Consider the following 55175-nt stretch of genomic DNA (forward strand, 5'->3'; position numbering starts at 1 on the left):
CAAGATCGGCGAAAACGACACCGCCAACCTCGGCGACACCTCCACCCTCGCCGACCCCTCCGTCGTCAACCACCTCCTCCATAACAGGCCGCAGCCAGCGACAGCGTGAAGCCGTCGCTGGCTGCGGTCCGAGTTTGGTCGGCTGTTTTCGGGGGCACCGGCGTGCCCCCGAAAGTCCATTCAATTGCCAAGCGCTGTCGACTGCGGGTTCCCCGAACCGATCGCGGCCAGATCCAACTCGACCTGCCTGAATCCTTCCACCGTCGAAATCGCAAGGTCGAGCGGCCTGCCGCCCAACCGGATGCTGTCGAGATTGAGGTAGGCGATCGCCTCTTCCTTGTTGCCCAGCGTTTCCAGGGCGAGCTTCGTCACCAGCCCTTGGCGCCTGGCGGCATCCGGCGGCAGTTTGGGCTTGTTCGAGCGTCGGAAATAATTGTTCTTGGCGGGTGGTCTCGACGTCTCTTCATCGGTGTCTGACATGCGGTTATCCTTGGGCATGGGGTGAATGCGGCTTTATCGCCAGGCGGCGGATGAGTAGGCTGACCTGCAATTGCCCCAGTGCCGAGGTCATGGCTATTTTCAGCGGCATTCCCGCCAGCCCCGCGCAGGGCGTGTTGAGGAAGTCGTAGGCGGCGCGTCGGCCGCCGAGCAGCAGGAACGCCAGCCGGGAGACTTCATCGCGCCTGCGGCAATGGTCGGAGTCCCGCGGGCAGGCATCCCATTGGCGGCCGATGGAGGAGAACGTCATCCGATGATGACGCAAGTGCGTGGCGTCGGTCCCGGCGAGGCGCCTCATAACCAGTTTGGATGCTTGAACAGCCCCGCTTCGCGTCGCAGCCGGGCGATCCGCCGTTCATAATGCGCGAAGAGATTGAAACGCGATTGCCGCAAGGCTTCACAGCGCGCTGCGGCGTTTTCGATCAGAGCCACCTGATGGTGAAAGAGAAGCTGATTGAGGTCCACATTGGCTCTCCTGAATGCGGGAGCCCGATGGTCTCTCAGTTACCGGCGTGCGAAAACCTGTCGGCAATAATCCATATATAGGGATCATCGGCATGTCTGGCTAGCAGGCCCTGCCGAGACGGCGGAGATCGGCCAGGAACGGACAGTGGCAGATTGCATTTTCCGGCGATCATCCCTATGTCGTGCTCGCTGCGTCGCCTGCGACGGGATTTTTACAGCTGCGCTTTGCAGTTTTGCCTCCCATTTCTAGCTGCCTGGCTCTCATGGCTTGCCGCCGCTTATGCTCGGCCGGCATGGGGCAACGCATTTTCGGACAGGATACATTGGCCAAAGAAGAACTGTTGACGATGGAAGGCTCCATCGAGGAGATCCTGCCTGACGGACGCTTTGCCGTCCTGCTCGATAATGAGCACAAGATCATTGCCTACACTGCCGGCAAAATGCGCAAGTTTCGAATCCGCACGGTCGTGGGTGATCGGGTGCATGTCGAAATGACGCCCTATGACCTGAGCAAAGGGCGCATCGTCTTTCGCGAGCGCACGCCCGGCCAGACAGGCGGGCCCGGTCGCAAACGCGGCAATTTCAGAAGATAGACCAGAGCGGCAGGATGCCGCGATTCACAGGATACCATGAATACGAATATCGTGGGCGCATCGCGCCGACCCAAGAACAGTGCCGCTTCCCCATGTGGGAAGCCCCCCATTCCCCTCGGCAATGCGACGCGCGGAATGCTTACCATCCAAGACCTGCGGCACCTCGTTGCCGCGATGGTCGATTAAAGACAGTCCCAGCCTCTCCTTTCGCGCGCTTCGGCAAACGAAAGGAGGCTGACACACGCCGTACAAGGCAGTGACGGGGAAAAGCCTCTGCGCTTGTCGACATCGATCGGCTCCGCAGAGACTGAAAGCCGGGCCAGGTGGCGGCTTCCACCGTCCCATCGTTCAAGCAATGACCACCTCGACTTCGACGGCCGCCCCGCTGAACTCGCGGGAACGACGAAGGATTCGGACTTGGCGCTAGCTAGCGGCGCGCGCGATTTCCTTGGCTTCGCGAGCCCTTTCCGTTTCCAGGATGCGCTCGGACATGGCGCGCCAGGCCGCTTCGGACCGCAACGCGCGTTCGCGCACGTTCTCAAGCGTCGCATCCGCTGCCGCGACGGCGGCCTCCCGTGCACGGGCTTCACAAAAATCACGGTTCAAGGCCATTGTTCAACTCCCGGCGAAGGTCAGGGAACCGGGGACAGGCAGGGCCCGCCCCCAGGGGGCATCCCGGGTCAGGCAGCCTGAAGGTTGACGGCGGAAGCCTTGCCGTTGCGTCCGACTTCGATTTCGTACGAGACGCGCTGATTCTTCTCGAGCGCCTGCATGCCCGCGCTCTGGACGGCGGAAATGTGAACGAAGCTGTCGTCGCCGCCGCCATCGGGAGCGATGAAGCCGAAGCCTTTGTCGGTATTGAAGAATTTCACGGTGCCGATCGGCATGTCTGTTTCCTTTCAAGAAACGGTATTGCCGGCACGCGCAAAGGCGACGGCGGTCGTGCGTCAAGTCGTCAAGTGAAAGGAAATCGTCGCAAAAGGAGGAAGGGCAGGAAAGTTCTTCCCACGCAAAAGACCAAATACCACCGAAAACCGCCGCAATTCGACGTCAGCTATGATTAGCATACCATATCGGCGCCATTGAACCCACACAAAAGTGTTCGGCGATGCCGCTGCAACTCAACCGCGTTTATCCGGCGCTCTCACTGCATCCAAATCTGGCGCTGAGGCGAAGCCATTGCTGGAACAACTGGCGGAAGCGGTGGGATTCGAACCCACGATACAGTTGCCCGTATGCCAGTTTTCAAGACTGGAGCCTTCAACCACTCGGCCACGCTTCCGTACCGGTTCAGAAGGGTGCTTTTGCCTGACTGCCGGTGCGTTTCCGCGCATAGCTCAATGTGCCGATGGCGCAAGGGGGTTCGGATCGGTGAAGGGAACGGCGCTTGCGGCGGCTGTTCGTGAGCCTGGTGATCTGGCCATTTGCAAGCCCGGCGGTTTGTGCGAAATTCGCGGACGATGACTTTACCCCCCAAACTTAAGGCGCCGCGCCTCTCGCTGCTGGCTGTCTGTCTTGCCATCATCCCCTTGCCCCCGATGCAGGCGGACGCGCAGCAGGAGAGCTTTTCCGCTTATCTCCAGATCGTCGCCGTCCATGCCCGCACCCAAGGGGTGAGCGAAGCGGCGATTGCCGGGGTTCTTGGCGGCCTGACCCCCAATCAACGGGTGATAGAACTCGATACCGCCCAACCCGGCAGCCAGAACACGCCGCCTGCGCTCGCGCCCTATATCGCGCAGCATGTGGATGGCTCGATCGTCGGTCGCGGGCGGGCGCGCCATGCCGGCCTGTCGTCGATCCTGCCGCAGATCGAACGGCGTTATGGCGTACCGGCGCCGATGCTGTTCGCGATCTGGGGGCACGAAACCAATTTCGGCAGCTATACCGGTGATTTCGATCTTGCCCGTTCGCTGGCGACCCTGGCATGGGAAGGGCGCCGGCGCGCCTTGTTCGAAGGCGAACTGATCGCGCTGATGAAGATGGTCGATCGCGGCATTCCCAGGGCGCAGCTCAAGGGCAGCTGGGCGGGTGCCTTCGGCTATCCGCAATTCCTGCCGAGCGTCTACTTGCGGCTGGCGGCGGATGGCGATGGTGATGCCAAAAGTGACATCTTCGCCAATCCGGCCGATACCATCGCCTCGATCGCCAACTACTTCCGCGATGCCGGCTGGCGGCCGGGACAGCCCTGGGGTGTCAGGGCGGCGCTGCCGTCCGGCTTCGATGTCCCTGCCTATGCGACGAAGCTTTCGGCGCCCAGCTGCGGGCGGGTCCATGCCCGCCACTCGCAGTGGAAGACCGTCTCGGAATGGCGCTCGCTGGGTGTCTCGCCGCTGGCGCCGATCGCAAGCGACGTGCTGGCCTCGCTGTTTCAACCAGACGGGCCAGGCACGCCGGCTTATCTGTTAACCGGTAATTATCGGGTCATCCTCCAGTACAATTGTTCGAACTACTACGCCATGTCCGTGGGGCTCCTTGCCGATGAAATTGCCCGTTAATCACGCCCTGTCGCTCGCGGCGCTGATGCTGCTGGGGGCTGGCGGAGCCGGTGCCCGGGACCGTGAGGCGAGGCTGTCGGCCCCGCCGGTCACCGGGCCCGCCGCCGACTATCCGGTGGTGGTAGGCGAGCCCTTTACCATCGGCAGCACCGTGTGGACGCCCATCGACCAGCTCAACTACGACGCGGTCGGCTTTGCGAGCATCGGGGAGGCAGGCCTTGTCGGCGTTACCGGCGCGCACAAGACGCTGCCCCTGCCGAGCTATGTGGAGGTAACGGCGCTCGATACCGGGAAGACCATCCTGGTGCGGCTGGAACGGCGCGGGCCGATGTTCAACGATACGCTGATCGAGCTTTCCTCCGCCGCCGCGACCCAGCTTGGGCTGGTGCCGGGCGGCCGTTCGCCGGTCCGGGTGCGGCGGGTCAATCCGCCCGAGCAGGAGCGGGCGATCCTGCGTGCGGGTGATCGCGCTCCGGAGCGGATGGAAACGCCCGATGGGCTGCTCAAGGTCTTGCGGCGAAAGCTGGCCGACCAGTCCCCCTTGCAGCCGCCACCCTCGATGCCGCCTTCGATGCCGGCCGGCACGCCGGCCTCGCCGATCGCCAAGCCAGCGCCAAAGCCAGTGGAAATCGCACCGAACTCACCCGGAAGGGCGCCTGCGCCATCCCCGGTGGCGGCCCCCACGCCTGCCGTATCCAGCAGAAAACCGCTGACGCCTTCGATCGCGGCCGCGCCAGTGCCGAAGGGAGCGTTTTTCGTCCAGGTCGCGGCATTCTCGGTGGAAGCCAATGCCCGCAAGGTCGCCGCTCAGTTGAACGGCGGCATCAGCCGGGCCGGCAAGCTCTGGCGTGTCCGCCTCGGCCCGTTCGCAAACCGTGCAAAAGCCGCGCCGGCGCTGGAGAAGGCCAGGAACGCGGGTTATAGGGACGCGCGAATCCAGCCTGCGGACTGATCGAAAGAGCCGGCTCCGCGCATGCAGGGCGCCGGTAGGAGCGCAGGAGAACACGGGTCTTGAAGTCGCCGGCCTTGAAGTCGATCGTGAAGCTTGCCCTGGCGCTTGCCGTTCCGGCGAGCGCCGTAAGCGCCGCCATTCCCGTTCCCCCGGCGGAACTCGCCCCGATCCCGGTCAGCCTGCTGGTCGATCTCGGTTCGGGCCAGGTATTGGAACAACGCCACCCGGATACCCCGTTCCTGCCCGCCTCCGTCACCAAGGTGATGACCGCCTATGTCGCGTTCGAGGAAATCGGTGCGCGGCGCCTGTCGCTTGACCGGGTGTTCGTCGAGCGCCCCGAGACGGAGAAAGAGTGGTTCGCCAAGGGCACCAACATGTACCTGACCGTCAACGATCGGCCGACCACTCGAGACTTGCTCCACGGCATCATGACCGCCTCTGCCAACGATGCGTCGATCGTCCTGGCGGAAGGCCATGCCGGCAGCGTTCCGGCCTGGACGGCGAAGATGAACGACGCGGCGCGGCGACTGGGGATGACGCGCAGTCGTTACAACACGCCCAACGGCTGGATGGACGACGGCCGTACTTACGTGACCGCCAGCGATCTGGTTAAGCTCGCCGATGCGATGGTTATGCGCTACCCTAGGCTTTACCGCGAATTTTCGGGCCACAAGCACTGGTACTGGCGCGACGTGGCGATGCGCAGCCACGATCCGACGGTCGGCGTCGTGCCGGGCGCGGATGGTATCAAGACGGGATACACCCGGGAGGCCGGCTACAATTTCCTGGGCACGGCCGAGCGCGATGGACGCCGGCTGGTGATGGTTCTGGCGGGATCGCCGACCACACCCGTGCGCGATGCCGCCGCGCGGGCCCTGCTCGAATGGGGGTTTTCCGCCTGGGCTCCGCGCCATCTGTTCGACAAGGGGCAACCAATCGCGCGCGCGCGCGTACAGGAAGGAGATGCGCTGAGCCTGCCGCTGGTGGCCAACCGTGAGGTCCATGCCACGCTTCCGAGCGGCGACACGCGGGCGATCACGCTGGTCGTCCATTATCGCGGGCCGCTGGTGGCGCCGATCCGCAAGGGCGAGCAAGTGGGCGAGCTGGAGATCCGCGTGCAGGGGCTGGCGCCCGGCCGGGTGCCACTCTACGCGGGGCGCGACGTCGGCAAGGCCGGCGCGCTGGACAGGCTCAGGAACGGGCTTATCAACCTGCTTTCATGACCAAGGGACGATTCATCGCGCTGGAAGGCGGGGAGGGAGCGGGAAAATCCACGCAGGCCCGGCTTCTCGCCGAGGCGCTGCGCGCGCGCGGTATCGACGTGATCGTGACCCGGGAGCCCGGCGGCACGCCCGGCGCCGAGGCGGTCCGCAAGCTGCTGCTCGAAGGCGCTCCCGGCGACGAGGGGCCGGGTTGGAATCCCCGCGCGGAGGCCCTGCTGTTCGCCGCAGCCCGTTCCGATCACGTCGAGCAGCTCGTAAAGCCGGCCCTGGCGCGCGGCGCCTGGGTGGTGTGCGACAGGTTCCTCGATTCGAGTCGTGCTTACCAGGGCGGCGGTGGCGGGCTTTCCGATGCGGACATCGTCGCGCTCCATGCGATCGGCAGTCGGGGCCTCCTGCCGGACCTGACCCTGCTGGTGGAGGTCTTGCCTGGGATCGCGGCCGCCCGTCTGGCGCTGCGCGACGCCCAGGGCTCCGATCGCATCGGTGGGCGCGATAGTGCTTACCACGCGCGCGTTGCCCGGGCCTTTGCAGCCTTTGCCGATGCCGAGCCCGGGCGTTTCGCGCGGATCGACGGCAACGGTACGCCGGAAGAGACGCAGGCCCGTGTGCTGGCCGCGCTTGCCCCGCTCCTGGCGCAGGCGGGATGAAAAGCGGCAAGTCCTTCATTGGTCAGGAGGCCGCCTGGCAGGAGTGGCTTGCCGCCGTCGCTTCCGAGCGCATGCACCATGCCTGGCTGCTCTCTGGCGCCAAGGGACTTGGCAAGCGCGCCTTCGCCCGCGCCGCCGCCGCCGAGCTGGTGCGCGAACCGGGCGGAAAGCTGCCCGAAGCGGCCGCGCACCCCGATATTCATATCCTGGAGCATCTGCCCGCGAACGATGACGAGGCGAAGAAGAAGGCGGAGGGCAAGCCTTACCAGGCCAAGCGAAACATTACGGTCGACCAGGTACGCGAGATGATCCGGCGGCTCGTCACCAAGCCAACCATGGGCGACAGGCGGGCGATCGTCATCGATCCGGCCGACGACATGGAAAAGAGCGCGGTGAATGCCCTGCTGAAAGCGCTGGAGGAGCCCCCCGGCGGCACTTACTTCCTGCTCGTCACCCACCAGCCTGGCCGATTGCTGCCGACGATCCGTTCGCGTTGCCGAATCCTGCGCTTCGCCGCTTTGCGGCCCGAGGAACTCGACGCCGTGATCCGCCGCGACGTGCCGCAGGCGGACACCGAAGCGCGGGCGGCGGCGATCGCGGCCTCGCGGGGATCGCCCGGCATCGCGCTCAACTTCGTCGAGCAGGATCTTGGCACTATCCACCGGTTGATGCTGCGCATTCTCCAAGAAGGCGACGCCGACTTTCACTTGCGCGGTGCCTTGGCCGAGGAAATGGGCGCGCGGCCGGCGCGCGAACGGCAGATGGCCGCGCTGGAACTGGCGCGCAGCGTGCTGGTGGCCGAACTGGCGAATGCCGCGCGCTCGCGGCAGTTGCGGATCATCGAGGCGCACGGTACGCTGACCCGGCTCAGCACGCAGGCGCCGACCTACAATTTCGATGCCGGGCTCCTCATAATGGAAATTGGCGGGTTGCTGGCCTCGGCCGCGATGCCTAGAGAAGCCGCTCGCTAGAGACACCTGAAGAGAAAGCGCGACGCCGCATGGGCGAGCCCTATTACATTACCACCGCGATCAGCTATCCCAATGGCAAGCCGCACATCGGCCACGCCTACGAAGCCATCGCCGCCGATGTCATCGCCCGGTTCCGCAAGGCGGAAGGCGATGACGTGCGCTTTCAGACGGGCACCGACGAGCACGGGCTCAAGATGGCCCAGAAAGCCCGCGACCTGGGGATGACTCCCGCCGCGCTGGCGGCACAGATGTCGCAGTATTTCATCGACATGTGCGACAAGTTGAATGTCGCCTATGATGTCTTCATCCGCACCACCGAGCCGCGCCATCACACCGCCTCGCAGGAACTGTGGCGGCGCATGGAGGCCAACGGCGATCTCTATCTGGACCGCTACGAAGGCTGGTATTCGGTTCGCGACGAAGCCTACTACGACGAGAGCGAACTGGTCGAAGGTGAGGGCGGCGAGAAGCTTTCGCCGCAGGGCACGCCCGTTGAATGGACGGTGGAGGAATCGTGGTTCTTCCGCTTGTCGCAATACCAGGACCGCCTGCTGGAGCTTTACGCTTCGGCCGATTTCATCCGCCCGGAAAGCCGCAGGAACGAGATCTTGCGCTTCGTCGAGGGCGGCCTGCGCGATCTTTCGGTCTCGCGCACCAGCTTCGACTGGGGCGTCAAGGTGCCCGGCAGCGATGGTTCCGGCGAAACCGGGCATGTCATGTACGTCTGGGTCGACGCGCTGACCAATTACCTGACCGGCCTGGGCTTTCCTGACGAGGGCGGCGATTACGCGAAGTATTGGCCGGCCGACCTGCACCTGATCGGCAAGGACATCGTGCGCTTCCACGCGGTCTATTGGCCCGCGTTCCTGATGAGCGCCGGCCTGCCGCTGCCCAGGCAGGTGTTCGGGCACGGCTTCCTGCTCAATCGCGGGCAGAAGGAATCGAAATCGCTCGGCAATGTCACCGACCCGATCGGCCTTGCCGATACTTACGGGGTCGATCCGCTGCGCTATTTCCTGATGCGCGAGGTTGCGTTCGGGCAGGACGGTTCCTATTCGCCCGAAGCCATCGTGACGCGCGCCAATGCCGAGCTGGCCAACAGTTTCGGCAATCTGGCCCAGCGCAGTCTATCCATGATCTTCAAGAATATGGATGGTTTACTTAAGACTGGATCGGAAGAGACCGACGCCGATATCGCGCTGTTCCAGGCGGTGTCCGAAGGGATCTCCGGCTTGCGGCGGAGCTTTGCCGACCTCGCCTTCTCCGACGGTCTGGAGGCGTGGATGCGCGCCGTCTTTGCCTGCAACCAGTATGTCGACGAGCAGGCACCCTGGGCGCTGCGCAAGACCGATCCGGCGCGCATGGAAGCGGTGCTGATGGCACTGTTCCGCGCCGTGCGCGATCTTGCCATTGCCGTGCGCCCGGTGGTGCCGACCGCGATCGACGCGCTGCTTGACCAGATGGGACAGGCCGCCGATAATCGCCGCTATGTGGCACTCGAAGACGCGCGCTGGTTCGGCAAGCTCGTCGAAACGGGATTCCGGGTGGGCAAGCCGGTGGGGGTGTTCCCCCGCCTGGAACTGCCGGAGGAAGCTCCGATGGAAACCGGTTCCTGATGCTGATCGATTCCCACTGCCATCTGGAATACGAAGGCCTGGTGGAGGACCAGCAAGGTGTGCTGGCCCGTGCCCGCGAGGCGGGAATCGGCGGTTTCCTCAATATTTCGACCCGTCAGCGCGAATGGGGTAAGGTTGTTGGCACGGCTGCGCGCGAAGCCGATGTCTGGGCCTCGATCGGCATCCATCCGCATGAGGCCGACCAGCACGCCGATCTGGGCGAGGGAGCCTTGCTTGAAGCGGCCACCCATCCCAAAGTGATCGGCATCGGCGAGACCGGGCTCGATTACTATTACGACAAATCCGATCGCGGCGTTCAGCAGGCCTTGTTCCGCACTCACATCGCCGTGTCGCGTGAGACCGGCCTGCCGCTGATCGTCCATACCCGCAATGCCGAGGCTGACACCGCGCGGATCCTTGAGGAGGAGATGGGGAAGGGGGCCTTCCCCGCCCTTATCCATTGCTTCACCGCCAGCGCCGAATTCGGCCGCAAGGTTCTTGATCTGGGTCTGACGATTTCGTTGTCGGGGATCGTGACGTTCAAGAATGCCAAGGACTTGCAGGCTGTAGCCTCCGGGATACCCGAGGATCGCTTGCTGGTCGAAACCGATGCGCCGTTCCTGGCCCCGGTTCCGCATCGCGGCAGGACATGCGAACCGGCCTATACGGCGGACACCGCGGGCTTCGTTGCGCGGCTGCGGGGCACTACACCCGAGCACTTGGCCGAAGCCACGACCCGCAATTTCTTCGCGCTGTTCCGAAAGGCGGCTGCGTGAAGCTGACGATTCTGGGTTGCGGCACCTCGACCGGCGTGCCGCGTCTGGGCGGCGAACAGGGGGCCGACTGGGGACTGTGCGATCCCACCGAGCCGAAGAACCGCCGCACGAGAGTAGCGGTCCTGCTCGAAAGCGCGGTGGGCAGCCGGATACTCGTCGATACGCCCACCGACCTGCGCGGCCAGCTGCTCGCCAACGACGTTCACCGCATCGATGCGGTATTCTGGACCCACGATCACGCCGACCATTGCCATGGCATCGATGATCTGCGGCCCCTGCGATACGGCCGCGCGGGACCGATCCCCGGCTACGCGGCTTCAGAGACGGTGCGGCGCATGCGTCAGCGGTTCGGCTATGTCTTCGCCGGCCAGCACGGTTATCCCACGCTCGTCTCGCTCGACAATCTCGATACCCTGCGCATCTGCGAGGGCTTCCGGGTCGATCACGTGCAGATGCCGCACGGGCCCGCGCAATCTACCGGATTTCGATTCGAATGTGATGGAAAATCCGTATGCTATATGACGGATTTCAGCGAGACGACGAGGGACATGGTGGACCTGTGCCATGGGTGCGACCTGCTTGTCGTCGATTGTCTGCGCCGTGAACCGCATCCCACCCATGCGCATCTGGCCATGTCGCTTGAACTGGCCGAGGCTGCGCGGGTCCGTTCGGTGGTGCTCACGCATCTCGACAAGAGCATGGATTATGTCACGGTAAGCCGCGAAGTGCCCGGCCACGTCCAGGTCGGCTTCGATGGAATGGTGGTGGAACCATGAACCAGGCGGCAACGATCGTTTCGATCATCACGGTGATCGGATGCCTGGTCCTGGCGACCCGCAGCGCCGCGCTGCGCGGGCTCGGCATGGCGCGCGCGTTCAGGCTAGCGTTGATCTGGGCGGCGATCATACTGGGGCTTGTCCTGGCGATCCAGCTTACCGGTCTGCGGATCGAGCGGTGAACACCGGGGGGCCGTCGTTTCCTGAACAGCCGGAATTCCTCGCCATTTTTGATTCATTGGCCAAGGTGCCTGAGCCGTTGCACGGCCATCCGCCATCTGCGCCGGTTGGATCTGGCTGGCGTTCGCAACCGAAACACCGTCGCTTCCGTCGGCAGCGCCCCGGCACGCGATCGATGCGCGCATTGGTTCCCCTACGATAAAACAAGTAATTTATGTTGCATTGTAGGGATGATTGACCGAAGCCCTGACCCAACGGAACTCAGGAGATTCCCGTGGTCGGATCCTTGTCCAGGCGGATTGTGGTCCTGTGCAGCCTGCTGTGCCTGCTGACGGCATTGCTGGCGGGCCTCCTGCTCCAGATGTCCTCGCAAATGCATGGCAACCTGGCGTGGGTCACTCATTCTTCCCAGGTCTTGAAGACGGCCAACCGCTCGCTCAGTCATCTGCGAGTGGCCGAATCGGGGCAGCGCGGTTTCACGCTGACCCGCGACCCCGCGTTCGCCAGGTCCGTCGAAGTGGAGATTGCCGGCGCGAAGCGCGAAGCCTCGGACCTCGTGCATCTCACTGCCGACAACCCTGCGCAGAACATGCGCGCCAAGCAGATCAGTGCGCTTGTCTCCGAACGGGCAAATATCCTGGAAGAGACGGTACGGTTGGCGCGATCGGGGGATTTCGCGGGCGCCCAGGCCTCGACGGCGACAGGGCAGGGGCGCGATCTCATGGAGCTTGTGGGTGTCCGCATAGACGATTTCGTGAACGAAGAGCGCATGCTGGCGAAATCGCGCTTCGATGCGGTGGAACGGCGGTTGAAACTGATCCGTTGGCTGGTGCTGGCGGGCACCCCGCTGACGATGATCGCGCTCGCGCTCGTCGCGATCGTGCTGATCCGTGGAATTCGGCAACCGGTCGAGGCGATGATGACGGTGATGGGCCAGCTTGGCGCCGGTGACCGCGCCGCCCGCGTCACGGCGAGAATGAACTCGCGCGAGTTCGAGCGTCTCGCCAACGGCTATAATGCCATGGCGGATGAGCTCCAGGCGGCGGTCGCCGACCAGATCGACAGCCAGGAGCGGCTGCGTGTCGCCAATCTCGAACTCAGCCAGAATGCCGCCGTCCTGCGTGAGCGCGGCGAAGTCATCGAACTGCTGGGTGGCATGGCGCATCGCATGCAGGCGGCGCGCACGGATGAGGAGCTCGCCTCCATCATTCGTGTCTTCGTACCGCGGGTACTGCACGATATCCCGGGCGCGCTCTATGCGCACAACAACTCGCGCAATCTCCTTGTCCCCGTCGCCGCCTGGGGCGGCCTGGCCGTCGATCCTTCCGGGTTCGCGCCGGAACAATGCTGGGCGCTGCGCCGGGGGCAGAGTCACTTCGTCGTGGAACCGGGATCGGACATCGTTTGCGCCCACACCGCGGACGAGACGCATCACTACCACTGCGAGCCCCTGCTTGCCGGTGGGGAAGTGATCGGCGTGCTCTATCTCAAAGGTGTCATCGGATCGGAAAACCGCTTTCGGCTCGCCGTCCTCACCGAGAACATCGCTTCGGCCCTGGTCAATCACCGTCTCCAGCGCGGCTTGCGCGAGCAGACGATCCGTGACCCGCTCACCGGCCTGTTCAATCGGCGCTACATGGAAGAGACGCTGGCGCTCGAGATCGCCCGCGCTTCCCGGTCGGGAAGCCCGCTTGCCTTGGTCATGTGCGATGTCGACCACTTCAAGCGCTTCAACGACGAGTTCGGACACGATGCCGGCGATGCCGTTTTGCAGACGGTGGCTGCGGAACTGCGCAGCCGGTTCCGTGACGGCGACGTCATCTGCCGGTTCGGCGGCGAGGAATTCATCGTCATCGCCCCGGATACCGCGGTAAGCGTGCTGATGGCCCGAGTCGAGGAAATCCGCCAGGCAGTGAGCGAGATCACGGTCCAGCAAGGCGGCCGGACTCTCGGCTCGATCACGATGTCGTTCGGCATCGCCAGTTGGGATCCGGGCATGGACCGCGAAGGGACCATGCTGCTCAAGGTGGCGGATACCGCCCTGTACGAAGCCAAGCGCGCAGGCCGCAACCGCGTCGTCACCGAGGCAAAACCCCTTTCGCTGAGCGCCTGATCACAAGGCTCGAACACAAGGAGCCCCACTCGAACAAGCCGAAGATGCGGAGCGGGTCTTGAACCGGATTTCGGGTTCCTTGCTCCAGCGTCACATTCATAGCGACCCGGTCATGGATATTCTTTGGGTATCCATCCGGCGGCGGCCACCTTGCCTGATTTTTTGATTGTCCCGCCTTCGGTATCAAACTCCCGGCTTGAGCCGGGAAGGGCTTCAGCCATCGACTCGCTCGATAGCTGGTATCCTCGGGAAAGTGAGACCCGCCTGAAAGGCGTTAAAGGTCTCACTTTCCCGAGGATACCAGCTATGGGCTATTCTACCGGCAGTCCGAGCGTTCGATCTCTCCCGTTATGATGGACAACGGGGGGCGCTTTGGCGCCTTTGCTCACCCTTCGAATCTATCATAGGGTACAGGCTATCGATGACGCCCGCGCTGGGAGAGGCCTCCCGACCCATCGCTTCGCGGGTCATCAGCAGCAGGGCGTGGTTGATCGATTTCCACAGGCCCATCGCGCTCCAGCGGTAGAAATAATGCTGCACCGTGATCATGGGCAGGAACAGCCCCGGCGGCAACATCCGCCACGGCAACCTGCCCCGCAGCAGATACAGGATCGCCTCCACAATCTGGCGGTAATCCCAAACCGGCGGACGGCCAAGTTTCCCGCGCGGCGGCAGCAGCGGTTCCAAAATCGCCCACTCAGCATCCGTCAAATCGCTGGGCAAAAGCAGCTCGGCTCTGGCATACTGCCGCCGGGTGATATCGGTCCACATGTGTCATTCCGCCGTTGTCTTGCAAACACGACTGAATCACATCTCACTGATATCACCCAAATTCCTTTTCGGTCAGCCTCTGAGGTATCGGTTACGAACACGCTGAAGCCCTCTTCACGCGCACGCTAGATTACCGCCTGGACGGGCGCGGGAAAGAATGGATTGGTGATGTGGGGAATGACCTGACCGATCGTCCGGTCTTGTTGACGGCATAGGACGCGCTCGCCAGCGAAACCCCCGCAACCTTCGCCACGTCCTTCAGCGTCACTCTTTTCATTGCAGCACCCTCGCAAGCCCCCTGGTTCAGTCGGCCAGCCAAGGGCTTGCTATGCAACCGCGAGAAGATATCCACTTGAAGGTAGTGAAACGTTTCATGGAGTCATGAATGGGCACCGCGCCTGATATCGTCATTCTGGGCAGCCTGAATATGGACTTTGGTTTGGTCGTCCCCGACTTTCCGCGACCGGGCGAGACCCTGCTGTGTGACCGGATCGCCGTTTCCCCCGGCGGCAAGGGCGGCAACCAGGCCGTGGCGGCAGCGCGCGCGGGCGCACGCGTGGCCTTTGTGGGTGTAGTGGGCGATGACGCGAACGGTAGCGCCCTGATTGACTTCATGCGCGGCGAAAATATCGCGACCGACGCCATCTTCCGCGCCGATGCGCCAACAGGCATGGCCTATGTTGTCGTAAACGGCGCCGGGGAAAACACGATCGTGGTGGCGGCAGGGGCAAACCAGCGCGTCACCTCGGACCATTGCACGCAAGCCCCTTCCGCGCCCTTCTATCTTGCGCAACTGGAAGTGCCGGTGCGCACTGTCGAAGCCTTCTTTGCCCGTGGGCGGGCCGAGGGCGCGACTTGCGTTCTGAACGCGGCACCCGCATGCGCCGATGCCCACGGCTTGTTCGACCTCTGCGATATCATTATCGTCAATGAAAGCGAGTTGGAGAGCTATGCGGGATACTCGCTCGCGGATGCAGAAGCGGCAATAGCGGCGGCCATGGCGCTCCTGTCTCGCCCGGGGCAGTCGATCATCGTGACTCAGGGTAGTCGGGGAATCCTGCATGTGAGCAGTGGGGGAGGGCGCTTTTCGGAATCCCACAAGGTGGATGTCGTCGATACGACAGGCGCGGGCGACTGTTTTTGCGGGAACCTGGTCGCGAGACTGGCCCAAGGCGCGTCACAAGAACAGGCAATCAGCAGGGCAAGCGCCGCCGCCGCGCTGTCCGTGAGCCGCGAAGGCGCTGCCTTCGGCATGCCCTATGGCCGGGACACGGACACCTTCCTGAGTCATGCCTTTTAGGCAGGCTTGAGCAGGAGGTCCGATCCCGGCCCTCGGAAAAATTGCCAGGGCACTGCTGCTGCGCTGGGCATATTGCAGGGCGCCGCCTGGCCCCAACGGGCGTTCAAGCGTCGCTTCGGTAGCGTATCTGGGCGACGAGCCATCCCCCGATCGCGCAGCCGCCGAGCCAGATCAGGAAGGCGGCACTGTCCCCCAGGGCCGCGAGCCCGATCCCGGGCAGCAGGATCGCGACCAACGCGAGCCGCCGGGCGGTCGTGCCGTGACCCTTGATAGGCGGCAGCCCAGCGACACGGCGGCGTTTGGGATCGCCGCGCCACAGCCAAAAGATGGTCGCGAGCGAAAACGCGGTCGCGGCGAGAAGCGGAAGGTGAGTCATTCGGCGTACTGCAAGGCTGGGTCATCCGTCGGGCCCGGCCGGCGGCGGTGCGCCAGCATATGCCAAAGCGTCCAGGTTCCGCCCAGCAGCATGGCGAAATCGAGAGCCATCGTCGCGGGTTGACCGGCCGCGATTGCCGCCGGCCAGCCCGGTCCGCCGCCGGCTAGCCGGACAATCGGCAGCGCCATGAGCAGTACGCCAATCGAGATCTGAAGCATGCGCGCCAGCAGGGCATGGGTCGGGACCATGATGCCCGCCAGGATCGCCGCTCCGGATGCGGCCAGGAAGGCGGCGGGCGTCCAGAACACCGCCGAGCCGAGAGGCATGGAGAGGAGGAACGCCGCTGCGGCGACGAGCAAGGCCAAAGGCAGGCCGAACCCGACGACCGTCACTGCCCGTTCGAGCCAGTCCAGCGAGCGCTGCCGCTCGCGGCGTCGCGCCAGCCAGAGCCGGATGCCGGTCAAAGTGACGTAGCACATCGCGAAACCCAGGCTGAACCAGACGGCCTTCGACAGCATTCCGGCAAAATTGCCGAAATGCAGCGGAGCCATGATCGCTGCCAGCGTGCCGCCTGCCGAAGGCCGGCTGCCGATCAACGGTTTCGTCCGATCGAAAGTCGCGGTGGCTCCATGATAGACCAGCGTCACAGGCTCGATATCGCCCGATTTCGGCGAATGAAAGGTGGTGACGGCGGAGTCTGCCCGGCCGAAATGCTCGATCGTCATGAACGTGGGCGGGGCTCCGGTGCGACCGATTGCATCAGCGGCGATGCGGTCTAGGTTGCCGATCGGTTGCGATCGCGGATCGGGCGTGCCGGGATGGCCGAAGACCGCTTCGCTGAACGCCTGCTGGTCGCCGCCGAATGCCGCCATCGCGACGATCGGGACGCCGACAGTGCCGAAGAACGAGAAGAAGCTGCCGGTGAAGGCAAGGACGAAGGCGAACGGCAGGCTCCACGTACCGGCCACGCTGTGACGATCGCGGTCGACCAGCACCGGACTGGCTTTGCGCCGCAGCGTGAAGATGTCCTTGAACAGGTGCCGATGGATCAGCAGGCCCGACAGGGCGGCCGTCAACATGGCCAGCCCCATGATGCCGGTGAGCAGCAGCCCCCAGGGGTCGGGTACATGCAGGCGGACATGGGTATCGACCAGGAAGCTGCTCAGCGCATCGTCGTTGCGCGGGCCGAACACCTCTTTGCCGGTGCCGTGCTGTTCGTCGGCGACGCGTCCCTCACGATCGAGCTGATAGTAGACGCCGCGATTTATCAGTTCGCCGTTCGGCGCGATCTCGTGGCGGTGGAAGAAGACGCCGAGATTGTGATCGCCGATCTCGAAGATGTCGACATCGTCCTGAAACTCCCGAGGGGTGCGGGCGGCGAGCTGGCGTAGCGATCGGTCGATAGGCCTTTGGAAGGCCGAACGCGTCTCGACATGTCCCGCGGACCAGGCACCGATTTCCTCCGCGAAGACTGCCGCCATGCCGGTTATCACCACGGCGTAGAGCACCAGGCCGAGCAGAATGCCCGACCAGCCGTGGATCGCGACCATCAGCTTGGTCTCATCCTTGGGAAGATGGATCATTCGTGAGCCTCGCTGGCGGATGTTGCGGGGGAGGGCCGATCAAGGAACTGGTGCGCGAGCAGGGCGGTGTGCAGTGCGAGCAGGCCCAGGGCCACTCCCGCAACCCGGCCCAGTCTCGCATCGAGGCAGGCATGGAAAAACAGCCCGGCCCAGATCAGGGGGGCGAGGACGAGCGGCAGGACCAGGTTATCGATCCCGGCGGTGCCGCGCGGCACCCACAAGGTCATCCCCGCCATAATCACGAGCGCGATGATCGCGGCCCCCGGACCGGCGAAGCCGATCCTGGTCCATTTGCGCGCCATGGGTGACATCCGCGGTTTCACAAGGGTGGGCGAAGTTCGAGGTTCATGCCCCCGGCTATACCCAGCCAAAACCACGTCCGCAAGACTTGCTAATGCAACTGACTCGCATTATTCAGCCGCTGCTTTTCAGGCGACCCCGGCGGGATCGCCCGACAACTGGGGGGACTTCCATGCACCATCTGCTCTCGACCACTGCCATCTGCCTGTCGCTGACGGTCGCTCCCGCGGCTTTCGCCGAGACCGAGCAGCAGGATTCCGGCGCCATCGTCGTGACGGCGCAGCCCTTCGTGGAAGGCGAGATCAGCAAGTTCGACACGCCGCTCATTCGCACGCCGCAAGCCATTTCGGTGGTGACGGCCGACCAAATTCGCGATCGCGGCATCACCGACCTGAACGACGCGCTGCGCAGCGTCGCGGGTGTCTCGCGCAGCAGCACTTACGGTTATTACGACGCCTATACGATACGCGGCTATGACACCGCTTACGACAGTCTCTATCTCGACGGACTCATCACCAGCAGCGTCGCGGGCACCAATTACGAGCTGGCCGGGCTCGAGCGCGTCGAAGTCCTCAAGGGCCCGGCATCCTCGCTCTACGGCTCGGCGCCGATCGGCGGCATCGTCAACCTCGTCACCAAGCGGCCGCAGGAGGACACGTTCCTCGTTGCGGGCGTCGCCACGGGCTCCTACGATCTCGTCGAGGGCAGGGTCGACGCCAACATGCCGCTGGACAAGCATGGCCGCTTTCTCTTCCGGCTCAATGCGCTCTACAGCGACCAGGACGATTTCGTGGCACATGCCGGCAAGAACCGGCTGTTCGTTGCTCCCGCGCTGACGGTGGTCATCGGAGAGAACACGCACCTGACCGTGCTCGGCCGCTGGCAGCGCGATCATGACAACCCCTGGTCGCCGCTGCCCGCCGAAGGCACCGTGCTGCCCAACGCCAATGGACCGATCCCTTATGCGTTTCCGATCAACTATATCGGCGACCAGAAGGTGGTGAACAACCAGGACTACAAGTCGATCGGCTACATCTTCGACCATGATTTCACCGATTCGATCCGCTTCACGCAGACATTGCGCTACACCCATGCCGAAACCTTCTGGAACAACTGGGTGTTCGCCGATGCCTTCGTCGACAGTGGCTATATCGACGGCGTGCAGCAGGGCCACATCTTCGGCATCGACCTGTATGGGCCGTTCTACCAGACCGACAAAGCCTTCGGGGTGGACAGCCGCGTCTCCGCCAAGCTGGACACCGGCCCGTTCAGCCATCAGATCTTGGTCGGCTATGACTATCGCCAGCTTCGCAGCGCGGCGCACGAGGATGGCGGCAACTATGATGTCACGGTCAATACCCTCGACTATCTCGATCCCGATTATACCAGGCCGCTGATCCACGATCCGATCTTCGCCTATTCCTCCGACAGCAAGAGCCATCAGTCCGGCGTCTATGTCCAGGACCAGATCGGCCTGGGCGACAAGCTGTTCATCACTGCCGGTGGTCGCTGGGACTGGCTCGTCACCAACGGCAAGAAGGATAACGACTTTTCGCCGCGCATCGGTGCCAACTACCTCATTACGCCCCAGGTGGCGCTCTATGCCAGCTGGTCGCGCTCGTTCTCGCCGCAGTTCGGCTGGATGGAATCGTTCGACGGCACCGCGCTTCCCAATGGCCGCGGCAAGAACATCGAAGCCGGCCTCAAGGTCAATGTCGGCGGCTTTTCGGCGACTGCATCGGTGTTCCAGCTGACGCGCACCAACGTGCCAACGGCCGATCCACTGCACGCGGGTTACTACGTGGTGACGGGCGAGCAGCGCAGTCGAGGCTTCGAGATGGAGGCCGCGTGGTCGCCGGCGCGCGGCGCCAACCTGTCACTCGCCTATACCTATATCGACGCCAAGATCACCAGGGACAACGACATTCCTTCGGGCACGCGGCTCGGTAACGTCCCGCACCACAACCTCTACGTGCGCGGCGAGTACGAGTTGCAGGCGGGCGCGCTGAAGGGGCTCGGGGCCAGCCTGGCGCTGCTGTGGAACAGCGACAAGGTGGGCGACACGTCGTCATTCTATGACGCTGACGGCGACGGAACGAACGACGCGGCCTTCCGGCTTCCCGGCTACGTGATCGTCGATGCCGGAATCTTCTACCGGCTCGCCGATTGGCGAGTGGCAGTGAACATCGATAACCTTTTCGACAAGCACTATTACCCCGAAGCAAGCTACTACACGCGCGTTGCCATCGGCGAACCACGCAGCTGGCGCCTCTCGCTCTCGCGGCGGTTTTGAGCGGCGGCGCCGTCCAGGAACCAGCAGTGGGCGCCGCTGGGCCGCAAGGAGATATGGCCCGTGCACGTCGCTGACCTTGGCGCCGTGCCAGCGTCCCTTCGGCTGGCTCAGGACGAGGTGGTCTTGATTCGGATTTCGCCTCCTTCGCGACAGTCGATTTTCACCGGTGCATGGACTATCGCGGAGGGAGTGATGGTGCCCGGGGACGGAATCGAACCGCCGACACCATGATTTTCAGTCATGTGCTCTACCAACTGAGCTACCCGGGCGTCGCGTCGGCGGCGGTCCCTGGGGGGGACCGGCGAGCGGTTGGTGGCGGGCCTATGGCGAAGCGTGCGGGCCTTGGCAACCCCTTAATCGCCTTCCGACCGGGACAAAAATCAGTCCTCTTCAGGAACCTCCGGAAAGCTGGGCGGGCCGGGCAGGGTGTATCCATCGTCCAGCCATCGCAGGAGATCGCGGTCGCGGCAGCGCTTTGAGCAGAACGGGGTATGTTCGGCGCTGCGCGGTTTGCCGCAGAGGGGGCATTTTCTTCCGGAACGGGTCATGGTGCGATGGCCTGCGCGAATCCGCCGCCAAGTGCAAGGCCGCGATCCTCGCGCCATCGCAGTACGCGGCCGGTACGGCGGGCGAGTTCGGCTTCCCATTCCGGGGCGAGCGCCGCCAGCACCGCCGGGTGCGCGGTGAGCAGCAGGGCACCGGGTTCGCGAACGCGTTCCGCCTGGCGCAAAAGCAGGCGCGCGGCGGCGGCGGCCGGGTCCGTGCGGACGCGTTGCAGGATCGACGGCCGTTCCAGCCGGGCCACCAGCTGGACGAAGCCGAATCCGTTCATGGCCGTGCGCTGGTGCGGCCAGGGGCCCAGCGCGGCAGCCAGCGCCTCGTCCACCGTGCGCCGGTCTTCCTTGCGTTCCAGCGTCGGAAAATCGATGCCGATCGAACCGGCAAGGTCGAACCGGGCGATGGCGGAGGCGATCGCGGGAACGGCGGCAAGCGCCAGGACGCGCGGGGGCGGGGTGCCGTCGATATCGATCAATGTCATCGCCGGAGTCGGCGTGACGACGAGCATCCCCCCCTCGAAAGCGACCACACCGTCGAGCGCTTCGGCGATGATGTCCGGCCAAGGGTCATCGGGAAAGCGCCGGAGGGTTCGAACCGGCAGGCCTTGCGCGCGCAGGGATTCGCCCAGCGACGGCGCCGGGCGCGGGGGCAGGTCGCAAGGGCGTGCCTGCGCGCGCTTGTAGCGTCCGGTTTCGGCCATTGCGGCGCGCGTGACCTGGACACGCACCGGCGCGCCTTCGCTGGCGGGCGCGGGCAAGCCGTCCACCAATGCCTCTTCGCCGGACGTGAAGCGAACCGTGCCGCGCGGCGATCCGGCGCGGCGGGAGACCAGCACCGCGTCCGCGACTTCGCCCGCGGCGAGCCGGCCCGGCCATTGCAGCCGGGCGGCGAGCACTTCGGCGCCGTCGACCAGGATCGCGCGGCTCTCCGCGATGCCTTTCTCGACGAGCCACTCGCGCATGCCGCGCTCAGGCAATCGCGAAGCCGGCCGCCTTGAGCAGGGCCCGCGTTTCGAACAGGGGAAGCCCGACGACGCCCGAATGGCTGCCGGAAATCCAGGCGATCAGGCCTTCGGCGCTGCCCTGGATGGCATAGCCGCCCGCCTTGCCGTCCCATTCGCCGCCGGCGATGTAGCCATCGATCTCGCCGCGCGAGAGCGGCTTGAAGCGGACCACGGTTTCCGACAGGCGTTCGCGCAGCGAGCCATCGGGCGCGCGCAGGGCTATCGCCGAGAGAACGCGGTGGCGGCGGCCTGAAAGCAGCGCCAGGCAGGCGCGCGCGGTGGCCTGGTCCTCGGCCTTGGGCAGGATACGCCGGCCGCAGGCGACGACCGTGTCTCCCGCAAGCACGAATGCGCCCGCCGCATGCACGGCAAGCGCCTTTTCGCGGGCCATGCGCCGGGCATAGTCTTGCGGGAGTTCGCGCGGGGCCGGCGTCTCGTCGATATCGGCGGACTGGATCGCCGCCGGGATCAGGCCCAGGCGCAGCAGCAGTTCGCGGCGGCGGGGACTGGCCGAGGCCAGGACCAGCGGGGGCGCGGCGCTGTCGGCTGTCTCGTCCCCGGCCAGGGGCAAGGTTTCAGTACTGACCGGGGCCACCGCGACCGGGCATGAAACGGTAGGTGATGCGGCCCTTGGTGAGATCGTAGGGAGTAAGCTCGACAAGCACTTCATCGCCCACTAGCACGCGGATGCGGTTCTTGCGCATCTTGCCCGCCGTGTGGCCGAGGATCTCGTGGCCGTTTTCCAGCTCGACGCGGAACATTGCGTTGGGCAGGAGCTCGACCACCTTTCCGCGCATTTCGAGGAGTTCTTCTTTCGCCATCGGCGATCAGTATCCGTTGTTCTGAAGTGTCATCGCGGCGCGACATAGCCATGGCGCGGCGAAAAGGGAAGACTTGGCGGTTCATCGCCGCGCAAGATCCTTGCGACAAAATGTTACCCCGTGCCCGCTTGTCCGGAGCAGGGACGGACGGCATCAGCGGGAGTGGGACGGGACATCGATAAGCACGGCGACTATCTTGGCGGAGATTCTGTTTGCGTTCCCTTCCCCTCATCAGCCTGGTCTTTTGTCTGTCTGCGCCCGCCGCGGCCCTGGCCGAGGGCGTGAACGAGGATGTGGCCGCGCCGACCGCCAAGGAGAAACAGGAAGATTCGGAAGAACCGCTGGAGGTTCACGGCAACGAAATCCTGGTGCTGGCGCCGCGCATTCGCGGCCAGCTTAATGTGCCGCAGCAGCCGATCGAGGTCTTCACCGAGGAGGATATTTCCGCCTACGGCGTGAACTCGATCGAAGAACTGCTCGACGCGATCTCACCGCAGACCGCAAGCGGGCGAGGGCGCGGGGACGGGCGGCCGGTGATGCTGCTCAACGGCCAGCGGATCACCAGCTTTCGGGAGATGCGCAATATCCCGCCCGAAGCGATCCGGCGCCTGGAGATCCTGCCCGAGGAAGTTGCGCTGCGTTTCGGCTACGCGGCGAACCAGCGCGTGGTGAACATCATCCTCAAGGACCAGTTCGCGGCGGTGACCGGATCGGGCGAATACAATCGCCCGACGCGCGGCGGCTATGACAACTACGAACTGGAAACCGGGCTGTTCAAGGTCGCCGGGCCGCGCCGCTACAACTTTTCGGCCAAGCTCGACGAAACGTCGATGCTGACCGAAGCCGAACGCGGCGTGCGGCAGGAAGATTCGGACACGCCGACAGTGGCCGGGGATCCGGATCCGGCCCGCTACCGCAGCCTGGCCGCCGCCGATCATGAACTCACGCTGGAGGGGACGATGACCCAGGGGCTGGGCGAAAACGGCCTTGGCGGCTCCATCACCGCCAGCGGCGGGTACACGCATACCCAGACCACCTCGCTTTCCGGCCTCGACACGGTGACGCTGAGCCATGACGGCGAGAGCGTGCTGCGAACTTTGCCCGGTCCCCTAACTACCCGCGCCGTGAGCGACGAGTTCGAGGCGGGTTTCGGCTATAGCAGGATGATCGGCGACTGGCAGCTCAGCACCACCGTTGACGGCAGCTACACCGACACGGAAACCCGCGTCGACCGGCGGCGCGAAGCAAGCGCGCTGGTCGCTGCCGCCGCCGCTGGGCAGCTCGCGATCGACGGGCCGCTGCCCTCCGTGCCGGGCGCCGGGGTGGACGTGGCGCGCAACCGGGCCCTGTCGCTGACCAGCCTGGCGACGCTTTCGGGCCGGCCTTTCCGGATGCCGGCCGGCGATGCGAACTTGACGGTGAAGGCCGGCTATGACTTCGATCGGACGCTCAGCAAGGATACCCGCAACGCCTTGGGAACCGTCAAGCTGCCGCGCGGCGACCTGCTGGGCGGGGTCAACCTGGCCTTGCCGCTGACCAGCGCGGATTTCCTCGGCGCGGTGGGCGATCTGACGCTCAATCTCAGCGGTGGGCTCGATCGCCTTTCGGACTTCGGCACGCTGAAGGACTGGAACGCGGGATTGACATGGTCTCCCACTGATACGCTGACGTTCCAGGCGAGCTACCTGGTCGACGAAGAGGCGCCCACGCTGGCGCAGCTCGGCGCGCCGACGATCCTCACCTACAATGTCGCGGTCTATGATTTCACCAAAGCGACGACGGCGCTGGTGACGGTGACTTCGGGCGGCAATCCCGACCTCGTCCGGGAGAAGCAGCGCGACATCAAGCTTTCGGCCACCTGGAAGCTGCCGTTCCTCGATCGTTCGAACCTGATCGTGGAGTATTTCCGCAACCGTTCGACCAACGTGACCCAGTCGTTCCCGCTGCTGACGCCGGCGATCGAGGCTGCGTTTCCGGGGCGGGTGACTCGCAACGCGGACGGCGATCTCATCGCGATAGATCGCCGCGCGGTGACTTTCGACGAAGTTTCCAGTTCGCGGCTGCGCTGGGGCTTCAATCTGTCGGGCAGCCTGGGCGGCAGCGGTGGAGGGGCGGGTTTCGCGGGCGCGGCAGGCGTGGCAGGCGCGATGGGCGGCGGTTCGGCATCGCCGGGCGCGGGTTCGGTGCGCGCGGCCGAAGCGCCTGCGCAGCCGGTCACGGGTCCCCGTGGGCCGATGCCGGGTGACGGTGGTGCCGGTCAGGCCCCGGCCGCGCGGCCGGGATTCGATCCCTCGCGCTTCGAGGCGATCCGGCAGCAGCTTTGCACGCCGGCGGGCGGTGGCGGTGCGCAGCCCGATCTTTCCGGCCTGCCGGAGGGCCTGCGTGCCCGTCTCGCAGGGCCCGACGGCAAAGTCGATCCTGAAAAGCTCGCGCAGTTCAAGCAGCGCGCCTGCGCAGCCGACGGGCCAGGGCAGGGCGGTTTCGATCCGGAGCGCTTCGCCCGGATGCGCACGGCCCTCTGCGGCGAAGGAACCCCCGATCTCGCGGCGCTGCCCGAACGAATGGCCGAACGGCTGCGCGGCCCTGACGGCCAGATCGACCAGGCCCGCCTCACCGCGGTGCGCGAGCGCATGTGCGGCGCGCAGACGCCGCCGATCCCGGGCGGCGAAGCCGGCATGGCTCCCCCGCCGCCCGACCCTCGCGCCGGAATCGGCCGAGCGGACGGGGCGGCGCAGAGTGATCGCCGGGGATCCGATGGTCCGGGCATGGGCCCGGGGCCGGGTGGTGGTGGTCCGCCGATGATGGGTGGGCGCGGCGGCCGGGGCAGCCGCTGGAACCTCTCGATCTATCACACCTGGCGCTTCACCGATCGCGTGAACGTGGCGCCGGGCGTGCCGGTGCTGAACGAACTCGCGGGCGATGCCATCGCGGCGGGCGGTGTCCCGCGTCATGCGATCGAGGCCGAAGGCGGGCTGTTCAAGAACGGCTACGGCCTGCGCCTCAAGGCGGAATGGGACGCCCCCGCCAGGGTCAACGGCACCGGCTTGCCGGGAAGCTCTGACTTGCGCTTCGGCAGCACCTTCGATGTCAGTCTTCGCCTGTTCGCGGACCTTGGGCGCAATGAGGACCTTGTTGCCAGGATGCCGTTCCTCAAGGGCTCGCGCCTGTCGTTCACGGTCGACAACCTGCTCGATTCGCGGCAGAAAGTCACCGATGAGAACGGCGACGTGCCGCTTGCCTACCAGGCCGCGTTCCGCGAACCGCAAGGTAGGGTGATCGGCATCGATTTTCGCAAGATGTTCTGACGGCAAGATGTTCTGACGGATCGTCCGGCGTTCGGGGAACGACGCTTCCCCTTGGCCGACACAATCTCTATCTGCCGGGAATGGCGCGCACACCTGCCGGTACTCCGGAACATCCCCAGGGTCTCCAACGCTTCAACGAGGAGCGGGCGACTTACACCGTGCGGGGATCGGACCAGCCCGATCTCCAGGCGGGCGTCGAGGTGATCCGCGACACCGTGCGCACCCTGCCGACGCGGCCGGGCGTCTACCGCATGCAGGATGCGCGTGGCGATGTCCTCTACGTCGGCAAGGCGCGGGTGCTGCGCAACCGCGTCGCCAACTACGTGCAGTGGGAACGCCTGCCGAGCCGGTTGCAGCGCATGGTCAGCCAGACGCGCGGCATGACCATCGTCACCACCAATTCGGAAGCCGAGGCGCTGCTGCTGGAAGCGCAGTTCATCAAGCGCTTTCGCCCGCCGTACAACGTGCTGCTGCGCGATGACAAATCGTTCCCGTTCATCCTCCTGCACGCCGATCATGCGTTTCCGCGCATCACCAAGCATCGCGGCGCGCGCAAGGCGAAGGGCGACTACTATGGCCCCTTCGCGAGCGCCGGTTCGGTCAACACCACCATCAACGCGCTGCAGAAGCTGTTCCTGCTGCGCAGCTGCACCGACAGCTTCTTTTCCCGGCGCGATCGGCCTTGCCTGCTCTACCAGATCAAGCGCTGCTCCGCGCCCTGTGTCGGCCGGATCGACGCGGGGGACTACGCGGAACTCGTGCGCGAGGCGAAGGACTTCCTTGGCGGCAAATCGGGCGCGGTGCAGAAGAAGATCGAGGTGCAGATGGCGGAGGCCGCCGCGGCGCTCGATTTCGAACGCGCCGCCATGCTGCGCGACCGGCTGCGCGCGGCGACGTTCATCCAGGGCAGCCAGGCGATCAATGCCGAGGGCCTCGACAATGCCGACATCTTCGCGATGGCCAGCAAGGGTGGGCAGATCGGCGTCCAGGCTTTCTTCATTCGCGGCGGCCAGAACTGGGGCCACCGCGCGTTCTTTCCCGCCCACACCGAAGGGCTGAGCGAAGAGGAAGTGCTGCAGAGCTTCCTGGCGCAGTTCTACGAGGAAGTGCCGCCCGCGCGCTGCATCCTGGTCGACCGGGAATTGCCCGAGGCGGAGCTTATGGTCGAGGCGTTCCGCGAGGGGGCGGGGGGCAAGGTCGAGATATCGGTGCCGCAGCGCGGATCGCGGCGGCGCCTGATCGCGCAGGCCACCCGCAATGCCGTCGAGGCGCTCGACCGGCGGCTCGCCGAGCGCGGGACGCAGGCGAGAACGCTGCGCGAGCTGGCCGAGTTCCTGGAACTGCCGGAAGTGCCGGCGCGGATCGAGATCTACGACAACAGCCATATTCAGGGCGCCAAGGCGGTGGGTGCCATGGTCGTCGCCGGGCCCGAAGGGTTCCTCAAGAACCAGTACCGCAAGTTCAACATCAAGACGGCGCAGACCGACGACGATTTCGGCATGATGCGCGAGGTCATGGTGCGCCGGTTCGGACGCGTGCTGGAGGAAGACCCGGAGCGCGAGAACGGCATGTGGCCCGACCTGGTGCTGATCGACGGCGGCAAAGGGCAAATGAACGCCGTGAAGGACGCGCTGGAAGAACTCGGCATCGAGGATGTTCCGCTGATCGCGATCGCCAAGGGCCCGCATCACGGCCGCGAAGGGCGTGAGGTGTTTCACTTCCCCGATGGGCGTGAGAAGATGCTTCCGACGAACTCGCCGGTGCTGTTCCACCTCCAGCGCTTGCGCGACGAGGTGCACCGTTTCGCCATCGGCGCGCATCGCGCCAAGCGCAGCCGGGCGATCACCGCCAGCCCGCTCGATGAGATTCCCGGCATCGGCCCGGCAAGAAAACGCGCGCTGCTGCTGCACTTCGGGACCGCCGGCAAAGTGCGGGCCGCCAGCCTGGAAGACCTCCAGCGCGCGCCCGGCGTCAGCGCGGCGGTGGCGCAGACGATATATGATTTCTATCATCCGAGCGGTTGAGGCCAAGTCTCATTGATCGGAACTGCCGCCGAAGGCGGCGCGGCAATCCAGAGCGGTTGGCCTCAGCCTGGATTGCTTCGGCGGCTTTGCCGCCTCGCGGGCGACGAAGGGGGAAGATTGAGTCGGGCTCAAAGAAATTCGGGATGAGGCCGGCCGGAGCGGCAAGCCCGGACGATCACGCTTGAAGCTATCTCTCCACCGTCGCCGGGCTTCGCGCGGTTTCGGCGCGGACGAACTGGCTGAAGGCGGTGCGGCGCAGCCGGCCGCCGATCGCGATCGAAAGACGCCCGATACCCCTGCGCTCACGCCAGAAATGGTCGATCATCGGATGGTCGGCCGAAGCGCAGCTGTCGCTCCAGGCGATTTCGGGGCGCTCCAGCATGGCGAGGTTCTCGCGCTGAAGCAGCACGCCGGGCGAAAAGCGCGCGAAATTCTCATCGAAAGTGGTCTTGTAGGAAAACGCGCCGGGCGGTGTGAGAAAGGTCGCCAGCATCGCCAGCGGCCTGCCGTCGAGCCGGAGCGTCAGGCGTTCCAGCCGGCCGCGCGCGGCAGCCCCTTCCAGGCTTTCGCGGAACAGCCGGGCATTGGCCTGATCGCAGGCGAGCGCGGAGCCGGCCTTGCCCTTCCAGCCCGCCGCTTCCAGCGCGAGGAACTGCCGGCACCATTCGTCGATCTCGGCGATGTCGTTGCGGCGCTCGAAGGCGAGCTGGCCTTGTTCGGTCAGGCGGCTGGCCTGGCGGCGCAGTTCCTTGCGCTTCTTGCCGGAAAGCGAAGCCTCCAGATAGGCCTCGGGCGAGAGGCTGGACGCCAGCATGGCGCGCGCTTCGCGGTGGACGACCTCCACTTTCCGGCCCTCGCACGCGATCACGCCTGCCAGCGCGGCGTGCATCGGACCGCCCAGGACCATCCCGCGCAAGTGCAGGAACAGCGCGGCGCCTGGCGCAGCGTCGGCCCAGCGCAGTGCCGCCTGCCAGAACGGCACTTCGCAGCCGCGCGCCACCAGGGGGACGCCGCAGAAGCTGTTGGCATGGAGCCAGCTTGAAAGCTGGGGCACCGGCCAGCGGTAATACCGCCCGGCCCGGACGATCGGCAGGATGCCGGAAAGCTGCCCGTCCTGTTCGAAGCGCAGCACCATGACCCTTTCGGTCCCGGGCAGGTTGCGCAGGGAGGGCAGCAGATACCAGCTCTCGAAGAACGGGTTGGGCTCGGCGGCGCGCAACGCCAGCCCGTCCCATGCGCCGACGTCGTCCTCCAGCTCGCGCCAGGGAACGCAGGTAAGCTTGCTTGACGGCAGGTGCGCGCAGGCAGTTTCGGCATCGACCACCGAAGGCGCGATCTCGTCCATTGCCTCGCTTGGCATGTGCCCGAACTTCCGGTTGGGGGAGACTGGAATGGTTCGGGAACCGGCCTAGCAAGCATCCATCAAGGAATTGCTAACGATGCTGAGCTTTGTGGCCCTTTGTGGCCCTTTATGGCTTTGCGTGCCTTCAGGACAAAAGGCCCCGCCGGCATTTGCCGGCAGGGCCTTGAAAGGGTTCGCGCTCAAGCCGCTGTCAACCCGCCGCCAGTGCCGCCAGCAGCAGCAGCGCGACGATGTTGGTGATCTTAATCATCGGGTTCACGGCGGGCCCCGCGGTATCCTTGTAGGGATCGCCCACGGTATCGCCGGTGACGGCGGCCTTGTGCGCCTCGGAGCCCTTGCCGCCGTGGTTGCCGTCCTCGATGTATTTCTTGGCATTGTCCCACGCGCCGCCACCCGAAGTCATCGAGAGCGCGACGAACAGGCCGCTGACGATCACGCCGAGCAGCAGCGCGCCCAGCGCGGCGAAACCGTTTTCGCGCCCGGCGACGGCGGTGATCGCGAAATAGACCACGATCGGCGCCAGCACCGGCAGCAGCGAGGGGACGATCATTTCCTTGATCGCGGCCTTGGTGACGAGATCGACGGTGCGGGCGTAGTCGGGCTTCTGCTCGTAAGTCATGATGCCCGGTTTCTCACGGAACTGCTCGCGCACGTCGACGACCACGTCGCCGGCCGCGCGGCCCACCGCGGTCATGCCCATGGCGCCGAAGAGGTACGGCAGTAGAGCCCCGAGCAGCAGCCCGACGATGACGTAGGGATTCTCCAGGCTGAAGTTGACCGTCAGGTCCGGGAAGAACTCGCGAAGATCGGTGGTGTAGGCGGCGAAGAGAACCAGCGCGGCCAGGCCGGCCGATCCGATCGCGTAACCCTTGGTGACGGCCTTGGTGGTATTGCCCACCGCATCCAGCGCGTCGGTCTTTTCGCGAACCGAATCGTCGAGCCCCGCCATCTCGGCGATGCCGCCCGCATTGTCGGTGACCGGCCCGTAGGCGTCGAGCGCGACGACCATGCCGGCCAGCGCGAGCATCGCGGTGGCGGCATAGGCGATGCCGAGCAGCCCCGCGAGCTGGTAGGCGACGATGATGCCGGTGACGATGACGAGGGTGGGCAGCGCGGTCGCTTCCAGCGAAATCGCGAGGCCCTGGATCACGTTGGTGCCGTGCCCGGTGACGGAGGCCTTGGCGATCGAGCGCACCGGGCGGTAACCGGTGCCGGTGTAGTACTCGGTGATCCAGATGATGAGCCCGGTGATGACGAGGCCAAGCAGCGAGCAATAGAACAGGGTGCGTCCGGAGAAGACCTTTTCCACGCCCAGGACACTATAGCTCATCGGCGCTTCCATGTCGCCCAGCGCATACCCGATCGCCCACCAGATCGCCCCGACCGAGAGGACGGCGGTCACCAGGAAGCCTTTGTACATGGCCCCCATGATGTTGGTTCCGCCGCCGAGACGGACGAAGTAGGTGCCGATGATCGAGGTGACGATGCAGACGCCGCCGATCAGCAGCGGCAGCGTCATCATCGCCATGAGCCCGGTGCCCAAGCCCTTCATCAGCAGTGCGGTCAGCACCATGGTGGCGCCCACCGTCACCACGTAGGTCTCGAACAGGTCGGCGGCCATGCCGGCGCAATCGCCGACGTTGTCGCCCACGTTGTCGGCGATCACGGCCGGGTTGCGCGGGTCGTCCTCGGGAATGCCGGCCTCGACCTTGCCGACCAGGTCGGCGCCGACGTCGGCCGCCTTGGTGAAGATGCCGCCGCCAAGGCGCGCGAAGATCGAAACCAGCGAAGCACCGAGCGCCAGCGCGGTCAGGGCGGTCACCACGACGCGTTCGTTGGGCGCATGGCCGGCGGGGCCGGTCAGATACCAGAAGAACCCGGCGATCGCGAGAAGCGCGAGCCCCGCCACCAGCATGCCGGTGATGGCGCCGGCGCGAAACGCCAGGGTCAATCCCTGCTGGAGACCGAGCTGGGCGGCTGCGGCGGTGCGCACGTTGGAGCGTACCGACACGTTCATGCCGATGAAGCCGGCCGCGCCCGAAAGGATCGCGCCGATGGCGAAGCCGATCGCCGATATCGGGCCCAGCGTCACCGCCAGGATCACGGCAACGATCACGCCGACCACGGCGATCGTCGAATATTGCCGCTTCAGGTAGGCTTGTGCGCCTTCCTGGATGGCGGCTGCGATTTCCTGCATCTTTGCGTTGCCGGCTGGAGAGCCCAGCACCTGACGACTGGTGACGAAGCCATAGACGATGGCCAGAAGTCCCAGGACAATTGCGATCGTGACTTGATTCACGTAACGCCCCCTTCCCAATGTGAGTCCGTTATTCCGACGGGTTTTCCCGTTCGAAGGCGCAAGGGCTATAGACAAGCCGAGGGGCTGGCAAGCGGCTTGTCCGCGGATTTTCGCGCGTTTCTCCGGCCCCGGCCTCTCGATCCGCCACGTCAGTGCTGGTAGCCGAGGCGGTCGGGCAGGGCGATGGGCCGCCCGTCGTGCGCCAGGGCAAGCCCCGCGCCTTGGGTGATCGTACCCACCGCGTGGACCTCGCAGCCCAGCCTCGCAGCGGTTTCGTGGATGCAGGCGGCGTGTTGGGGCGGGGCGGTGAACAGCAGGCCGTAGTCGTCACCGGCGGTCATCGCCATGAGCCGCGCTTCGAGGCTGGTCCCGGCCACCGCGCGGAACGTGGGAGACAACGGGACCGTCTCCACCGCGATCGTCATGGCCGCCGCGCTGGCCTCGGCAAGGCGGCGGCCGTCGATCAGGAGCCCGTCCGAGATGTCCATCATGGCCGTGACCAGCGGCGCCAGCGCGGGGCCGAGCCGGGTTTCCGGGCAAGGGCGGCGATAGCGTCCGGCCAGCCAATCGCTTGCTTCGGGCGCGGCGGGCCGGCCGGTGAGCACCGCCAGCCCCAGGCCGGCATCGCCGATCGTGCCGCTAACCCAGAGCTGGTCTCCCGGCCTTGCGCCGCCGCGCGAGGGGACCGGCCGGCCCTTCGCGGCCTGGCCGAGCGCGATGAGCGAGAAACTCCGGGCGGAGCCGGCCGGCATGCGTACCGTGTCGCCGCCGAGCAGCGGCAGCCGGAAATGTTCGCAGGCATCGGCAAGGCCGGCAAGGAAGCGGCGATCCCATGCCTCCTCGCCCAGCGCATGGGAATAGAGGCACCCGACCGGCTCCGCGCCCTTGGCCGAAAGGTCCGAGGCGTTGACCGCCAACAGTTTCCAGGCGATCGAATCCGGCGGATCATCGGGCAGGTAATGCACGCCTTCCACCACGGTATCGAGCGTGAGCACTAGCGCCTGCCCGCCGATCTCGATCACGGCGGCATCGTCGGCAAGCCCGCGCGCGGCGGGAGAACTGGCGATCCCGCGCAAGGCCTCGATCAAGGCGAATTCGCTGGTCATTGTTCGGCTTCGTCGATGGCCCGGCGGCGGTGCCCGGCTGCGGCGCTTATCCTTTGCCCATCAAGGGAGAAGGTCAACGGGTATCACCGCACCGCCTTGGCTACCGCGTCGAGCACGCCGTTGACGAACTTGGCCTCGCGCGCGTCGAAGAAGGCATGGGCGACGTCGACGTATTCGCTGATCGCCGCGCCGGTGGGGATGTCGGCGCGGGCCATCAGTTCATAGGCGCCGGCGCGCAGGATCTGCAGCATCGTCTTGTCCAGCCGCACCAGCGACCAGCCCTGCGCCAGCTTGCCCGAAAGCAGGCTATCGATCTCGTCGCGCCGGGCGACCGCGCCTTTCACGACATCGTCGAAAAAGGCGACTTCGGCCTGCGCGTACCGATCCTCGTCGATCTCCATGCCCAGGCGGTGGCGGTGGAACTCGTCGAGCAGCGAGGGCAGCGGCGTCGCTTCCATGTCGAACTGGTAGAGCGCCTGCACCGCGGCAAGGCGGGCTGCCGCCCGGGCCTGTTTGGAATTGCCTTGTTTGGGACTGGTCATTGGCCGAGCCTTACGGAAATGGAGCGCGCGTGCGCGGGAAGCCCTTCGGCGTCGGCAAGTGCGACGGCGGCGGGGCCGATCGCTTCCAGCGCCGCCTGGTCGAGCTGGATGAAGCTGGTGCGCTTCATGAAATCGAGCACCGAAAGCCCGGAGGAAAACCGCGCGCGCCGCCCGGTGGGCAGCACGTGGTTCGGTCCTGCCACATAATCGCCCACCGCTTCGGGAGTCATCCGCCCCAGGAAGATCGAACCGGCGTGGCGGATGGCGCGCATCAGCGGCTCGGGATCGTCGGTGGCGATCTCGACGTGTTCGGCGGCCAGGGCATTGGCCAGGGCCGGCGCTTCCTTTAGCGAGGCCACCTCGATGATGACGCCGTTGTCGTCCCAGCTCCTGCGCGCGGTCGGCTCGGTCGGCAACGCCGCAAGCTCGGCCTCCACGGCTTGCGCCACGGCATCGGCGAACGCCGCGTCGTCGGTGATGAGGATCGACTGCGAGGTGGGATCGTGCTCGGCCTGGCTGAGCAGGTCGGCGGCGATCCTGCGGGCCTCGTTCGCCGCGTCGGCGATCACCAGGATTTCGCTGGGGCCCGCCACCATGTCGATGCCCACCACGCCGTAGAGCTGGCGCTTGGCCTCGGCCACCCAGGCGTTGCCGGGGCCGGTTATCACGTCGACCGGGGCGATGCGCTGGGTGCCATAGGCCAGCGCGCCCACCGCATGGGCACCGCCCACGCGCCAGACTTCGTCCACGCCGGCAAGGTGCGCGGCGGCCAGCACCAGCGGGTTGATCCCGCCATTCGGGGTCGGCGTGACGACGACGAGCCGCTCCACGCCGGCGACTTTGGCGGGAATCGCGTTCATCAGCAGCGAGGAGGGATAAGCCGCGCGGCCGCCGGGGACATAGAGCCCGGCGGCGTCGACCGCGCGCCACATGGCGCCGAGGCGCACGCCCGCGTCGTCGGTATAGTCGCGGTCCTCGGGAAGCTGGGCCACATGGTAGGCGCGGATGCGCGCGGCCGCCAGTTCCAGCGCCGCGCGCAAGGCCGGATCGAGCGCGTCGAAGGCCGCGCGGCAGGCTTCGGCGCCGAGGCTCCAGCCGGTCGTTTCAAGGTCGTGGCGGTCGTACTTCGCGGTCAGTTCGGCCAGGGCGGCATCGCCGCGCTCGCGCACGTCCTTGAGGATCGCGGCGACGTCCGCCGCCACGTCCACCGCGCTTTCGCGCCGCTCGGCGACGACGCGCGCGAAGGCCTCGGTGAAGCCGGGATCGCTGGTGGAAAGGCGCAGCATCAGGCCGCGGCCTTTTCGGCCACCAGCGCGCGGAAGCGTTCTACCAGCGCCGCCACCCGCTCGTCGGTCTTGAGCGCGGCGCGGTTGACGATCAGGCGGGCGGAGATGTCGAGGATGCGGCTGGTCTCGACCAGGCCGTTCTCCTTGAGCGTGCGCCCGGTCGATACGAGGTCGACGATCCGGCTGGACAGGCCCAGCGAGGGGGCCAGTTCCATCGCGCCGTTGAGCTTGACCACTTCGGCCTGCACGCCCAGCTTTTCGAAATGACGGCGGGTGAGGTTGGGATACTTGCTGGCGATCCTGAGGTGCGAGGGCAGCGGCCCGCCCGTCTGCCCTTCCGGCTCCGCGACGGAAAGGCGGCAATGGCCGATATCGAGATCCACCGGGGCATAGAGGTCGGGATAGGCGAATTCCTCCACCACGTCCGAACCGACGATGCCCACTTGCGCCGCGCCGTGCGCCACGAATGTCGCCACGTCGAAGGCGCGCACGCGGATCAGGCGCATCTGGCTATCCTCGCCGGCGCCGTTTTCGCAAGCGAACGATAGCGCGCGCGATTTCTTGTCGTGGAACTCGGCTTCGGGCACCACGCCGGCACGCGTCATCAGCGGCAGCGCCTCGTCGAGGATGCGGCCCTTGGGCACGGCGAATGTCAGCGGTCTGGGCATGGTGCGCGCATTTAGGGCGCAAGCCGGCAAAGGGCAACACGCGATGGACGGGGAAGAAAGCGCCTTGGAATGGCGGGAATTCCCCCGGCGCGGCGCTATTCCCTCGGCGCGTTTGCCTTGATGGCCAGGGCGTGGACCCGGTTGCCCGGTATGTCGCCGAGCGCGGCATTGACCATGCGCTGGCGTTGCAGGCGCGAGATGCCGGCGAATCGCGGGCTTTCGATCACAATCGTGAAATGCGATTCGCCGCTGCCGTCATCCCCCGCGTGCCCGCTGTGGCGGGCGGAATCGTTGACGATATCGAGTTGGGTAGGCTCGAAGGCGGCTGTAAGCAGTTGCCGCATTTCCTGCGCGATGGGTCCAGTCATGACTTTCATTTAGGCGCTACATACCCCATCTTGAAGGCGGTGAGACATCATAGATTTCATGGCAGGGTCGAATCCGGCGGGCAGGCATGCAACTGGCCGGGTTGCGCCGAGGCGGGCGAGTTCCGGGCGCCGGGGGGCAGACCCTCGGGTTTTGACGGGCCGGGCGACTATCGCTGGTTCTGCCTTGACCACGTGCGCGAGTTCAACGCCGGCTACGACTATTTCGACGGCATGAATGCGGAGCAGATCTTCCGCGCCCAGTCGCCGCTGCACGGCTGGGAATCGCAAAGCCGTGCGTTCCGGCCCGACGCCGGCGTGGCCGGGACACCGCGCTGGGCGGATTTCACCGATCCGCTGGAAGCGATCGGCGCCCGCGCCCGCGATCACCTGAAGCAGCGCGGTGCCGCAATGAAGCATCGCGGCGCTGGCCCGAAGCCGGGCGATGCCCGCTTCACGAGCGCCGAGCGGCGCGCGCTCGAAGCGTTGGGCCTTGACGGCGATATCGACCGCAAGGCCCTGCGCATGTGCTATACGCGGCTGCTGCGCCAATATCATCCGGATCACAACGGCGGCGATCACAGCCATTCGGCGCGGTTGCAGGGTGTGGTCGAAGCTTATCAGTTGCTGAGGAAAGCCGCCGCCTTTGCCTGATTTGCGGGGCCGGATCGCCTGCGATCGCCCCCGGGGCGGGAACTTCATAACCGCCGCATTTTTATCATATTACCAAGTCTCTTTGAGTGAGACTCATCTCCCCCGTCATTGCCGCGCCGCCTTCGGCTGCTTGCAATGACGAAGGAAGAAGGATGAGGCGCGCTTCAAGAACCCGGTGGAAGGCCGAGGGGGCAAGCCCTGCGCTCACACCGTCTCATTTTCGCAGATCTCGGCGAGCTGGGCGACGCAGGCGCTCCAGCCTTCGACGAAGCCCATCTCCTCGTGCTGCTTCATGGTCTCCGCGTTCCAGTGCCGGGCCCGGGCGGTGTAGCGGGTGCCGCTGCCTTCGGGCTCGATCTCCCAGATGCCGATCATGAACGGGCCGCTCGGCTGGAAGTCCGCGTCGATGGCATCGGTGGTGACGAAGCGGCGGCCCTCTTCATAGGCCAGGTAGATGCCGTTCTGCGGTTCGGTTTCGCCGTCGGGACCGTGGAAGGTCATGTTGCAGACGCCGCCGGCGCGGCGGTCCTGCTTGTCGATTTCGGCGCGCCAGGGGCGGGGGCACCACCATTCCTCCTGCCGGTCGGTCATGACCTCCCAGACTTTCTCCGGCGGCGCGGCAATCAGGCGGGTGATGGAAAGCTCGTGATTCGTGTCGGACATGCTGATCTCTCCTCCTTCGGGGGACGGTTTCAGTCGCGGTCGGGCGCGCCGAGTGGAAAGAAGACGCGATAGGGACGGGCATCCTCGACGCACCGGGCGACCGCCGGCAGGCGCAGGAGATGCGCGCGCCAGGCTTTCAGGCGGGGGAAATCGCCGGCGATCGGATGGACCCAGTCGGCATAGAACAAGGCGGGCGCCGCCGCGCATTCGACTAGCGTCACCTGGTCGGTGGACGGATAAGACAGCAGCCAGTCTTCCAGCCAGGGATAGGCGCGATCGAGCCTGCCGCGGGCTTGCGTGACGCGGGCCATGTCCGGGTTCTCCCGGTCGCGCAAGTATTCGCCGACGACGTCCTGCATCGGCCCCATCACGTAGTTGTCGAAAACCCGGTCGAGCATGCGGACGCGGATCGCCGCGTCGGGATCGTCGGGGATCAGCGTTCCGCCTGGCGCGTGGTGGTGCGCCACATGGTCGATGATCGCGGTGGCTTCGAACACCAGCCTTTCGCCGTCCTCCAGCACCGGGAACTTGCCGAGCGGCCCCGCCGACTGGACGAGCGCGACATGCTCGGGATGGTCGGCATCGACCACGCGGAACGCGAAATCCAGTTCGCTCGCATAAAGCGCGATCAGCGCTTTCCAGGTATAGGATGAGAAGGAATGGCCGTAGAGCGCGAGAGTCACGGCAGCTTGCCTTCCCTGGCGCCGCCGTAGGGAACGGTCAGCGCTTCGAGGAAATGACCGTCGGGCGCCTCGAAGTAGACGCCTCTGCCGCCGTCGTTGTGGTTGATCTGGTTCGGGCGGGCGCGGGCCGGGTCGGCCCAATGGTCGATACCCTGGTCCCGGATGCGGCCGAGCACGCCGTCGAACTCCGCTTCGCTCACCCGCATCGCGTAGTGCTGCGGCGCGATGGGACCGTCCTTGTCCGCGAAATCCAGCGAGACGCCGTTGGCCAGCTTGACCACGCGGAAGTGGAACAGGTCTTCCGGCTCGGGAAGGCCATATATCCGCGCGAAGAAGTCCGCCGCGACGTAGCGGTCCGAGCACCAGATGATCGTGTGGTCAAGTTCCACGCTCATGGGTCACTCCCCGGCAATGGCCGCCTCGATCGCGGCTACGTCTATCTTCCGCATCGTCATCATCGCCTGCATGGCGCGGCGGGCGGCGTCCCGGTCCGGGTTGGACATCGCATCGGTGAGCACGCGCGGGGTGATCTGCCAGGAAAGACCCCACTTGTCCTTGCACCAGCCGCACATGCTCTCGGCGCCGCCATTGCCGACGATGGCGTTCCAGTAGCGATCGGTCTCCTCCTGGCTGTCGGTCGCGATGATGAACGAGAAAGCCTCGGTCTGCGGAAAGGTCGGTCCGCCGTTGAGTCCGACGCAGTCGATCCCCATGACGGTGAATTCCACCACCAGCACCGCTCCTTCCTTGCTGCTGGGATTGTCGATCGGCGCGCGCTGGATGCCGGTCACGCGCGTGTCGGGGAAAGTCGCCGCGTAGAATTCCGCGGCTTCCTGCGCCGTGCCGTCATACCACAGGCAGATGCGCGCCTTCCCGGCGCTTGCTGGCTTGCTCATTTTCTCATCTCCGCGATCAGGGCGTTGTCGATCGCCTTGGCGGCCTTGTAGGCGGCGCGCGCCTGGCAGCGTTCGGCATAGGCGGCGAACGAGGGCAGGGGCGGCAGGATGCCGAAGTTCAGCCCCCAGTCGACCGTGCTGCCGACATAGACGTCGGCCATGGTGAACCGTTCGCCGCAGATCCAGGTCGTGCCGGAAAGGTGGCCGTCGAGCGTTTTCATCGTGCGCTCGAAGCTGCCCCAGCCGGCCATGCCTTCCTGCTCCGGCATCGGTTCGAACTTCAGGTTGCGCGCGGTGATCGCCTGCTCCACCGGGCCCGCCGCGAAGAACGTCCAGCGATAGTAGTCCGCCATTTCGGCGTCGTTGGGCAGCAGTCCCGCCTCGGGGTGCATCTCTGCGAGGTAGAGGCAGATCGCCGCCGCTTCGGTGACCACGCGGTCTCCATCCGCGACATGGTGCACCAGCGCGGGCACCTTGCCCATGGGATTGGCGGCGAGGAACGCGGCGGACTTGTCCTTCCAGTCGACAAGGGCCTGCTCGTAGTCGCCGCCCGCCTCGTGAAGCGCCCAGCGGGCGATCTGCCCGCGCGACATCGGATTGGTATAGAAGGTATAGTCGGCCACCGGCTCATCCCTTCCTGGGGCCGACAAGGCCGAACATCGCGCCCTGGGGGTCCATTCCGTTCAGCGCGAATTCGCCGCCGGGGATTTCCATCGGGCCGTGGAGCACTTTGCCGCCGCCGGCATCGACGGCGGCCGCAGCCCGGTCGATGTCGTCGACGCCGATGTAGTAGGACCAGGCGCTCATGGGCATTTCCGGCATCTTGGGCATCACCGCGCCGATGCCCAGATCGCCGTGCTGGATGAAGCGGTACTTGCCCATCGGCCCCATGTCCATCTCGCCTTCCTGCGACCAGCCGAAGTGCTTCTTGTAGAAAGCGATCCCGGCGTCCGGATCGGAAGTGGACAGTTCGTTCCAGCGCACGTGCTGCGCCTCCATGGGCGAAAAGGCATCGCTGGCGGCGCCTTCCATGCCGGGGCGCGGCACCGGCGTCATCACGTAGAACGGCGCTCCCTGCGGATCGGTGACGAGGGCGAAACTGCCCACCTCGATCGTCATCTTCGGCATCAACACCTTGCCGCCGTCGGCGACGATCGCCGCCACCGCCGCGTCGATATCGGCGACGAAGATATAGCCGAGCCAGCAAGGCCGCGCGCCACCCGCGCACATCTCGTCGGTCAGCACGAGCATGCCGCCGCCGCTGCCGCCGTCACCGCGCACGATGTGGCGATAGTCGATGCCGCCCGCCTGCGGCCCCTCGCCGGTGAACGTCCAGCCCACCACGCTGCCGTAGAACGCCGCCGCCGCATCGGGATCGGTGGTCATCAGTTCGTACCAGATGAAGCTTCCGGTCGGATTGGTCATGGTCATTCTCCCCTGTTCTGGCGGTTCAGTTCGACGATCGACTGAAAACCGCCGTAGATCATGCGCTTGGCGTCGAACGGGATGTCGTCCGGCGGCGTCATTTCCGCGTGCATCCGTTCCATCGCCGCGTCGCATACCGCGCGCGAGGGCCATTCGATGAAGGAGAAGGCGACCTTTTCGCCGGGCTCGATCTTCACCGTGCGGAAGAAGTCGGTCTGCTTGCCCTCGGGCACGTCGTCCTGCCAGGCCTCGACCTGGCGCAGGGCGCCGTAGTCGCGGAACATGGCCCAGGCGTCCTCGGACATCTTGCGATAGGCTTCCATCTTGTCGCCGTACGCGGGCACGACGAAGCCCTGGACATAGGCCCCCGGCGTCGGCGTGCCCAGGTCCACGATCGACTCGAAGCCGCCGAAGATCATCCGCTTGCCGTCGAAAGGCGGGGGGTTCTTCTCGGGATCGAAGCGCTCGTCTTCCCGGGCGATCTCGTCCATCCGGCCCATCACCGCCTGGCGCTCGGCCTTGCCGGGCCATTCGATCCAGCTGAACACCACGCTTTCGCCTTCCCCGGCATCGACCGCGCCGAAGAAATCGGTGGTGGTTCCCCTGGGAACATCCTCCTGCCAGCATTCGAGAATGCGCGTGGCGCCGTATTCCATGAAGACCGCGTCGGTGCGTTCGGCATGCGCGACGAACTCGTCCTTGTTGGCCGTCGGGACTGCGATCACGAAACCGTCGATGTATGACATCATCTCTCTCCTGTGGTGAGGAAGCCTGGCGTGCGGGAGCGGGGGCAGGTCAACCCGCCGGTTCGCGGAATCCGGCGAGCTGGTCGGCAAGGGCGCGCTGGAAGGCCGGCCGCGCCTCTCCCCGGGCCTTGAAGGCGGCGAGGGCAGGGTACTCGGCGAGCATGTCGGTATGGTCGACATTGCGCAGCACGGTGGTCATCATGATGTCCGCGATGGAGAACGGGCCGGCGAACCAGTCCCGCTCCCCCAGCGCGCGCTCGGTGCTCCGGAGCCGCGCCCGCGCCATTTCGACGATGGCTGGCCGCGCTTGCTTGGCCCAGGGCTCGCGGGCCAGGAAGACGTCGAGGCTGACGATCTGCATCAGCATCGGCTCCACGCTGTTGAGCGCGGCGATCAGCCAGCTCGTCGCCGCCCAGCGCGCGGCGGGGTCGCGGGGCAGCAGGCGTTCGTCCTGCTCGCCCAGGTAGAGCAGGATCGCCCCGCTCTCGAACAGGCGCAAATCGCCGTCGGCGAAAGCCGGGACCTGGCCATAGGGTTGCCAGTCGCGATAGGCGTCCGGCTTCGGCTTCATGGCGTCGAAAAACTGCGGGCAGTAATCCCGCCCGATTTCCTCCAATGCCCAGCGCACCCGCATGTCGCGCACCCGGCCGCGTGCGAAGGCCGGAACGTTGTCGAACGCGGTGACCAGCGTGGTCGCGGTTTGGTCGATCGGCATTTCACTCTCCCCTTGCGCGGGTTTCAATATGCAGGTTTCGATATGCGTGGTTCAGGCGGCCTGCTCCGCCGGCATCTCGCCGGCGGCGGCGGCCGGGTCCATCCACATCAGTTCCCAGACGTGCCCGTCGGGATCGACGAGGGCGCGGCTCATCATGAAGCCGTGATCCTGCCCGTTGCCGACGTCGGCCGTGCCGCCGGCCGCGCCGCCTTTTGCATACAGGCCGTCCACTTCCTCGCGGCTTTCGCACGAAAGGCACAGCATCACCTCGCTCGAACCCGGTTCCGGGATCGGCCGGCTGGTGAACTGGGCCCACTTGTCGTGCGTGAGGATCATCACGAAGATCGCCTCGGACCAGACCATGCAGGCGCCGGTGTCGTCGCTGAAGCGCGGATTGTTCACGAAGCCGAGCGCTTCGTAGAACGCCCGGGCGCGGGCGAGGTCGGCAACGGGCAGGTTCACGAAAATCATGCGGGTCATCATGCTTCTCCCTTTCGACTGCGAATCGGTATTGCCTTACGGTGCCATTTAAGTTACGAAATGCAACTATGAAGTTTCAAAAAGAAACCAATATCGGGTCGGCCGTGCATGGCAAGTGGTACGGCGATGCTTGCGGAGCCGCTTTTGCCATGGAACTGATCGGCGAGCGCTGGACGCTGCTGGTGATTCGCGAGCTTATGCTGGGCGGGCGACGTTTCAGCGACATTCGCGCCAGCCTGCCCGGCCTCAGCGCCAAGACGCTGACCGAGCGGCTGGAGACGCTGCAAGGGCTGGGAATCGTCGAGCGGGCGTTCCTGCCGCCGCCGGTTGCCGCGCAAGTCTACCAGCTTACCGAATGGGGCCGGGCGCTGGAGCCGGTGTTGCAGGAGCTGGGCCGCTGGGCGGTACGCTCGCCGCTCCACGATCCGGGCCTGCCGCTGACGCCGGTTTCGCTGATGCTGTCCATGCGCACCATGCTTGATCCCGACCGGATCGGCGAACTGGAGCTGTGGATCGCCTTCGACGTCGGGGAAGAACACTTCGCCGGGCGTTTGCGCGGCAGGGAACTGGCCATCCATCCCGCCGGCAATGGCGTGGCATCGCCAGACTTGCGCTTCAGCGCGCCCAGCGCTTCCGATTTCCTGCCGGTGTTCTACGGCAAGCGGAGCCCCGAGGAAGCCGGCGGCCGCCTGGCGGTCGAGGGCGATCCGGAACTGGTGCGGCGCTTCCTGGACCTTTTCGCGCTGCCCCCCAAGTGCGGGGCCTGAGCGGAAGCGTATTTTAAGTCCCGCAGGCGGCGCGGCAATCCCGGGCAGTTGGCCGCTGCGGATTTTCGGCGCGATGCCCGGGAACAAGCCAAGACTTCAAGCAAAGCTTATTGCGGTGCAACGCAGGCTCCTTTAGGCGGGATACCGCAATGACTGACTCTGCGAACACCATGACCGAAAACCGTGACGCCACCGTGCTGGCTGCCCCCGATATCGAAATCGACGTCCGTGAGACGTTCGGCATCGATATCGACATGAAAGTGCCCGCCTTCTCGATCGCCGACGAGCGCGTGCCCGATCTGGACGAGGCCTACGTCTTCGATCCCGATACGACGCTGGCGATCCTGGCCGGCTTCGCCTTCAACCGTCGCGTCATGGTGCAGGGCTACCACGGCACCGGCAAGTCAACGCATATCGAGCAAGTGGCGGCCCGCCTCAAATGGCCGTGCATCCGCATCAACCTGGACGCGCACATCAGCCGCATCGACCTGATCGGTCGCGACGCGATCGTGCTGCGCGGCGGCATGCAGGTCACCGAATTCCGCGAAGGCCTGCTGCCCTGGGCGCTGCAACACCCGGTGGCGCTGGTCTTCGACGAGTATGACGCCGGCCGGCCGGACGTGATGTTCGTGATCCAGCGCGTGCTCGAAACCGAAGGCAAGCTGACCCTGCTGGACCAGAACCGGGTGATCCGGCCCGACAAGCATTTCCGCCTGTTCGCCACCGCCAACACGGTGGGCCTGGGCGATACCTCGGGCCTGTACCACGGCACGCAGCAGATCAACCAGGGCCAGATGGACCGCTGGAACCTGGTGGTGGGCCTCAATTACCTGCCGGCGGAGACCGAGACGGCGATCGTCGCCGCCAAGGTTCCGCAGATCGATGCCGGCGTTATCGCGCAGATGGTCAAAGTGGCCGATTTCACGCGCCAGGGCTTCATGAACGGCGATATCTCGACCGTCATGAGCCCGCGCACGGTGATTACCTGGGCCCAGAACGCCGTGATCTTCAAGGACGTCGGCTTCGCCTTCCGCCTCTCGTTCCTCAACAAGTGCGATGAGACCGAGCGGATGCTGGTGGCCGAATACTACCAGCGCGTGTTCGGCACGGAACTGCCGGAAAGCGTGGTGGGCAAGGCGTGAGCCGAGGGCCCGTCGTCCCATCGAATGGCGACATCGAATGGCGACGGCGTGTAACTATTCCCCCGGATAGACGGCCCTGACGAAATAGAGCCCGTCCGGCGGCGCGTTGAGGCCAAGGGCCTGGCGGTCGCGCGCGGCGAGGGCTTCGGCGACCTGCTCCTCCCGCCAGCGTCCGATGCCCACCATCGCCAGGCAGCCGACCATCGAGCGGACCTGGTGGTGCAGGAAGCTGCGCGCCTCGGCCTCGATCAGCACCCAGCCGCCGTCGCGGCGCACGGCAAGCCAGTCGAGCGTCTTGACCGGGCTCCGGGCCTGGCAGTGCACCGAGCGGAAGGTCGTGAAGTCATGCTGTCCGACCAGGGCCTGGGCGGCGCGGTGCATGGCGGCCTCGTCCAGCGGCTTTGCCACCTGCCAGGCCTTGCCTCGCTCCAGCGTCAGCGGGGCGCGGCGGTTGGCGATGCGGTAGAGGTAGGCGCGCCCGGTGCACGAGAACCGCGCGTGCCAATCGTCCGCGACCTGCTCGCAGGCGAGCACCGCCACCGGGGCAGGGCGCAGCCGCGCGTTGAGCGCTTCCATCAGCCGGAAGGAGGTGAAGGGCTTGGCGATATCGACATGGACCCGCATGGCGAGCGCATGGACGCCGGCGTCGGTACGCCCGGCCGCGTGCATCGTCACGGTCTCGCCGGTCACTGCCAGCACCGCTTCCTCCAGCGCCTGCTGCACCGAGGGGCCATGGGCCTGGCGCTGCAGGCCCATGAACGGGCCGCCGTCGAATTCCAGGGTGAGGGCGAAGCGGGTCAAGCGAGCCTCGTCCCTGCCGCGACCGGCCATCCGCGCAGCAGATCGAGCGCCGCCATCGCCGGCCGCCCGGCGCGCTGGACAGTGACGAGGCGAACCGCATCCGATCCGCAGGCGATCGTCAGCGCATCGTCAAGCGCGACCCCCGGCTGGCCGGAGCCTTCGACGATCTCGACGGCCATGACCTTGCAGCGTTCGCCCCCCAGTTCGAAGAAGGCGCCAGGCGCGGGCATGAAGGCGCGCACTTGTCGCTCCACCTGCTCGGCTGGCTGGGTGAAATCGAGCCGGGCCTCGGCCTTGTCGATCTTCCGGGCATATGTCACGCCCTCCTGAGGTTGCGCGACCGGGCGATGGACCGCGAGGTCGCGCAAGGTCCCGACGAGCAATTGCGCACCCTTTTCGGCGAGTTCGGTGGTCAGTTCGCCGGCCGTCTTGCGATCGATCGCGGTGCGCAGGGTGGCCAGCATCGGGCCGGTGTCGAGCCCGGCCTCCATCCGCATGATGGTGACGCCGGTGGTCGGATCGCCCGCCAGGATCGCCCGCTGGATCGGCGCCGCCCCGCGCCAGCGCGGCAGGATCGAGGCGTGGATGTTGAGGCAGCCCAGGCGCGGCGCGTCGAGCACGGCCTGCGGCAGGATCAGCCCATATGCCGCGACCACGGCGATGTCTGCCCCCAGCGCCGCGAACGCGGCCTGCTCTTCGGCGCCTTTCAGCGAGACCGGATGGCGTACCGCGATTCCGCGCGTTTCGGCTTCGCGCTGGACCGGCGAGGGCGTCAGTTCCTTGCCGCGCCGCCCGCCGGGGCGCGGGGGCTGGGTGTAGGCGGCCGCGACCTCGTGCCCCGCCTCCACCAGCGCGACCAGCGCGGGCACCGCGAAATCGGGGGTTCCCATGAAGATGATGCGCATGTGTGGGGAACTTTCCGATGGTCTTCCTCTGGGAAAGCGCAGGCCCTATCTCTCGTTCCATGGCATCGCAAGAGATCGAAACGTTGACCGCCGCCCTGTCACGCCTGCCCGGCCTGGGTCCGCGCTCGGCGCGGCGCGCGGTGCTGTGGCTCATCAAGCGGCGCGAGACCGCGCTGGTGCAGCTGCTGGACGCGCTGGCCGCCGTGCGCGGGACGCTGGTCGAATGCGATACCTGCGGCAATGTCGATACCGCCAACCCTTGCGGCATATGCACCGATCCCCGCCGCGACGCGCGCGCGCTGTGCGTGGTGGAGGAAGTCGCCGACCTCTGGGCGCTCGACCGGGCGCGGCTGTTCACCGGACGCTACCACGTGCTCGGCGGCCGGCTTTCCGCGCTCGACGGGGTGCGGCCGGAGGACCTTGCGGTAGAAGGCCTGCTGCGGCGTGTCGGCGAGGGCGGCATCGACGAGGTGGTGCTGGCCATGAACGCCACGCTCGAAGGCCAGACCACCGCGCACTACATCGCCGAGCGGCTGGAGGCCTATCCGGTGCGCGTCACCCAGCTCGCCCACGGGCTGCCGGTCGGGGGCGAACTCGACTACCTCGACGAGGGCACGCTCGCCCAGGCGATCCGGGCGAGGCGGCCGGTAGGCTGATACCGGCCGCCTCGCAATTGACGAAAACAGGGGGAACAAGAGTTCCGATCAATGAGACTTGATCTCAGCCTTGGGGTGCCCCGGTGTCTTGCGGGGTGGGTGTTGTCGGGGCCTGGGATGGGGTCGGGATGGGGGTGGTCGGGCCGGTGGGTACGCGATCGGCCGGGGCGGGCGCGCCGGGGGCGGGCATCGTCGCGGCCGGCGGGGCCGGCGATGCGGCCGGTGCCATCTCCACCTTCACGCTCGGATTGACCGGCCTCACCCCCGACTGGATCAGCCAATAGGCGATGCCCTCGGCGGTGGCCTTCATGCCGGCCAGGTTGAGATGCCATTGCAGGCCCTGGCTGCCGTCATACCCTCGCGGCGATCCGATCACCCACGGTTCGGGATCGCAGGGGGTATGGTTGGCCGAAGACTGGTTCATCTCGACGATCAGGGCACCGTGCGCCTGCGCGACGCGGCCGGTCATTTCGGCAAGGCGCCGACCGATCTGGCGAATAATCGCCGCATCGGATGTGCTCAGCGGCGTCGCCGCGCACAGCAGTCCCGGCGCGGGCAGCGGGGTGAGGTACTGGACGAAGACCAGCCGCGCGTCCGGCGCGGCAGCGCGCACCCGGCGGGCGATCTCATGCAACTGCATCTCGTCGCGGGCATAGTCCGCCTCGGTCGGCACCCGCACGGTTCCGCAGGGCCTGGGCTTCGCCCCGGCGGCGGCGGGGGTCTTGCCGTTGAACAGGCAGGCGGCGGAAAACAGGTTGCCGATATAGGACAAGTCGTTGCCGCCGATGGTCACGGTCACCAGCTTGGTATCGGGCGTGACGCTGGCGATCTGCGGCGGGATATCGCCCCAGGGCCCCAGCACATGCTCGGTCGTCGCCCCCGAGCAGCTGCGATCGGTCAGCACCATGCCGAAGCGCTCGGCCAGCAGCGTCGGGTAGTTGTTCAGGCTCTGCCCGCAGCGCACCGGGGCGCCGGGCTTGGGCGGGGGCAGCATCGGCCCGGCCGCGAACGAGGAGCCCATGGCGACGTAGCGCGCGCCTTCAAGGCTTTCCCGCGCCACCGCGACCTGCGACTTTTCCGCGGCCCGGGCCTTCATGTACGGCGTGCTGCAGCCGCCCAGCAGCAGCGCGGCGGTGGTCATGGCGGAAACGACTATCTTCTTCGTCACTTCACCCAGTCCAATCCGATTTCCTCATAGATGTCGCGCGCCTCGGCCCAGTCCTCCTCGACCTTGACGTGCAGGAACAGGTGGACCTGCTGGCCCAGGACCTCGGCCAGTTGCTTGCGCGAAGCCTCGCCGATGGCGCGGATCCTCGCGCCGCGCTTGCCGAGCACGATCGCCTTCTGGCTGTCGCGCGCGACCACGATCTGCTGGCGGATCTCGACCGAGCCGTCGCGCCGCTGGGTATAGCTCTCCGGCCGCACCGCGGCATCGTAGGGCAGTTCGTCGTGAAGCTGCTGGTAGAGCTGTTCGCGGGTGATCTCGCAGGCGAGCAGGCGTTCGCTGGCGTCGGAGACCTGATCCTCGGGATAGTGCCAGGGCCCCTCGGGCATGAGCTGGGCAAGCCGCGCCTTGAGCTGCGGCACCCCGTCGCCAGTGCGCGCGGCGACGAAGAACACCTCTTCGAACTGGACCTTTCCGGTCAGTTCCTGCGCCAGCACGAGCAGCGGCTCCTTGGCGCTGGCGTCCACTTTGTTGAGCGCCAGCAGCTTGCGTTCCGGACGATCCTTCAGGATTTCGAGCAGCGGCTCCAGTTCGTGCCGCCGCAGCTTGACCGCATCGACCACCAGCAGGATCGCGTCGGCCTCCTGCGCGCCCTCCCAGGCGGCGGCGACCATGGCGCGATCGAGCCGCCGCTTAGGGGCGAAGATGCCCGGCGTATCGGCCAGGATGATCTGCGCCTCGCCCTCCAGCGCGATGCCCATCAGCCGCGCGCGCGTGGTCTGCGCCTTGGCCGAGGTGATCGCCACCTTCTGGCCGACCAGCGCATTGACCAGCGTCGACTTGCCCGCATTGGGCGCGCCGATCACGGCGACGAGACCGCATTGTTCGGTCATGAACGGTTATCCCCCGGAGTTCCCGCTGGCGGCAGGTGCTGCGACAAGCTCGGCACCAGCGGATAGCAGTGTTAATGCGATGCTGTCGACTTTCCCGACGTCCGTTTATTCCAGGCTTACCGGCGACATCATCCGAACTTCCTCATGAATTCCTCGGCCGCAAGGGTTTCCGCGTCCTGCTTGGAATGGGCGGTGGCCTGGGCGGAACCGACGTTGTGGACCTGGACCTCCACCGTGAAGCGCAAGGCATGGTCGGGGCCCGAGCGGTCGACCAGGCGATATTCGGGCATGCGGCGGCGGTTGCCGGCCGCCCATTCCTGCAGCGCCGACTTGGGATGCTTGCGCTTGCCGGTCTTGCCCGCGAGCGTATCGGCCCAGAGGCGGCGGACCATGTCGCGGGCGGCGGAAAAACCGTGTTCGATGAAGCAGGCCCCGATCAGCGCCTCGATCACGTCGCCAAGGATATTGTCCGAATCCTCGCCCCCGTCGTCGCGCGCCTGCTTGCCCAGGCGCATATGCGGCCCCAGGCCGATCTCGCGCGCGATCCTTGCGCAAGTCGTGCGGCTGACGAGCGCGTTGAGCCGCTGCGAGAGGCGGCCTTCCGCCTCATCGCTGTTCTGGAACAGCCATTCCGCCACGGCCAGGCCGAGCACCCGGTCGCCCAGGAATTCCAGCCTTTCGTAATTGCGCTTCTCGCCGGTGGACCCGTGGGTGAGGGCGGCGAGCCAGAGGGTTTCGTCCCCGGGCTCATGGCCGGCGTGCCGGGTCAGGAAGGCGCGGACTTCAGGGCCGAGCATGCGCGTTGAGGCCATCCGCCACTCAGATCGCGCTCCCGATGCGGCTCCAGCGCGCGGCGGTGAACCAGGTCCAGGGCTTGATCCATTCCGCAGAGCCATCGGTGGAGAACATCATCAACGCCGCCTTGCCGACCAGGTTGTCCTGCGGGACGATGCCGATGCCCGCGCCCTCGATCGCCGGGAAGCGGCTGTCCATCGAATTGTCGCGATTGTCGCCCATCAGGAACATGTTGCCTTCGGGAACGATGAACACGCCGGTATCGTCCTGCGGCGTCTGCCCAAGGTCGAGCACGTTGTAGCTCTTGCCGTTCGGCAGCGTTTCGCGGAACTGCGGATAGTTGCAGACCGGGCCGCCCTGCTTGTCGGTCCCCTCGAACTCGGGCGCGTAGCAATGGGTGTTGGGCGTGACCGGCAGCACGAAGTCGGCGGCGCGCTGCCTGGGCACCGGCTTGCCGTTGAGCCATACCTGTCCGCCCTTTATCTGCACTTCGTCTCCGGGCAGGCCGATCACGCGCTTGATGTAGTCCACATCGTTGCCCGGGGGCGCCTTGAAGATCACCACGTCGCCGCGCTCGGGCTGGCTCGCGAAGAAGCGGCCCGGAATCAAGGGGATGCTGAAGGGCAGCGAATACTTCGAATAGCCGTAGGACCACTTGGTCGCGAACAGGTAGTCGCCGTTGAGCAGCCGGGGCAGCATGGACTCGCTGGGAATGTTGAACGGCGAAATGATGAAGCTGCGCAGCACCACCACGCCCAGCACCAGCCACAGCAGGAAGGAAAAGAAGCTCTCGTCCTTTTTGGCGGGTGCGCTGGGCTTGCCAGCGACCTGTTCGGGTGCGGGCAGCGCTGAGTCGATTTCGGCGGCGCTTGGGTTTTCGCTCATGCCCGAACCCTTGTTGCGCGCGGGGCGTTCCGTCAAGTGCGATCCCGACCAGGGCATGAGCGCGATCGATATTTGAACAACTGGCGCTTGGTTTTCGCAATCGCAACAAGCATAAGGCGTGCCCGATGGGGCCACTGGAGGATCAAGATATGCGCAATGCGGTCTGGGAAAAGCTGGAGCGTCTCGAGAAGCCCACGCTGGCGCGGCTGTTCGCCGCCGATCCCGACCGTCTGGCCGCTTTCGCCACGCGTTTCGAGCTGGGCGAGGAAGAGAATTCCTCCGCGATCCGGTTCGACTGGTCGAAAACCCACCTCGATGCCGCGCATGTCGCCTTGTTCGAGGAACTGGCCGGGGCGATGGATTTTTCCGGCCGGCGGGCCGCGCTGTTCGCGGGCGAGATCGTCAACCCGACCGAGGGCCGCGCCGCCGCGCATACCGCCCAGCGCGGCATCGGCGAGGATGAAAGCGTCGCGCTCGCGGCGGAATACCATCATCGCATGGCCGCGATCGTCGAAGCGATCCACCGCGGGGCCATGGGCGACGTCAAGCACCTGATCCATGTCGGCATCGGCGGATCGGCGCTGGGCCCGGCGCTGGCGATCGACGCGCTGGCCCGGGACGGCGCGATGGTCGACGTCCACGTGGTCTCGAATATCGACGGCAGCGCTCTCGAACGGGCATTCGCGGCTTGCGACCCGGAGACGACGATGCTGGCGGTCGCCTCCAAGACCTTCACCACCATCGAGACCATGACCAATGCCGAGAGCGCGATCGAGTGGCTGCGCGAGAACGGCGTCGACGATCCCTATGGCCGCGTCGTCGCGCTGACCGCCTCGCCGGAAAAGGCGATGGAATGGGGCGTCGATGAAACGCGCATCCTGCCGTTTTCCGAAAGCGTGGGCGGGCGCTATTCGCTGTGGTCCTCGATCGGCTTTCCGGTCGCGATGGCGCTCGGCTGGCCGGATTTCGCCGAGTTCCTGGCCGGAGCGGCGGCGATGGACGTGCATTTTCGCGATACCGACGGCATGGCCAACCTGCCGCTGCGCGCCGCCTTCGCCGATCAGTACTATACGCGCCTGCGCGGCTGCCAGACCCGCGCCGTCTTCGCCTATGACGAGCGCCTGGCGCTGCTGCCGGACTATCTCCAGCAGCTGGAGATGGAATCGAACGGCAAGAGCGTGAAGCTCGATGGTTCGCCGGTCGACGGGCCGACCGCGCCGATCACCTGGGGCGGCGTGGGCACCGACGCGCAGCACGCGGTGTTCCAGCTGCTGCATCAGGGCACCAACCTGGTGCCGGTGGATTTCATCGCCGCGATCGTGCCGGGGCACGACCTCGACCCGGCGCACCACCGCATCCTGCTTTCCAACTGCTTCGCGCAAGGCGCGGCGCTGATGGCGGGCAAGGCGAGCGAGGATCCGGCGCGCGCCTATCCGGGCGATCGCCCCTCGGCGACGATCCTGCTCGACGAAGTCAGCCCCGCCACCTTCGGCGCGCTGATCGCCTTCCACGAGCACCGCACTTTCGCCAACGCCGTGCTGATGGGCATCAACCCCTTCGACCAGTTCGGCGTCGAACTGGGCAAGGAAATCGCCAAGCAGATCGAAAAGGGCGGGGCCAGCTTCGATCCTTCGACCGAGGCGCTGCTGGCACTGGCGGGGATAAGCTGACTTTCGGCATTGGCCGACTATTGTCGCGCCGGAAATAGTGACTTGGGAGGAACTGCGAGGCACAATCGCCGGGCGGTTTGAGGGATCGGGCCGGCGCGGCTTGGAACGGGGGTATTGGCCATGGCGGGGCCTTGGGGAATCACACGTGGTGCGATGATCGCGAGTGCGCTGGCAGTGGCGCTCGCGGGCTGTGGCGGTGGCGGAAGCGTGAATTCGACGCCGACGCCGAGTCCCACTCCTGCGCCTACACCCACTCCCACTCCCACGCCTTCCGCCGGATACGTCATCACGCCGCAGAACCAGCAGCCGAAGCGATCCGGGCAGGACGACACCGAATATCGCCGGAACTACGATTCGTTCGAATATGTCAACGCGCTCTATGCGCTCGACAACGGCTGGACCGGACAAGGCGTGAAGGTCGCCGTCCTCGATGACGGCGTCAAGGAAGTGACGGAGCTTCGCGGCAAGATTTCCAGTCTCAGTCGCGACTACGGAACGGTTACCCAGCACGGCGTCACCACCAAGCGCGACGTGATCGGCGATGACTATTCGGATCACGGCACAATGGTCGCGGGCGTGATCGCGGCGGCGAACAACGGGACCGGGGTGCAGGGCATCGCGCCCGACGTCGAAATCGTCGCCTTGCGGATCAGCGAGATCGACCTCGACACCACTGATCCGGAGGAGAAGGAAACCCTGGGCATCGGCCTGTCGCAGGCCGTCGCCTATGCCGGCAGCCTGGGTATCAAGGTCATCAATGCCTCGATCGCAAAGCTCGATGCCGAGGAGCCGAGCCCCGCGTGGACGCAGGCCGTCGCCGATTACCAGCGCACCGGCGGGCTTTTCGTCAACGCCGCCGGCAATGAAAGCGGCGCCAACGCGGTGGGTTACCTCGATCTCGATTCCACCAATTCGCGAAGCTGGCTCTTTGTCGTCGCGCTGGAGGACACGCAGACCAGTTACGAGCTCACCGACTATTCGAACCAATGCGGCGCGGCGGCGATGAACAACTGTGTCGCCGCGATGGGCACCAATGCCTCGCAGGACGTGGACGGCAGCCTGGTGCTGTTCAGCGGCACCAGTTCCGCCACCCCGCAAGTGAGCGGCCTTGCCGCGCTGATCCTGAGCAAGTGGCCGCAGCTTTCGGGAATCGAGGCCGGGCAGGTCATCGTCAATACGGCCCGCGATATCGGCGCCGCGGGCGTCGATCCGGTTTTCGGTCATGGTCTGATCGACGTGCAGGCGGCGCTTTCGCCGGTGAATCCGGTGCTGTCGAACGGCCTCACGCAGACTTCCGCCAGTGGCGCGGCCATGGTGATCCCGGCGGCGGTCGGAACCAGCGGATTCGCGACCAAGGCGCTGGGCGAGGTGACGGTGCTCGACGCCTACGGGCGCGACTTCAAGGGAGACCTTTCCAGCCTGGTGGCACGGCCCCGCAGCGATCGCGCCTGGCTGGACCGGCGCGTGCAGATGCAGGCCGGCGCGGGCACCGCCGCCTTCGCCACCCTGCGATTGCAGGCAAGCGCCGGGTTCACGCGCCTGCGCGCGGGGCCCGGCGCGGATCAAGTGCGCACCGTGCTCACCAACGGGCAAGTCGCGGTGCGAAGCGGCCGGGCGTGGTTCGCCGCCTCGTTCAACTCGGGCGATTCGGTCGCCGACGAGTTCATGGGCCTTGCTCCCAGTTCGGACGCGGTCTTTGCCTATTCGCCCGTCGCCGGCCTCGCGGTCGGTACACGCTATCCGCTGGCGGGCGGCATGCTCGCCGTCGACGCGGTCGGCGGGCGGGCCAGCAACGGCTGGAGCAATACCGGCTCCGCCAATGGCGCCGTGATCTCCTGGCGCAAGGCGGGAACCGGGTTGAAGGCCGGCCTGCTCGATGAGCGGGGCATTGTCTTCGGCACGCCAACGGGCGGCGGCGCGCTGCGCTTCGGCGACGGCGCGCGGACGCTGTTCCTCGAAGCCGCCCAGCAACTCACGCTCGGCGCGTGGCAGCTGGGCGGCTACGCCAGCCTGGGCGTCTCGCACCTCAAGCTCGCCGACGACATGCTGCTGACCGATGCCGGCGCGATGTGGACCAGCCGCTTCGGCTTCGCTGCGAGCCGGCCGCTGATGGGCGGCAGACTGAGCCTGGGCGTGGCGCAGCCGCTCACGGTGGTCTCCGGCCGGGGCATTTATACGGTGGGCTCCGGCTATGATCTTGCCAGTCGTTCGCTGGTGTTCAGCAATCGCGGCGTCGATTTCTCGGGCCGCATCGATCCGCTGTTGATGCTGGGTTACGCGCGGGGCGGCCGGCGATCCCAGTTGCGGCTGGCGCTGGCGGGTACGCCCGATGCACGCGATATGCGCGCGCTGGGAACCTGGCGGCTGGAGTTGCCGTGAAGCCTGGCGCCGTGATTGACGCGCCTCCTGGCTACCGCTCCCGCAATCGCGGCATCAGTTCGACGAAATTGCAGGGCCGGTTGCGGCTGTCGAGCTGTTCGGCCAGGATGCCGTCCCAGCCGTCCTTCACCGCGCCGTTGGAACCGGGCAGGGCGAAGATGTAGGTCCCGCGCGCGACCACGGCGATGGCGCGGCTCTGCACCGTCGAGGTGCCGATGGTCTTGTAGCTGAGCCAGCGGAACAGTTCGCCGAAGCCGGGGATTTCCTTTTCCTTCACCCGATCGAGCGCCTCGGGCGTGACGTCGCGGCCGGTGAGGCCGGTGCCGCCGGTGGAAACGACCGCGTCGACCTGGCGATCGTCTATCCAGTCGTTGAGCCGGCTGGCGATGCGGGCGGCATCGTCCTTCTCGATCGCGCGGTAGACCAGCTTGTGGCCGGCGTCCTTGATCCGCTGGGCGAGAATATCGCCGGACGTGTCTTCATCGGGGCCACGGGTGTCGGAAACGGTCAGCAGGGCGATGTTGATGGGCTTGAATTCACGTTCTGTATCAATGGCCACGCAATATCGCTCCGTTCGCTGCCATGCGCACCCCTTCCGATCCCGACAGGCCCGGAAATGTCGGCCACAGGCCCTGTACCAGTTCCATGCGGCTTTCCGATGGGCCGCCGGCCTGACGCTCGTACATCCAGTAATTGCGCATCACAATATTCACGTAGCCGCGCGTTTCCCAGTAGGGCAGCGATTCGATCCAGAGCAGCGGATCGCCCTGGTCCCTGATTTCGGTATTCCAGCGGGCGATCGGGGTGATGCCGGCATTGTAGGCGGCCATCACCTTGGGCAACAGGCCCTGGGTGCCGGGCGCGTCCTTCAGCATCCGCAGGTGCTGCTGGCCGAAAGCGAGGTTGACTTCGGGCTTGTTGAGATCGCTGGCCGAACCCGAAACGCCGATTTCGGCGGCGTGGTCCCTCGCGGCGGCCGGCATGATCTGCATCAGGCCGCGCGCGCCGGCCGGGCTGACCACGCCGGCCTGAAACACCGATTCCTGCAGGGCATGGGCATAGACCAGCGCCGGATCGACCTTCCAGCCGCCCACCGGAGTCCATTTCGGGGTGGGGAAGCGCGTCGCCGGCTCCGGCTTGCCGCCATAAGGCGCGTTGTAGGCCATCCACAGCTGCGTCGAAGGCAGGCCCAGGTCGCGCGCCAGGCGGGTGAGGGGCGCGTACTGCGAGGCATCGCCGATCCGCGCCTGGTGGCGCAGCACTTCGTCGGCCAGGCCGTCCTCGCCGATCTCGGCCAGTTCCACGGCGGTGCGGACATTGGCGTTGGTGCGCAGCTGCTGCCAGTCGGTCTGCGTGAAGTCCGCCTCGGCATGCTGTTCCGACAGCTTCATGCCGAGCTGTTCGGCGGCGAGCATGCCGTAGAGCGTCTCGTCGCGCCCGGCGGCCAGGCGCAGCGCATCGGCGGCTTTGTCCGGTCGGCGCTGGCGGATGAACGCGCGGCTGCGCCAGTACTGCGCGGCGCTGGTCAGTTCGGCGTTGTCGGAACTGCCGGCGGCCTTGCCGAAGGCGTCGGCGGCGCCGTCATAG

Annotated in this window: 57 protein-coding genes, 2 tRNA genes and 2 pseudogenes (1 of these 61 running past the window's edge); 21 read left to right on the forward strand and 40 right to left on the reverse strand. The window is 66.2% G+C overall.

The features are described 5' to 3' along the window. Nucleotides 1-180: 180 nt before the first annotated feature. From BM052_RS08615 to BM052_RS19875, 3 genes are read right to left on the reverse strand one after another with little or no spacing between them, the layout of a single operon-like run. The gene (locus BM052_RS08615) at nucleotides 181-480 is read right to left on the reverse strand and encodes an antitoxin Xre/MbcA/ParS toxin-binding domain-containing protein (RefSeq protein ID WP_091145611.1); all 300 of its coding nucleotides are present in this window, start codon (nucleotides 478-480) and stop codon (nucleotides 181-183) included. Between the two features lie 4 nt (nucleotides 481-484). Continuing rightward, the gene (locus BM052_RS08620; protein ID WP_091145614.1) at nucleotides 485-796 is read right to left on the reverse strand and encodes an antitoxin Xre/MbcA/ParS toxin-binding domain-containing protein; all 312 of its coding nucleotides are present in this window, start codon (nucleotides 794-796) and stop codon (nucleotides 485-487) included. Next, nucleotides 793-963: a hypothetical protein gene (locus tag BM052_RS19875; RefSeq protein ID WP_177198404.1), complete on the reverse strand. Its 171-nt coding sequence runs from the start codon at nucleotides 961-963 to the stop codon at nucleotides 793-795. The genes BM052_RS08620 and BM052_RS19875 overlap by 4 nt, the downstream gene beginning before the upstream one ends. A 323-nt stretch (nucleotides 964-1286) precedes the next feature. On the opposite strand from BM052_RS19875, the gene infA (BM052_RS08625) reads away from it, so the two are divergent. Continuing rightward, nucleotides 1287-1556: a translation initiation factor IF-1 gene (gene infA, locus BM052_RS08625; protein ID WP_091146041.1), complete on the forward strand. Its 270-nt coding sequence runs from the start codon at nucleotides 1287-1289 to the stop codon at nucleotides 1554-1556. Between the two features lie 423 nt (nucleotides 1557-1979). Here the strand turns inward: infA (BM052_RS08625) and BM052_RS08630 are convergent, their stop codons facing one another. From BM052_RS08630 to BM052_RS08640, 3 genes are all read right to left on the reverse strand, one after another. After that, entirely contained in the window at nucleotides 1980-2168 is a 189-nt protein-coding gene (locus tag BM052_RS08630) for a hypothetical protein (protein WP_091145617.1), read from the reverse strand. 68 nt (nucleotides 2169-2236) lie between these two features. Further along, the gene (locus BM052_RS08635; protein ID WP_091145619.1) at nucleotides 2237-2443 is read right to left on the reverse strand and encodes a cold-shock protein; all 207 of its coding nucleotides are present in this window, start codon (nucleotides 2441-2443) and stop codon (nucleotides 2237-2239) included. A gap of 305 nt (nucleotides 2444-2748) precedes the next feature. Further along, a tRNA-Ser gene (locus BM052_RS08640) sits at nucleotides 2749-2838 on the reverse strand. A gap of 178 nt (nucleotides 2839-3016) precedes the next feature. Here BM052_RS08640 and BM052_RS08645 point away from each other — a divergent pair. From BM052_RS08645 to BM052_RS08690, 10 genes are all read left to right on the forward strand, one after another. Then, a complete protein-coding gene (locus tag BM052_RS08645) occupies nucleotides 3017-4051 on the forward strand; it encodes a lytic murein transglycosylase (protein ID WP_091145621.1) in 1035 nt (344 codons plus the stop codon). Next, nucleotides 4035-5003 carry an SPOR domain-containing protein gene (locus BM052_RS08650; RefSeq protein ID WP_091145623.1) on the forward strand — a complete coding sequence of 323 codons (969 nt, stop codon included), beginning with the start codon at nucleotides 4035-4037 and terminating at the stop codon, nucleotides 5001-5003. The genes BM052_RS08645 and BM052_RS08650 overlap by 17 nt, the downstream gene beginning before the upstream one ends. A 59-nt stretch (nucleotides 5004-5062) precedes the next feature. After that, the gene (locus BM052_RS08655; RefSeq protein WP_369821512.1) at nucleotides 5063-6226 is read left to right on the forward strand and encodes a D-alanyl-D-alanine carboxypeptidase family protein; all 1164 of its coding nucleotides are present in this window, start codon (nucleotides 5063-5065) and stop codon (nucleotides 6224-6226) included. Then, the gene (tmk, locus tag BM052_RS08660; protein ID WP_091145626.1) at nucleotides 6223-6873 is read left to right on the forward strand and encodes a dTMP kinase; all 651 of its coding nucleotides are present in this window, start codon (nucleotides 6223-6225) and stop codon (nucleotides 6871-6873) included. The genes BM052_RS08655 and tmk overlap by 4 nt, the downstream gene beginning before the upstream one ends. Beyond that, nucleotides 6870-7844 (forward strand): AAA family ATPase, encoded by a 975-nt coding sequence (locus BM052_RS08665; protein ID WP_091145628.1) that lies wholly within the window; start codon nucleotides 6870-6872, stop codon nucleotides 7842-7844. The genes tmk and BM052_RS08665 overlap by 4 nt, the downstream gene beginning before the upstream one ends. 29 nt (nucleotides 7845-7873) lie before the next feature. Then, complete coding sequence (gene metG / locus BM052_RS08670) at nucleotides 7874-9460, forward strand: methionine--tRNA ligase (protein ID WP_091145631.1); 1587 nt, start codon at nucleotides 7874-7876, stop codon at nucleotides 9458-9460. Continuing rightward, the gene (locus tag BM052_RS08675) at nucleotides 9460-10236 is read left to right on the forward strand and encodes a TatD family hydrolase (protein ID WP_091145633.1); all 777 of its coding nucleotides are present in this window, start codon (nucleotides 9460-9462) and stop codon (nucleotides 10234-10236) included. Before metG ends, BM052_RS08675 begins: the two co-directional genes overlap by 1 nt. Next, complete coding sequence (locus BM052_RS08680; RefSeq protein ID WP_091145635.1) at nucleotides 10233-11012, forward strand: MBL fold metallo-hydrolase; 780 nt, start codon at nucleotides 10233-10235, stop codon at nucleotides 11010-11012. Before BM052_RS08675 ends, BM052_RS08680 begins: the two co-directional genes overlap by 4 nt. Next, a complete protein-coding gene (locus tag BM052_RS08685; protein ID WP_091145637.1) occupies nucleotides 11009-11194 on the forward strand; it encodes a hypothetical protein in 186 nt (61 codons plus the stop codon). Before BM052_RS08680 ends, BM052_RS08685 begins: the two co-directional genes overlap by 4 nt. Nucleotides 11195-11466: 272 nt before the next feature. After that, nucleotides 11467-13305, forward strand: a complete 1839-nt coding sequence (locus BM052_RS08690) for a diguanylate cyclase (protein ID WP_255406040.1) — start codon at nucleotides 11467-11469, stop codon at nucleotides 13303-13305. Nucleotides 13306-13719: 414 nt separating this feature from the next. On the opposite strand, the pseudogene BM052_RS08695 reads toward BM052_RS08690, so the two are convergent. After that, a pseudogene (locus BM052_RS08695) lies at nucleotides 13720-14076 on the reverse strand (transposase); the annotation flags it as partial. Nucleotides 14077-14461: 385 nt separating this feature from the next. Here BM052_RS08695 and BM052_RS08705 point away from each other — a divergent pair. Continuing rightward, nucleotides 14462-15376, forward strand: coding sequence for a ribokinase (locus BM052_RS08705; protein ID WP_091145640.1), 915 nt, complete (start codon nucleotides 14462-14464; stop codon nucleotides 15374-15376). Between the two features lie 103 nt (nucleotides 15377-15479). Here BM052_RS08705 and BM052_RS08710 read toward each other — a convergent pair whose 3' ends face one another. The 3 genes from BM052_RS08710 to BM052_RS08720 are packed head-to-tail and all read right to left on the reverse strand — an operon-like array spanning nucleotide 15480 to nucleotide 17637. After that, nucleotides 15480-15752, reverse strand: coding sequence for a hypothetical protein (locus BM052_RS08710; protein WP_091145642.1), 273 nt, complete (start codon nucleotides 15750-15752; stop codon nucleotides 15480-15482). Then, a complete protein-coding gene (locus BM052_RS08715; protein WP_091145644.1) occupies nucleotides 15749-17335 on the reverse strand; it encodes a PepSY-associated TM helix domain-containing protein in 1587 nt (528 codons plus the stop codon). Before BM052_RS08715 ends, BM052_RS08710 begins: the two co-directional genes overlap by 4 nt. Then, the gene (locus BM052_RS08720) at nucleotides 17332-17637 is read right to left on the reverse strand and encodes a hypothetical protein (protein WP_255406041.1); all 306 of its coding nucleotides are present in this window, start codon (nucleotides 17635-17637) and stop codon (nucleotides 17332-17334) included. The genes BM052_RS08715 and BM052_RS08720 overlap by 4 nt, the downstream gene beginning before the upstream one ends. A 170-nt stretch (nucleotides 17638-17807) precedes the next feature. On the opposite strand from BM052_RS08720, the gene BM052_RS08725 reads away from it, so the two are divergent. After that, a complete protein-coding gene (locus BM052_RS08725) occupies nucleotides 17808-19928 on the forward strand; it encodes a TonB-dependent siderophore receptor (protein WP_177198405.1) in 2121 nt (706 codons plus the stop codon). Between the two features lie 193 nt (nucleotides 19929-20121). Here the strand turns inward: BM052_RS08725 and BM052_RS08730 are convergent. The 5 genes from BM052_RS08730 to infA (BM052_RS08750) form a co-directional block, all read right to left on the reverse strand. Then, a tRNA-Phe gene (locus tag BM052_RS08730) sits at nucleotides 20122-20197 on the reverse strand. A gap of 111 nt (nucleotides 20198-20308) precedes the next feature. Next, nucleotides 20309-20476, reverse strand: a complete 168-nt coding sequence (gene yacG / locus BM052_RS08735) for a DNA gyrase inhibitor YacG (protein ID WP_091145651.1) — start codon at nucleotides 20474-20476, stop codon at nucleotides 20309-20311. Beyond that, nucleotides 20473-21447 (reverse strand): ribonuclease E/G family protein, encoded by a 975-nt coding sequence (locus BM052_RS08740; protein ID WP_091145654.1) that lies wholly within the window; start codon nucleotides 21445-21447, stop codon nucleotides 20473-20475. The genes yacG and BM052_RS08740 overlap by 4 nt, the downstream gene beginning before the upstream one ends. Before the next feature lie 7 nt (nucleotides 21448-21454). Beyond that, nucleotides 21455-22054 (reverse strand): Maf family protein, encoded by a 600-nt coding sequence (locus BM052_RS08745; protein ID WP_255406053.1) that lies wholly within the window; start codon nucleotides 22052-22054, stop codon nucleotides 21455-21457. 10 nt (nucleotides 22055-22064) lie between these two features. After that, nucleotides 22065-22310, reverse strand: a complete 246-nt coding sequence (infA, locus tag BM052_RS08750) for a translation initiation factor IF-1 (RefSeq protein WP_091145658.1) — start codon at nucleotides 22308-22310, stop codon at nucleotides 22065-22067. Between the two features lie 212 nt (nucleotides 22311-22522). Here infA (BM052_RS08750) and BM052_RS08755 point away from each other — a divergent pair, with 212 nt between their 5' ends. Continuing rightward, the gene (locus BM052_RS08755) at nucleotides 22523-25615 is read left to right on the forward strand and encodes a TonB-dependent receptor plug domain-containing protein (protein WP_091145660.1); all 3093 of its coding nucleotides are present in this window, start codon (nucleotides 22523-22525) and stop codon (nucleotides 25613-25615) included. 80 nt (nucleotides 25616-25695) lie between these two features. Next, nucleotides 25696-27639, forward strand: coding sequence for an excinuclease ABC subunit UvrC (gene uvrC / locus BM052_RS08760; protein ID WP_091145662.1), 1944 nt, complete (start codon nucleotides 25696-25698; stop codon nucleotides 27637-27639). 187 nt (nucleotides 27640-27826) lie between these two features. Here the strand turns inward: uvrC and BM052_RS08765 are convergent, their stop codons facing one another. The 7 genes from BM052_RS08765 to BM052_RS08795 all read right to left on the reverse strand — a co-directional run bounded on the left by BM052_RS08765 (nucleotide 27827) and on the right by BM052_RS08795 (nucleotide 35271). After that, nucleotides 27827-28999 (reverse strand): GNAT family N-acetyltransferase, encoded by a 1173-nt coding sequence (locus BM052_RS08765; protein WP_255406042.1) that lies wholly within the window; start codon nucleotides 28997-28999, stop codon nucleotides 27827-27829. A gap of 193 nt (nucleotides 29000-29192) precedes the next feature. Beyond that, nucleotides 29193-31301 (reverse strand): sodium-translocating pyrophosphatase, encoded by a 2109-nt coding sequence (locus BM052_RS08770; protein WP_091145667.1) that lies wholly within the window; start codon nucleotides 31299-31301, stop codon nucleotides 29193-29195. 149 nt (nucleotides 31302-31450) lie between these two features. Further along, nucleotides 31451-32407: a thiamine-phosphate kinase gene (gene thiL / locus BM052_RS08775; protein WP_091145668.1), complete on the reverse strand. Its 957-nt coding sequence runs from the start codon at nucleotides 32405-32407 to the stop codon at nucleotides 31451-31453. An 83-nt stretch (nucleotides 32408-32490) separates the two neighbouring features. Further along, nucleotides 32491-32949, reverse strand: a complete 459-nt coding sequence (gene nusB / locus BM052_RS08780; RefSeq protein ID WP_091145671.1) for a transcription antitermination factor NusB — start codon at nucleotides 32947-32949, stop codon at nucleotides 32491-32493. Next, a complete protein-coding gene (hisD, locus tag BM052_RS08785; RefSeq protein ID WP_091145673.1) occupies nucleotides 32946-34235 on the reverse strand; it encodes a histidinol dehydrogenase in 1290 nt (429 codons plus the stop codon). The genes nusB and hisD overlap by 4 nt, the downstream gene beginning before the upstream one ends. Then, nucleotides 34235-34903 (reverse strand): ATP phosphoribosyltransferase, encoded by a 669-nt coding sequence (hisG, locus tag BM052_RS08790; RefSeq protein WP_091145676.1) that lies wholly within the window; start codon nucleotides 34901-34903, stop codon nucleotides 34235-34237. Before hisG ends, hisD begins: the two co-directional genes overlap by 1 nt. 95 nt (nucleotides 34904-34998) lie before the next feature. Continuing rightward, nucleotides 34999-35271, reverse strand: coding sequence for a BolA family protein (locus BM052_RS08795; protein ID WP_177198406.1), 273 nt, complete (start codon nucleotides 35269-35271; stop codon nucleotides 34999-35001). Nucleotides 35272-35310: 39 nt separating this feature from the next. Here BM052_RS08795 and BM052_RS08800 point away from each other — a divergent pair, with 39 nt between their 5' ends. Next, nucleotides 35311-35922, forward strand: a complete 612-nt coding sequence (locus tag BM052_RS08800) for a J domain-containing protein (protein WP_091146048.1) — start codon at nucleotides 35311-35313, stop codon at nucleotides 35920-35922. A gap of 204 nt (nucleotides 35923-36126) precedes the next feature. Here the strand turns inward: BM052_RS08800 and BM052_RS08805 are convergent, their stop codons facing one another. From BM052_RS08805 to BM052_RS08845, 10 genes and pseudogenes are all read right to left on the reverse strand, one after another. Then, on the reverse strand, nucleotides 36127-36585 hold the full coding sequence (locus tag BM052_RS08805) for an SRPBCC family protein (RefSeq protein WP_091145682.1): 459 nt from the start codon (nucleotides 36583-36585) through the stop codon (nucleotides 36127-36129). Between the two features lie 29 nt (nucleotides 36586-36614). Beyond that, nucleotides 36615-37268, reverse strand: a complete 654-nt coding sequence (locus tag BM052_RS08810; protein ID WP_091145684.1) for a glutathione S-transferase family protein — start codon at nucleotides 37266-37268, stop codon at nucleotides 36615-36617. Beyond that, complete coding sequence (locus BM052_RS08815; protein WP_091145686.1) at nucleotides 37265-37663, reverse strand: VOC family protein; 399 nt, start codon at nucleotides 37661-37663, stop codon at nucleotides 37265-37267. The genes BM052_RS08810 and BM052_RS08815 overlap by 4 nt, the downstream gene beginning before the upstream one ends. A gap of 3 nt (nucleotides 37664-37666) precedes the next feature. Beyond that, nucleotides 37667-38164: a VOC family protein gene (locus BM052_RS08820; RefSeq protein ID WP_091145688.1), complete on the reverse strand. Its 498-nt coding sequence runs from the start codon at nucleotides 38162-38164 to the stop codon at nucleotides 37667-37669. After that, a complete protein-coding gene (locus BM052_RS08825) occupies nucleotides 38161-38787 on the reverse strand; it encodes a glutathione S-transferase family protein (protein ID WP_091145691.1) in 627 nt (208 codons plus the stop codon). Before BM052_RS08825 ends, BM052_RS08820 begins: the two co-directional genes overlap by 4 nt. Before the next feature lie 4 nt (nucleotides 38788-38791). Then, on the reverse strand, nucleotides 38792-39589 hold the full coding sequence (locus BM052_RS08830; RefSeq protein ID WP_091146050.1) for a VOC family protein: 798 nt from the start codon (nucleotides 39587-39589) through the stop codon (nucleotides 38792-38794). Nucleotides 39590-39591: 2 nt separating this feature from the next. After that, nucleotides 39592-39981 carry a DUF1428 domain-containing protein gene (locus BM052_RS20245; protein ID WP_255406054.1) on the reverse strand — a complete coding sequence of 130 codons (390 nt, stop codon included), beginning with the start codon at nucleotides 39979-39981 and terminating at the stop codon, nucleotides 39592-39594. Next, a pseudogene (locus tag BM052_RS20250) lies at nucleotides 39973-40335 on the reverse strand (DUF1428 domain-containing protein); the annotation flags it as partial. The gene BM052_RS20245 and the pseudogene BM052_RS20250, both read right to left, overlap by 9 nt. A gap of 49 nt (nucleotides 40336-40384) precedes the next feature. Beyond that, nucleotides 40385-41050, reverse strand: coding sequence for a glutathione S-transferase family protein (locus BM052_RS08840; RefSeq protein WP_091145693.1), 666 nt, complete (start codon nucleotides 41048-41050; stop codon nucleotides 40385-40387). A gap of 51 nt (nucleotides 41051-41101) precedes the next feature. Then, the gene (locus BM052_RS08845) at nucleotides 41102-41530 is read right to left on the reverse strand and encodes a VOC family protein (RefSeq protein ID WP_091146054.1); all 429 of its coding nucleotides are present in this window, start codon (nucleotides 41528-41530) and stop codon (nucleotides 41102-41104) included. 68 nt (nucleotides 41531-41598) lie between these two features. Between BM052_RS08845 and BM052_RS08850 the strand changes: the two genes are divergently transcribed. Together BM052_RS08850 and cobS are read left to right on the forward strand one after the other, a co-directional pair. Next, on the forward strand, nucleotides 41599-42297 hold the full coding sequence (locus tag BM052_RS08850) for a winged helix-turn-helix transcriptional regulator (RefSeq protein WP_091145696.1): 699 nt from the start codon (nucleotides 41599-41601) through the stop codon (nucleotides 42295-42297). 149 nt (nucleotides 42298-42446) lie between these two features. Next, nucleotides 42447-43439 (forward strand): cobaltochelatase subunit CobS, encoded by a 993-nt coding sequence (cobS, locus tag BM052_RS08855; RefSeq protein WP_091145697.1) that lies wholly within the window; start codon nucleotides 42447-42449, stop codon nucleotides 43437-43439. Between the two features lie 54 nt (nucleotides 43440-43493). On the opposite strand, the gene truA is transcribed toward cobS, so the two are convergent. Both truA and fmt read right to left on the reverse strand, forming a co-directional pair. Then, the gene (gene truA / locus BM052_RS08860; protein WP_091146057.1) at nucleotides 43494-44240 is read right to left on the reverse strand and encodes a tRNA pseudouridine(38-40) synthase TruA; all 747 of its coding nucleotides are present in this window, start codon (nucleotides 44238-44240) and stop codon (nucleotides 43494-43496) included. Further along, nucleotides 44237-45145, reverse strand: coding sequence for a methionyl-tRNA formyltransferase (gene fmt / locus BM052_RS08865; RefSeq protein ID WP_091145699.1), 909 nt, complete (start codon nucleotides 45143-45145; stop codon nucleotides 44237-44239). The genes truA and fmt overlap by 4 nt, the downstream gene beginning before the upstream one ends. Before the next feature lie 59 nt (nucleotides 45146-45204). On the opposite strand from fmt, the gene recR reads away from it, so the two are divergent. Beyond that, entirely contained in the window at nucleotides 45205-45801 is a 597-nt protein-coding gene (recR, locus tag BM052_RS08870; protein ID WP_091145701.1) for a recombination mediator RecR, read from the forward strand. A 64-nt stretch (nucleotides 45802-45865) separates the two neighbouring features. Here the strand turns inward: recR and BM052_RS08875 are convergent, their stop codons facing one another. The 4 genes from BM052_RS08875 to lepB all read right to left on the reverse strand — a co-directional run bounded on the left by BM052_RS08875 (nucleotide 45866) and on the right by lepB (nucleotide 49539). Beyond that, a complete protein-coding gene (locus BM052_RS08875; RefSeq protein ID WP_255406043.1) occupies nucleotides 45866-46969 on the reverse strand; it encodes an SGNH/GDSL hydrolase family protein in 1104 nt (367 codons plus the stop codon). After that, entirely contained in the window at nucleotides 46966-47859 is an 894-nt protein-coding gene (gene era, locus BM052_RS08880) for a GTPase Era (RefSeq protein WP_091145704.1), read from the reverse strand. The genes BM052_RS08875 and era overlap by 4 nt, the downstream gene beginning before the upstream one ends. A gap of 128 nt (nucleotides 47860-47987) precedes the next feature. Further along, entirely contained in the window at nucleotides 47988-48656 is a 669-nt protein-coding gene (rnc, locus tag BM052_RS08885) for a ribonuclease III (RefSeq protein ID WP_091145706.1), read from the reverse strand. Nucleotides 48657-48678: 22 nt separating this feature from the next. Next, nucleotides 48679-49539 carry a signal peptidase I gene (lepB, locus tag BM052_RS08890; RefSeq protein WP_091146062.1) on the reverse strand — a complete coding sequence of 287 codons (861 nt, stop codon included), beginning with the start codon at nucleotides 49537-49539 and terminating at the stop codon, nucleotides 48679-48681. A gap of 149 nt (nucleotides 49540-49688) precedes the next feature. Between lepB and pgi the strand changes: the two genes are divergently transcribed. Then, nucleotides 49689-51209 (forward strand): glucose-6-phosphate isomerase, encoded by a 1521-nt coding sequence (pgi, locus tag BM052_RS08895; RefSeq protein ID WP_091146064.1) that lies wholly within the window; start codon nucleotides 49689-49691, stop codon nucleotides 51207-51209. A gap of 153 nt (nucleotides 51210-51362) precedes the next feature. Continuing rightward, nucleotides 51363-53588: a S8 family peptidase gene (locus tag BM052_RS08900; protein WP_255406044.1), complete on the forward strand. Its 2226-nt coding sequence runs from the start codon at nucleotides 51363-51365 to the stop codon at nucleotides 53586-53588. Nucleotides 53589-53619: 31 nt separating this feature from the next. Here the strand turns inward: BM052_RS08900 and moaB are convergent, their stop codons facing one another. Both moaB and BM052_RS08910 read right to left on the reverse strand, forming a co-directional pair. Then, nucleotides 53620-54147, reverse strand: coding sequence for a molybdenum cofactor biosynthesis protein B (gene moaB / locus BM052_RS08905; RefSeq protein WP_091145710.1), 528 nt, complete (start codon nucleotides 54145-54147; stop codon nucleotides 53620-53622). Next, nucleotides 54137-55175: the 3' portion of a lytic transglycosylase domain-containing protein gene (locus tag BM052_RS08910; RefSeq protein WP_255406056.1), read on the reverse strand. Its footprint extends 689 nt past the window's final position; the window shows 1039 of its 1728 coding nt (coding positions 690-1728); its start codon lies beyond the right edge, outside the window; the stop codon is at nucleotides 54137-54139. The genes moaB and BM052_RS08910 overlap by 11 nt, the downstream gene beginning before the upstream one ends.

It is taken from the genome of Novosphingobium sp. CF614 (assembly GCF_900113255.1).
In the GTDB taxonomy this organism is placed as follows: Bacteria; Pseudomonadota; Alphaproteobacteria; order Sphingomonadales; family Sphingomonadaceae; genus Novosphingobium.

Excerpts from the sequence above, each read along its gene's own strand:
- BM052_RS08765 (WP_255406042.1), bottom strand. The coding sequence starts at position 28,999 with ATGCCAAGCGAGGCAATGGACGAGATCGCGCCTTCGGTGGTCGATGCC.
- BM052_RS08665 (WP_091145628.1), top strand. The coding sequence starts at position 6,870 with ATGAAAAGCGGCAAGTCCTTCATTGGTCAGGAGGCCGCCTGGCAGGAG.
- tmk (WP_091145626.1), top strand. The coding sequence starts at position 6,223 with ATGACCAAGGGACGATTCATCGCGCTGGAAGGCGGGGAGGGAGCGGGA.
- lepB (WP_091146062.1), bottom strand. The coding sequence starts at position 49,539 with ATGAGCGAAAACCCAAGCGCCGCCGAAATCGACTCAGCGCTGCCCGCA.
- BM052_RS08740 (WP_091145654.1), bottom strand. The coding sequence starts at position 21,447 with ATGCGCGAGTGGCTCGTCGAGAAAGGCATCGCGGAGAGCCGCGCGATC.
- recR (WP_091145701.1), top strand. The coding sequence starts at position 45,205 with ATGGCATCGCAAGAGATCGAAACGTTGACCGCCGCCCTGTCACGCCTG.
- nusB (WP_091145671.1), bottom strand. The coding sequence starts at position 32,949 with ATGACCAGTCCCAAACAAGGCAATTCCAAACAGGCCCGGGCGGCAGCC.
- BM052_RS08630 (WP_091145617.1), bottom strand. The coding sequence starts at position 2,168 with ATGGCCTTGAACCGTGATTTTTGTGAAGCCCGTGCACGGGAGGCCGCC.
- BM052_RS08650 (WP_091145623.1), top strand. The coding sequence starts at position 4,035 with ATGAAATTGCCCGTTAATCACGCCCTGTCGCTCGCGGCGCTGATGCTG.
- BM052_RS08705 (WP_091145640.1), top strand. The coding sequence starts at position 14,462 with ATGGGCACCGCGCCTGATATCGTCATTCTGGGCAGCCTGAATATGGAC.
- thiL (WP_091145668.1), bottom strand. The coding sequence starts at position 32,407 with ATGACCAGCGAATTCGCCTTGATCGAGGCCTTGCGCGGGATCGCCAGT.
- BM052_RS08685 (WP_091145637.1), top strand. The coding sequence starts at position 11,009 with ATGAACCAGGCGGCAACGATCGTTTCGATCATCACGGTGATCGGATGC.
- BM052_RS08635 (WP_091145619.1), bottom strand. The coding sequence starts at position 2,443 with ATGCCGATCGGCACCGTGAAATTCTTCAATACCGACAAAGGCTTCGGC.
- BM052_RS08675 (WP_091145633.1), top strand. The coding sequence starts at position 9,460 with ATGCTGATCGATTCCCACTGCCATCTGGAATACGAAGGCCTGGTGGAG.
- BM052_RS08815 (WP_091145686.1), bottom strand. The coding sequence starts at position 37,663 with ATGAGCGTGGAACTTGACCACACGATCATCTGGTGCTCGGACCGCTAC.
- BM052_RS08645 (WP_091145621.1), top strand. The coding sequence starts at position 3,017 with ATGACTTTACCCCCCAAACTTAAGGCGCCGCGCCTCTCGCTGCTGGCT.
- BM052_RS08710 (WP_091145642.1), bottom strand. The coding sequence starts at position 15,752 with ATGACTCACCTTCCGCTTCTCGCCGCGACCGCGTTTTCGCTCGCGACC.
- infA (WP_091145658.1), bottom strand. The coding sequence starts at position 22,310 with ATGGCGAAAGAAGAACTCCTCGAAATGCGCGGAAAGGTGGTCGAGCTC.
- hisG (WP_091145676.1), bottom strand. The coding sequence starts at position 34,903 with ATGCCCAGACCGCTGACATTCGCCGTGCCCAAGGGCCGCATCCTCGAC.
- BM052_RS08620 (WP_091145614.1), bottom strand. The coding sequence starts at position 796 with ATGAGGCGCCTCGCCGGGACCGACGCCACGCACTTGCGTCATCATCGG.
- fmt (WP_091145699.1), bottom strand. The coding sequence starts at position 45,145 with ATGCGCATCATCTTCATGGGAACCCCCGATTTCGCGGTGCCCGCGCTG.
- metG (WP_091145631.1), top strand. The coding sequence starts at position 7,874 with ATGGGCGAGCCCTATTACATTACCACCGCGATCAGCTATCCCAATGGC.
- BM052_RS08805 (WP_091145682.1), bottom strand. The coding sequence starts at position 36,585 with ATGTCCGACACGAATCACGAGCTTTCCATCACCCGCCTGATTGCCGCG.
- pgi (WP_091146064.1), top strand. The coding sequence starts at position 49,689 with ATGCGCAATGCGGTCTGGGAAAAGCTGGAGCGTCTCGAGAAGCCCACG.
- cobS (WP_091145697.1), top strand. The coding sequence starts at position 42,447 with ATGACTGACTCTGCGAACACCATGACCGAAAACCGTGACGCCACCGTG.
- BM052_RS08725 (WP_177198405.1), top strand. The coding sequence starts at position 17,808 with ATGCACCATCTGCTCTCGACCACTGCCATCTGCCTGTCGCTGACGGTC.
- BM052_RS08615 (WP_091145611.1), bottom strand. The coding sequence starts at position 480 with ATGTCAGACACCGATGAAGAGACGTCGAGACCACCCGCCAAGAACAAT.
- BM052_RS08845 (WP_091146054.1), bottom strand. The coding sequence starts at position 41,530 with ATGACCCGCATGATTTTCGTGAACCTGCCCGTTGCCGACCTCGCCCGC.
- BM052_RS08720 (WP_255406041.1), bottom strand. The coding sequence starts at position 17,637 with ATGGCGCGCAAATGGACCAGGATCGGCTTCGCCGGTCCGGGGGCCGCG.
- rnc (WP_091145706.1), bottom strand. The coding sequence starts at position 48,656 with ATGCTCGGCCCTGAAGTCCGCGCCTTCCTGACCCGGCACGCCGGCCAT.
- BM052_RS08840 (WP_091145693.1), bottom strand. The coding sequence starts at position 41,050 with ATGCCGATCGACCAAACCGCGACCACGCTGGTCACCGCGTTCGACAAC.
- BM052_RS08830 (WP_091146050.1), bottom strand. The coding sequence starts at position 39,589 with ATGACCAATCCGACCGGAAGCTTCATCTGGTACGAACTGATGACCACC.
- BM052_RS08900 (WP_255406044.1), top strand. The coding sequence starts at position 51,363 with ATGATCGCGAGTGCGCTGGCAGTGGCGCTCGCGGGCTGTGGCGGTGGC.
- era (WP_091145704.1), bottom strand. The coding sequence starts at position 47,859 with ATGACCGAACAATGCGGTCTCGTCGCCGTGATCGGCGCGCCCAATGCG.
- BM052_RS08795 (WP_177198406.1), bottom strand. The coding sequence starts at position 35,271 with ATGACTGGACCCATCGCGCAGGAAATGCGGCAACTGCTTACAGCCGCC.
- BM052_RS08850 (WP_091145696.1), top strand. The coding sequence starts at position 41,599 with ATGAAGTTTCAAAAAGAAACCAATATCGGGTCGGCCGTGCATGGCAAG.
- BM052_RS08820 (WP_091145688.1), bottom strand. The coding sequence starts at position 38,164 with ATGAGCAAGCCAGCAAGCGCCGGGAAGGCGCGCATCTGCCTGTGGTAT.
- BM052_RS08715 (WP_091145644.1), bottom strand. The coding sequence starts at position 17,335 with ATGATCCATCTTCCCAAGGATGAGACCAAGCTGATGGTCGCGATCCAC.
- hisD (WP_091145673.1), bottom strand. The coding sequence starts at position 34,235 with ATGCTGCGCCTTTCCACCAGCGATCCCGGCTTCACCGAGGCCTTCGCG.
- yacG (WP_091145651.1), bottom strand. The coding sequence starts at position 20,476 with ATGACCCGTTCCGGAAGAAAATGCCCCCTCTGCGGCAAACCGCGCAGC.
- uvrC (WP_091145662.1), top strand. The coding sequence starts at position 25,696 with ATGGCGCGCACACCTGCCGGTACTCCGGAACATCCCCAGGGTCTCCAA.